The following is a 56,302-nucleotide window of genomic DNA, read 5'->3' as shown; positions in this document are numbered from 1 at the left end:
CCAGCGGGCACATGTCCACGCAGAGCGTGCAGCCGTCGATGCACTTCGACTCGTCGATGGTCACGGGCACGTCGGCCCGCTGGGGCGCCAAGGGCATGGCTGTCTCCAGAGAAGTCCCGAGATTTTCTGAGAAATCCGGCGCGGCAGTGAACCGGTGAGGGCGTGCCGAACGATGAAGGGATGAGCGGGTGGGAGAAGGCGATTCGGGCGGGGTGATCAGGTGGAGCGGTGCAGCAGGCCGCTCATCGCGATGCGGTCGCCGCGGAAGCGGATGAACTCCAGGTCGACCGGGCGGCCGTCGGCGAGGTGCGTGAGGCGTTCCAGCATCAGGACGGCGGCGCCGCGCGGGGCCTCCAGCACTGCGGCGGAGTTGGCGTCGGCGTTCACCGCCTCCAGGGTGATCTCGGCGTGGCCGAGGCGCCGGCCGGTGAGGGCCTCCAGGAGACGGAAGACGTCGGTGTTCTCCAGGTCGGCGCCGAGCAGATCGGTGCCGATGTCGAGCGGGATGTAGGTGAGGTCGAGGGAGAGGGGGAGGCCGTTGAGGCGGCGCAGGCGTTCGATGTACAGCACATCCGCCCCCGGGGACACCCGGAGGCGGTCGGCGACCGGGGCGGGTGCGGGGACGGGGCCCATGGTGCGGACCTCGTTGGTGACGCGACCGTGTTCGTGCAGGGTTTCCGCGAGACCCATCAGCCGGTCGAGGCCGTGCGGGTACTTCTCGGCGACGACGACCGTGCCGACGCCGGGGAGGCGTTCGACCAGGCCCTCGGCGCGCAGCAGATCCAGGGCTTGGCGCACGGTGTTGCGCGAGGCCCGGTACTCGGTGGCGAGGGTCGACTCATGAGGGAGCGTGCCCGCCGGGAAGCCACCGGTCAGGAGCTGGCGGCGGAGCAGATCGGCGAGCTGCCGCGCCTGGTCGGCACGCAGCCGGCGCCGCGCGCGGTGGGCGGCGACGGTGGTCGCGCCTTGTCCGGCGTGGTCGCGGAGGCGGTCGTTGGGCGGCATGGTCGGACCATACCTATCCGATAGGGATAGTGGTGTTGCGGAAGTGTTGCGCCAGTCCTCGAACCGTCAGGTACTGCGCTGACCTGGCGTTTCGCCGGAGGCGCGGCAAGATCTGCCACCACGGAGGCACTACGGCGTTACTGCGGCGCCGCTACGGCACCGGTGTCACGCCAGGGCGTTGAGGCCCGGCGCGAAGGCGATCAGCAGGGGGAGCAGGGGCACCAGTGCGGCCACCACCGTCGTCAGCGCCCGGTGTCTGCGACCCAGCCGGGGCGGCGGCTCCAGGAGGCGGTCGACCCGCTCGCCGAGGAGCCGGTGGCTGGAGGCGCAGGACAGCACGCCCCGGTGCTGGTTCAGCTCGATCAGCGCCAGGGCGGTGGTCAGGTGGCCGCAGCGACGGGACGCGGTGTCGTCGGCGGCGAGTTCGACCAGGCGGTGCGTCTGGTCGCAGAAATGGGAGAAGAGCGGAATGCGGGGGAATCCGGTGGCCAGGGCGGTCGAGAGGTGCAGCAGCCAGTCGTGGTGGGCGCGGGCGTGGCCGCGCTCATGGGTCAGGACGGCGTCCAGTTGGTGGGAGGTGAGGCGGTGCAGGGCCCCGGTGGTGACGATCAGCTGGGGCGGATTGCCGGGCATCCACCAGGCGTCGGGGTACTCGTCCTCCAGCACGAGCAGCGGGCCCCGGGCGGAGGGCAGGCCCGCGGGCAGCTCGGGGGCGCGTTCGCGCAGATGGGCGCGGGTCTGGCCGCGGCGCCGACGCGCCTCGACGAGCTCCCGGGCCAGCATCGCGGTGGTCCAGGCGGCCCCGCAGGCCAGCAGCAGGGTGAGCGCGGCGGCCCAGGGCGGGGCGGCGGAGAGGTCGTACGCCTCGGTGACCGCGGGCGGCGCGGTGGCGAAGACCTGGGCGCGGACGGTGTGGAAGACGGCGGCGGCACCGAGCACCAGCGCCGTCAGACAGCACAACAGGACCGTGGCGACCAGGCACTGCCACACCCACAGCGCCACCACCGGCTCCCGCTCGGGCCACTCGGCCCGGGTCAGCGCACGCGGCACCGGCACGGCGGCCGTCACCGCGACGGCGCTCAGCAGGAGCAGGCAGACGGTCATGCCATCGGTCATGCCAGGGGCTCCGGATCCTGGTCGGAGAGCATGGGCGAAGGACGCACAAGGTGCGGTGGGGCCGTGCTCCGGGAGCGGAGGTCGGGCCGGTGGTGCGACGGACGTGCGGCGGGAACGGCACGAGGACCGCGCCCGCCGCCAGTATGACGCCGGGGACCGCCCGCGTCAGCCTGCTGGAAGCAGGCCGTCAATCCGCCACGATCCGCCCGCTCACCTCCCCGAGCCCCACCCGCAGGCCGCCGGGACCCGGCGCCCACGCCGACAGGGTCACCTCGTCGCCGTCCTCCAGGAAGGTGCGCTTTCCGGCGGGGAGTTCCAGGGCGTCGCGGCCGTTCCAGGTCAGCTCCAGGAGGGAGCCGCGCTGGTCCGGGGCCGGGCCGCTGACCGTGCCCGAGCCGTAGAGGTCGCCGGTGCGCAGGGAGGCGCCGTTCACGGTCATGTGGGCGAGCTGCTGGGCGGCGGTCCAGTACATCGAGGCGAAGGGGGGTTCCGACACGACGTGGCCGTTGATCGCGATCGAGATGCGCAGGTCGTAGCCGGCTGGTTCGGCGTCGGAGTCGTCCAGGTAGGGCAGCAGCGGATGGGTGCGCGCGGGCGGTGCCACCCGGGCCTCCTCCAGCGCCTCCAACGGGGTGATCCAGGCCGACACCGAGGTGGCGAAGGACTTGCCGAGGAACGGCCCCAGGGGGACGTACTCCCAGGCCTGGACGTCCCGGGCGGACCAGTCGTTGAGCAGGCACAGGCCGAACACATGGTCCCGGAAGGCGGCCGTGTCCACCGGCTTCCCCATCGCCGACGGCACGCCCACCACGAAGCCGACCTCCGCCTCGATGTCGAGGCGGACGGACGGGCCGAAGACCGGGGCGGGATCGGCCGGGCCCTTGCGCTGGCCCGAGGGACGGACGACGTCCGTGCCGGAGACGATCACCGTGCCCGAGCGGCCGTGGTAACCGATCGGCAGGTGCTTCCAGTTCGGGGTGAGGGAGTCGGCGGCGTCGGGGCGGAAGATCTGGCCGACGTTGCGGGCGTGGTTCTCGGAGGCGTAGAAGTCGACGTAGTCCGCGACCTCGAACGGCAGATGCAGGGTCACCGAGGACAGGGGGTGCAGGAGCGGTTCGAGGGTGGTGCGGTGCGCGGGGTCGGTGGTGGCCGCCGTGAGAGTGCGCCGGACCTCCGACCAGAGGGCGCGGCCCGCCGCCAGCAGGGGGTTGAGGGTCGGCCGTGCGAGCAGGGCGGCGTGCGGCGAGCCGAGCGCACGGGCCGCGGCGCCCGCGTCCAGGACGTGGTCGCCGAGCCGTACGCCGACGGTCCGCTCCGTCGAGCGGGGGAGCGAGAAGACGCCGTACGGAAGGTTGTGCGGGCCGAAGGGGTCGCCCTCGGCGATGTCGAAGGGGGGCATCGGGTACTGCCTCTCTTTCGTGCTCACCATGTCGTGCTCACGTCCGCTCCACGGGTGCGGGCGGCCGGGCCACACGTTACGTCCGACCTCGGGCGAGCGGCATGGGACCGGACCCGCGCCGTGCACGGGAGCGAGACCCGTGGGGCGCCCGGGAGCGGGACCCGTGGGGCGCCCGGGAGCGGGACCCGCGGGGCGCCGGGATGCAGCTCTCCGCTTCCGTGCGATCACCGGGAGTCGCCTCCGAGAGGGTCCGCAATCTTGACGGAGCGGCGCGAATGGGGACACTCTGAGCGGGTGCCGGAAGGCCTCGGGGAGGGGGCGTTCCCATGGCACACCTGGGGGGCGGATGGCCATTGGGGAGGCCGGCCTCGGGTCGGCGCGGCAGGGTGCACGGCCGAAGCGGCTGGAAGCGACCATGCGCGGCAGACTCGGCCGGGACTGCGTGTACGTGCCGTCGTGCAGATTCGGGCTGTACGTGGCCCTGCGCCACTGGTGCCCGCCCGGCGGCCGGGTGCTGATGTCGCCGGTCAACGACGACGTGATCTTCTTCGTGGTGCTCGCGGCCGGGCTGAGACCCGTGCAGGCGCCGTTGAACCCGTGGGACGCGTCGATCGATGTCGACGCCGTGCCCGACGGGATGTGGGGCTCGCTGTCCGCCGTGCTCACGACGAATCTGTACGGCAACCCGGACGACGCTCCGAGGCTGCGGGAGAAGTGCGACGCGCTGGGCATCCCCCTGTTCGAGGACGGGGCCCACGCGATCGGCAGCGAGGTGGGCGGCAGACCGGTGGGCGCCTGGGGGGACGCCTCCGTCTTCAGCCTGTCCAAGCATGTCGGTGCCAAGGCCGGGGGCTTCCTGTCCGTCGCCGACCCGGGGCTGCGCGACGCGCTGGAGAAGACCTGTGCGGACCTGCTGCTGCCGGGCGGGCCCGCGGCGGAACTCGCCTACACGGTCCGGCCGTACGCGGAGGCCGCCGTGCGCGGGCTGGGGCTGCGACGCGCGGCCTGGGCCACGCTGCGGCTGCTCGGGCGGATGGAGCGCGAGGGGATCAGGATGCCGCTGCGCCCGCAGGAGCTGGCCCGGGCGGTGGCCGCGGCGCCGGACCTCACGGCGCACGACTGCTGGGTGCGGGTCGACATGCACGACTACCGGCTGCGTTCAGGCCCGCTGCGGCTCGGGCGCATCGGGCGCAGGCTGGACCGCCTGGACGGGGTGCTGGCCGCCTGCCGGGCCGGCACCGAGCTGCTGCTGTCCACGCCGTGGGCGAGACCGCACAGCAAGGCGGGGCCGGTTCCCGCCCAACCCCTCTTCCGGGTGCCGCTGTTCGTGGCCGACCGGGACGCGGCGAGGGCGGCGCTCGCGCGGCGGGGCATCGTCGTGGGGTATCTCTATGACCCGCCGCTCGACGACTACGCGGGGGAGCGGTTCACGGATCCGTCGCCCGATCCGGCCGGGGCCCGCTGGTTCGCGCGGCACGCGCTGCCCGTGGACCCCCTGCGGGCCCGGCGGATCGTCGAGGCGCTGGACGATGCCAAGGTGCGGCCGGCCGAGGTACCGGGAGGGCTGGGACCGACCCGTGGCTGACACGCAGGCGGAGACCCAGGCCGAGAGCCGGGCGGAGGCTCGGGCCGGGAGCCAGGTGTCCGGGCGCCCGGCGCCGCCCGCCGGGAAGGGGGCGCACGGGCCGGCACCGGCCGACGGCGGCCACGGCGGCGACTCGCTGTTCAGGAACGCCTACTTCCTCATGCTCAGCACCGGTGTCTCGGCGGTGCTGGGCCTGGGGTTCTGGCTGGTGGCCGCCCGCTACTACTCGGAGGAGGCCGTCGGCCAGGGGTCGGCCGCGATCGCCGCGATGCGGCTGCTCGCCAGCATCACGGCGACCACCATGATCGGCGCGGTCGTCCGGTTCGTCCCGCGTGCGGGACGGGCCACCGGATCGCTGGTGTGGGGGGCGTACGCGGCGAGTTCCGTGGTCGTGGCGATCGCCGCCGCCGTCTTCCTGCTCACACTCGACCTGTGGGGGGCGTCCTACGCGCCCCTGGGGACACCGGCCGCGGGGGCGGCGTTCGTCGTGGCGTGCGTGGCCTGGGCGCTGCTCACCCTGCAGGACGGGGTGCTCACCGGGCTGCGCAGATCGGGCTGGGTGCCGATAGGGAACGCGGTGTTCTCGATCGGCAAGCTGATCCTGCTGGTCGTCTTCGCGACGGCGCTGCCGGTGCTCGGCATCTTCGTGTCCTGGGCGGCGGCCATCGCGCTCTCGACGCTGCCGCTGGGCTGGCTGATCTTCCGCCGGCTCATCCCGCGCCAGGCCGACGCCGACCGCGACCTGGAGCCGCCGAAGCTGCGGGAGATGGGGCGCTTCCTGGCCGGGGACTCGCTGGGCGCACTGTTCAGCCTGGCGATGATCAACCTGCTGCCGGTGATGGTCGCGGTCCGCTTCAGCGCGGCGGAGAATGGCTACTTCTACGTGGCGTACACCGTCGGCGGCACGATGGAGTTCATGGCCATCAACATGGCCTCCTCCCTCACCGCCCACGCCTCGCACGACCCCCGCCGGCTCGCCGACGGGGTGCGCGGGGCGCTGCGCCGCATGACGTTGCTGCTGGTGCCGGTGGTGCTGGTGCTGGTGCTGTTCGCGCCGCAGATCCTCATGCCGTTCAACGAGGACTACGCCGAGCACGGCACCACCGTGCTGCGGCTGCTGGCCGCGGGGGCGCTGCCCCGGGTCGTGGTCGAGCTGTACATCGGGGTGCTGCGGGTCCAGGGCCGCACCGGGGTGCTGGCCGCGCTCCAGGGCGCCATGTGCACGCTGGTGCTGGGCAGCGCGGCCCTGCTGTTCGCGTCGGCCGGGATCGACGGCGCGGGCTGGGCGGTGCTGATCAGCATGACGTTGATCGCCGCGATCTCGGTGGTGGGCCTGCGCTCCGCGCTGCGCCGCACCGACCGGCTGCCCCCCGGCCCGTCGGGCACGGCCCCGGCCGCGAAGGACACCGGCCTGGCCCGGCTGAACGCCACCGCCGGGTACGGCACGAACTGGGCGCGCAGGGCGGCGTACGAGAGGGAAGGGCTCGACGAGGACACGGTCACCTTGTTCATCGGGCGCCCCGGGTACGAACGCGAGGCGCTGCAGGCGGACACGCTGGCGCTGATCGCGCGGCCCCGGGGGCCCGGCGGGGGACACGGGGACGCCCCGCGGGCCGGGCGGGAAGCGAACGGGCCGGCCGGCCCGAGGGAGCGGTGGACCGAGGGCGGGCTGTGGGGGCTGCTCGCCTTGGCCACGGCGGTCTTCTGGGCGTCTCTGCGCGGCCTGCCCTGGCTCGACGGCCGGTACGAGGACACAGGGACCAGAGGAACCGGGGCGCACATGCTGACGGCGCTGCCGCCCGCCGCGCTCGTGGCCGGCGCCGTACTGCTCGTGGTGTTCGTCGGCTCGGTGACGCTGCGTGCGGCGCGGGACGCGTGGCTGCCGGGGGCGGCGCTGGCGTCGGCGCTGCTCGCTCTGTACGCCGTACCCATGGCCTTCGGCTGGGAACCGCGGCCGGTCGGCGGGGAGTTGTACGCGCGGACGGCCGGGTTCGTGGCGGACGCGCTGGGGCCGGCCGGGCCTGAGCCGCTGCTGCGGTGGGCGCCGCCGGTCGCGCAACTGCTGTGCCTGATACCGGTGTGGCTGCTGCTCACGCGGGTGGGTGTGCGGTTGACGTGGCCCGGGCGGTGGGGGGTGCTGTATCTCCTCGCGGTGGGCGGCTGGGTGTGGCGGCAGGAACTCGCGCCTGTCGCCCTGCCTCTGCTCGCCGTCCTCGTCCTCGCGTCCCTGGTTCTGGCGCTGCACGGGAGAGCGACGCGGGTCCACGCGTAGGGCGTCGGCGGGACCCGTAGGACGTCAGCGGGACGGTACCGGCTGGTGGAAGTAGCTGTTCCGGCCGGCCTCGCGGTAACCCTCCAGGCCGGGGCCGTCGTTGACGGTCAGATCGCACTCGGGCTCCTCGGAGGTCGGCCGGTTCCAGTGGACCAGCGCCTTCACGTCGGGGAGCTGTTTCACCGAGGCGGGGATCCGGGTGTACCAGTCGCGCTGGCGCACCGGGTGGTCCGCGTCGGGTGCGGTGGCGTACTCGGCGAGCATCACCGGTTTGTCGTCGGTGACGTTCTCGCGGAGCCATGTGTAGCTGGGCCGTTGGCTGCGCAGGAAGTCCTTCCAGTCGCTGGTGCCGTGGCACTGGTAGTAGTTGTACTGGTCCATGGCGATCCAGTCGACGTAGTCGTCACCGGGGTAGAGCGCCTTCATGTCGGCGGCGCTGCCGAGATAGCCGGAGACGGTCCACACCCACACGACGTTGTCGGCGCCCAGTTTCCGGAAGCGGTCGCGCAGATGGCGGTAGGCGGCGACGAACTCCTCGGGCGTGCCGGCGCCTTCCTTGATACGGGCGTCGGTCTCCTGGTCGAAGGAGAGGAAGACGCGTTTGCCGTAGGCCTTGATACGGCGGATCTGCGGGTCGAGGATCTTCTCGTCGTACTTCCCCGAGGCGATGTTCTTCCAGCCGAGCTGGGTCTCCGTCCAGTTCTCGTGGTGCGGTTCGGTCCAGACGGTGGACTCCCAGGCGAGCATCAGCAGCCGGTCGCGGCCGAGGGCCTGTTCGTCGGGGGTGAGGAGTTCGCCGTCGAGCTCGGTGCCCGACATGTCGTGGTAGTTGTAGACGAGGTCGAGCCGACGGCCGATGCGCTGCTCGAAGCCGAGCACGGCGTCCTTGAGGGAGCCGTTCCCGGCGTACGGCACGGCGGCGCCCCACCAGGCGCCGCAGGGCGGGACCAGCGTGTCGCTGGGGGCGCAGTCACCGGTGGGCAACGCGCCCGAAGCCGCGTTGTCCGGCAGCGGGTCGCCGACGGACGCACGGTCGCCCGGGCGGCCGGCCCACAGGCCGAGCCCGGCGAGCAGCGCGGCCATCGTCACCAGCACGACGGACGTGCAGGTGCGCTTGACCCCATGGCGTGTCACCCCATCGCGTGTCACCCCATCGCGTGTCATCCCATCGCGTGTCACCCCGTCGCGCCTCACCTCGTGGACCTGCGCCGGGCGGGTTCCACCGCGCCGCGGCGGGCGGCGGGCAGCGGGAGCCCCGGAAGTGCGGCGGTCACCGTGGTGAAGACGGCGAGCGACACGAGGAAGGCGATCATCGAGAAGCCCTTCACCAGGTACAGCGAGGTGGCGGTGAGTACGCCCAGGGAGAGGCTGACCGGCGCGACCAGCGCGACCGCCTCCAGCCGGGCCCCGGAGGCCAGCCCGCCCGGCTGCGGATACAGCGCGGCGCAGCCCGGCCCGAACAGCACGAAGAGCAGCACCGGGATCCAGCGCAGTGGAGCGGGCCCGGGTACGGCGGTGGCGGCCAGCGCGAGCCAGCCGGAGATCCCGACGAGAACTCTGAGCTGCGTGCGGGCGACCCGGACCCGCTTGGCCGCCTCGGGGTCACCGATCCCGCCGTGGTCCGCGGATTCTGTGGTCGTCACGTCGATCACCTTGAGGTCATCCCTAGTGGGCGGTCGTCGGTCGGTCAGTCGGTCGGTTAGTCGGTCGGTTAGTCGGTCGGTTGGTCGGGTGGTCAGTCGGTCGGTCATCGGTCGGCCGGGTGGTACTCCAGGACGACGCCGTACGGCCGGCTCTCGACGGTCCGGAAGAGCGGTGAGGCGGACAGCTTCGACCGCAGGGTCTCGAAGCCGCCGGGCGGCAGCAGGCCCTCCCCGGCGGCGTAGATGTCCTGGGTGCGGGTGAGGACGACGTATGCCTTCGTGTCCGGCGGGATGCCCTTCACGAGGTAGGACACGGGGTCCTTGAGCATCTCCTCGTTGTCGGGCAGCGCCTGTTCGGCGAAGAACCAGTGGTCGAGACGGTCGTAGCGGTGCAGCGCCTGCGGGAAGGAACCGCTGGTGGCGAGGATCAGGGAGCCGTCCGGGGCGTCGTCGAGGGCCCTGGTGACCAGCGCGGTCTCCTCGGGCGGTGTGTAGAACATCTTCTCCTTGCCGTAGTACGACGGCAGGAAGCCGGCCAGCAGCACCAGCAGGACGGCCGGCAGCGCGAACGCCGAGGCCTTGCGCCACACCGCGCGCGCCCGCGTGCGATGGCTGCCCGCGAGGGCCGGCACGAGCGCGGCGGCGGCGAAGAAGGCCGCGCCGGGCAGGGCGAACAGATAGACGCGGAAAAGCATTTCGCCGCCGTAGTCGTTCACGGCGAACAGCGGCACCGGGGCGACGGACACCAGCAGCAGCGGTAGCGCGCTGCGGGTCAGCCGGCGCCGCAGCACGACGGCCGTCCCGGCGAGGACGGCGACCAGGAGCACCATCACGATGTTGGCGGTGCCCGCGAGTTCGGGGCCGGGGCCGGTGAGCCGGCCCGTGTAGCCCGCGCGGGAGTTCTGCGTCAGCTCGCCGAGCGACTTCCGGACGGTGGCGAGCACCTCGACGAACAGCGGGCGCCCCATGGTCAGGTCCCAGGTCAGCATCAGCAGCGCGGTGACGGCAAGCAGCCCGTAGTTGCGGTAGCGGCGGGTGAGGCCGAGCGCGAGCAGACAGATGGTGAGCATCACCGGGGTGAGCTGGTGGGTCGCGTTGATGGCGGCGATCAGCGGGGCGAGGATCACCACACAGACCGCGCGCTGCCGCTTCCCGGTCGGCGGCGGCACGGGGGCCGCCACCGGGTCCAGGAAGGTGCGGTCGCGCAGCCGTCCGGCGGAACCGGGCCGTACGAAGTGCCGTAGCACCACGGCCAGGACCGTCAGATGCAGCAGATACGCGAGGGCCTGTGGGGCGAAGTAGTCCTGGCCCACCCAGTTGGCGAGCTGGAAGATCCACACGCCGGTCCAGATCAGCCGCCAGTCCTCGCAGAAGGTGCGGTAGATCAGCACGAGCACCGGCAGCGTCAGCAGACCGAACACGATCGGCGCCCAGTTGGCGTACGCGGCGGCGCCCTCCACACCGAAGGCGCGCACCAGGCCGGCGTTGAGCGTGAAGAAGCCCGGCCACTGGTCGTACGCGGACATGTTGCCCGACAGCGCGGCGTTCGGCCGCAGCTCACCGTTGGCGAGCAGGGTGTCGACGATCGCGTCGTGCTTGGAGGCCCACGGGTAGCGGATCGCGTCGTACAGGATCGCGGGCGGCGCCTTGAGCGCGAACAGCAGCGCGGCGCAGTGCGCGGCAGGCCACCAGGGCGCGGTGCCGGCGCGGCGCAGACTGAGGACGAAACCCGCGGTGAGGACCAGCAGCGACAGGTAGTAGACGGCCGGCAGGCGGTCCAGCAGGCCGTAGTCGCCCATGTGCCGGAAGCCGATGCGGGGGAGCGAGTACCCCCACAGAACGGCGGCGAGCAGCAGCGTCAGCAGGGCGGCGTCCGGCGGGCGGCGCGGAAGCCGCCAGGGTCTGCGGTCGCCGCCGGTGGCGGAGTGTGGAGCGGGCCGCATGCTGCTCTCTGTGCTCGGTACGGACACATGGTGCTGCATGCCGAGGCTCCCTCCCCCAGGCCAACTATAGGAATTACGTCTGCTTTTCACGCCAAAACGACCGTATTGATCTTCTGTCGGACGCCCCCAGAGTGTCCTGAGGCTCCCGAAGCGCCCCGAGGGGCTCAGCCTGCGAAGACCGGCCCCCGTACCATCGCGCGGGCCCGCCGGTACCACCTCCAGCCGACCGTCCTCGGCCCTTCCCGGTACGGCGCGATCCGCGCCCCGCGCCCCGCCAGCCAGCCCTCGACGTCGGCGACGGTGTGGCTCCGCCGCACGATCAGCCGGGCGATGCGGTAGTGCTCGTCGCGGTCCGAACTGAGCGCGTGGCGTACGGCGGTGGCGGTCTCGTAGCCGACGGCGGCCGCCATCCGCCGCACCCGGCCGCTGTTGTAGCCGTGCGGGTAGGCGAGATGCCGGACGCGGTGGCCGAGGGTGTCCTCCAACGCCGAGCGGGACGCGCGCAGTTCGTGGGCGAGGGCCCGGGGCGCGAGGGTGTCCAGCTGGGCGTGGGTGACGGTGTGGCTGCCGACCTCCATGCCGTACTGCTCCAGCGATGCCGCCTGCGCCAGGGTCATCATCGGCGCGGGCGGCAGCAGACTGCGCCCGCCTGCTGTGAGTGCGCCCGTGGTCAGATAGGCGGTGGCGGGCAGTCCGCGCCCGGCCAGCGCCTCGGCGGTGGGACCGGGCAGGTCGGCGAACCCGTCGTCGAACGTGAGCAGCACCGGCCGGGGCGGCAGCGGCGCCCGCCCCGCGAGGTGTTCGGCGAGCGCGCCGATCGTGACCGGCGTACGGCCGCTGTCGACGACGGCGTCCAGATGCTCCCCGAACTGCCTGGGGCCGACCGTGAACTCGGCGATCCAGTCCGGCGGTTCCGCCATCACGGCGTGGTAGAGGAACACCGGGATGCTCGGCATGACGGGCCCGCCCCCGCTTCTGCGCGCGCCGCCTGTCATCGTGCGCCGCCCTTCATCGTGCGCCGCCCTTCATCGCGCGCTGCCTGTCATCGTGCGCTGCCTGTCATCGTGCGACCCCGTCATTACGCGGCCCCTCCCGGTCATTGCGCGGCCCCGTCTTTGGTCGGCTCCCGGCCATCGCGCGGCCCCCGTCTTTGCCCGGCCCCCCGGTCATCGCGCGGCCCCCCCGCAGCGCGAGCCGCGCCCGCAGATAGCCGAGCGGGCCGTACAGCATGCCGCGCCGCTGGAGCCGCGACAGGCGCCCGGGCCAGGCGTGCGTGCGCCGGTCGTGCGCGCCGGGCGCATTACCCACCGCGCGCACCGCGCCCGAGTCCGCCGTGCTCACCGCGCCCTGGTCCGCCGTGCCCGCCGCGCCCGGATCCCCCGAGCCCGCCGCACCCAGGTCCCCCACCCCCGCCGCATTCAGGTCCCCCGAACCCGCCGCACCCGGATCCCCCGCGCCCACCGCCCCCAAACCCCCCGCGCTCACCACCCCCCGGTCCGTCGCCCCCCTGCTGGCCGTGAGTCTTCGCGCGTATGCCACCCCCCGGGGCAGCCGCGCCAGGAACCCCGGCAGCAGTGTGGGCCGGTTGACCAGGACCGCCGTGAGGTACGCGGTGAGGCCGGCGCCGTAGCCGTACGCCTGGGTCTCCAGGTCGTGCCAGGTCTCGCGGTGGTGGTGCCAGACCAGGGCGTACGGCGTGTAGTGCAGCCGGTGCCCCTCGGCGAGGACGCGCACGAACCCGTACAGGTCGTCGCCGCCCCGGGCGGGCGTGCCCGCGCCGGTCGCCGGGTCGAAACCGCCCACCGCCCGCAGCACGTCCGTACGGAAGGCCATGTTGGCGCCGGAGCCGAAGCGGCCCGCGGTGAACGGGAACAGCGGCTCGTCGGCGGGCGGGTCGGCGGGGTCGTAGGTGCGCGGCGCGAACCCCTTCGCGAAGCCGCCGTGGCTCTCCAGGAGGACCTGGGCGGGGGTGCGCAGCCGGGCCGGCAGGATCAGGCCGGTGGCGCAGCCGAGGCCGGGGTCGGCCGCGAAGGGCGAGGTGAGCTCGGTGAGCCAGCGCGGGTCGGCCACCACGTCGTCGTCGGTGAACGCGATCACCTCGCCGTGCGCGGCGGCGACGCCCGTGTTGTGCGCGACGGCGAGCCCGGGCACCGGCTCGGTCACGTACCGCACGCGCTCGGCGTACTTGCGCTCGACCAGGTCCCGGGTCGCGTCCGTCAGGGGCGCGTTGTCGACGACGACGATCTCGAAGTCCGGGTGGTCCTGGGCGAGGAGGGAGTCGAGGGCGTGCGCGAGCTGCTCGGAGCGCTCGCGGGTGGCGACGACGACGGTCGACGGCACCACGGGCGCCACCTCGCCCGCGGGAGCGGCCCCCTGCGCCTGCTGGGCCGCCCGGCCGACGACGACCGCCTTCGGATCCGCCCCCTCCGGTACGGTCACCAGCAGCGTCCCCACCGGTCGGCCACCCCTCCTGACCAGCACGAACACCTCGCCGTACGTGATAGGTGGGCTGCCCGGGCCGGGTGTGAGGACACCACCCCCCGTCAGCTCCAGCTCGGCGATCTGCACCCGTCCGATGCCGAGGAACCCCTGGATCTCCTGCTCGGTACGTGCCGCGCGTGACATGAACCCCCCTCGTGCCAAGCGACGTGGGATGAACGAATGAACGAATGAACAAATGAACGAATGCATGAACGGACGGACCGACGGACCAACGGACTGACGGACCGACAGACCGACGGACCGACGGACAACCCTCATGGCCGCCGCAGCCGCCCCGCCCCCTTCAGGGCCCGTGCCGCCAGCGCGGCGAGCCTCGGGCGGCCGCGCACGAAGTGGTGCGCCCGGCGCGCGGGCTCACGGCTGAGCCAGTGGAGCGCGGCGCCCGCCCCCGGACGCGTCCACGCCCCCTCGTACACGGGAATCTCCCCGGTCTTCAGCGAGTCCTTGTACTCGGCCGCCCCCCGCCCCAGGTCGAGCAGCCCGATCCCCTCGGCCGCGGCCGCCTCCGCCATCCGCAGATGCAGCACCAGGCCCGGCGAGTACTTCGAGAACTCCGTGTCGTACGACGGGAACCAGCAGGCCAGCACGGTCGCCGACCGCAACCCGAAGTGCGCGGCGATCGGCTGGTCACCGGCGTACAGGACGGACAGCGTGCCGGAGCACTCCGGCGCGCGCGTCTCGTGCAGGGTGTGCACGAGCCGGGTGATCCAGTCCTGCGCGAACCGGTCCCGGCGGCCGGTCCTGCGGTACTGCGCGGACTTCCACGCCATGAGCGTGCGCAGCGCGGCCGGATCGCGTTCGTCGAACACGAACCGCGTCCGGCCGGCCTGGCGGCCGAGCCTGCGTTCCTTGGCGAGCGTCGTCTTCAGGAACTTCGGTGACTGGGCGCGCAGGACGGACTCGTACGTCTCGTAGCCCTTCTCCACGTCGATGACGTAGGAGGCGTACTCGGCCGCCGCGTGCGGGACGAACAGCCCTTGTTCCGCCTCCAGGTTGTCGAAGGCGAAGGTGGACAGGGAGGCGGCCCGCAGCAGGTCCTCGGCGTTCAGCCCGAGACCCGGGGCCAGTACGGCGCCCTGCGCGTCCGAGACGCCGTACGCCAGCGCCTGGCCGCGGCCCAGCCGGCCGCGCTCATGGGGCAGGAAGCCGACCGGCTCGCGCCCCTCGTACACCGCGGCCACACGCGCGCGTGGCCGCACCCGGCCCACGGCGTCGGTGAACTCCGGTTCCATGAACGGGTTGCGCGGTGTGGTCGACATGGCGCGCAGGGCGCGCCACCGCTCCCGTTCCCCCTCGCCGAGATCCTCCGGACTCAGCACACGGATACGCCCACTGCTCAACTTGACCCCCCGATCAAGTCCCCCCTGGACACCTGGACGGTACCCCTACAGACCGGGCGTGCGGTAGGGAGCGCGGCAAGTTGCGGCAAGTTGGAGCCAACCGGTGCAGAGGCCTTCAAGCGGTCACTAACCGACGGTGTGGCGGAAAGCCGTTTCTCGGACCTGTGTCCACCAGCGATCGGCGAGTGATCGGTCAACAAAAGAAGGGGAGTTGACAGAAGGGGGCCGGACTCCGTCCTGGTCCGGTTCACGTCGAGTCCGGGGGGTGCGGGATCCGTATTCTCTGATCATGGCCGCACCCACCGCATATGCCGAGCGCACCGCGTACTCCCTCGTCGCCACCGACCTGGACGGAACGCTGCTGCGCGGCGACGACACGTTCTCCGACCGGTCGCTGGACGCGCTCGCGCGGGTGGCGGCGGCCGGCGCTCGCCATCTGGTGGTGACCGGCCGGCCCGCGCCCCGCGTACGACCGCTCCTGGACCGCCTGCACAGCAGGGGGCTCGCGGTGTGCGGACAGGGCGCGCAGCTGTACGACGCCGGCGGGGACCGTCTGCTGTGGTCGGTCACCCTGGACCGGGAGCTCGCGGAGACCGCGCTCGGCAAGATCGAGGCCGAGGTCGGGCAGGTGTACGCGGCCGTCGACCAGGACGGCGTCGACGGGCTCACGCTGATCGAGCCCGGCTATCTGATGCCGCACCCGACCCTGCCCGCCCTGCGCGTCGAACGCCGTGACGACCTGTGGTGCGAGCCGATCAGCAAGGTGCTGCTGCGCCATCCGACGCTCTCCGACGACGAACTGGCCTCGACGGCCCGCGCGGTGGTCGGCTCGCTCGCCACCGTCACCATGTCCGGGCCGGGCACGGTGGAGCTCCAGCCGTGCGGGATCACCAAGGCGACGGGACTGGCCCTGGCCGCCGAGCACCTGGGCCTCAGGCCCGAGGACACCATCGCCTTCGGGGACATGCCCAACGACATCCCGATGTTCGACTGGGCCGCCCGCGGGGTGGCGATGGCCAACGCCCATCCGGAGCTCAAGGCGGTGGCCGACGAGGTGACGACGTCGAACGAGGACGACGGCGTGGCCGTCGTCCTCGAACGTCTCTATCCGTAGCCGCGGGCCGGCTCAGTACGCGCCGAACCCGGTGCGGGCCGGCTCAGTACGCGCCGAACACGTTGTCGATCGAGCCGTACCGCGCGGCCGCGTAGTTGCAGGACGCGGTGATGTTCGCGACCGGGTCGTACGAGTCCCAGGACGTGCCGGAGACGTGGTACGCGTTGAAGGTCGGGTCGATGATCTGCAGCAGCCCCTTGGACGGGGTGCCGGCGGCCGCGTTGGAGTCCCAGAGGTTGATCGCGTACGGGTTGCCCGACGACTCCCGGATCACGTTGCGGTAGATGCCGTTGTAGGTGCCGGGGATCCCGTGCTGCGCCATGACCTGGAGCGAGGCGCGGATCCAGCCGTCGAGGTTGTTGGCGTAGCCGAGGCTGGAGGCGGTGGCCACGGTCGGGGTGGCCGCGGAGGCGGTGGTCGCGCCGAGGATCGGCAGGGCGAGCACGGTGACGCCGGTGGCGGCGACGGCGAGCGTGCGGGCGAGGCGGCGGGAGCCGCGGGCACGGCGGGGCTGAGCAGGCATGGCGAAGTTCCTCTCCGTCGCCTGCGAGGTGAGCTGTCGGGTTCGGGCGGGAGCTGCCCGGCCGTGCCCTCACGGACACGGCTTCACCCCGAGCCGTACCGGTCTGTCCGGGGCATGCCCAAAGGCACGGCCCGGCTCGACCGGTACGGCGACTTACCTGGTTCCCCCGCTCCTGCCGTGGTGTTCTCGGTGGGTGTCCGGGCGGCGGCAGGATTAGGCGTCCGCCCGACAGGCCGGGAACGTATGCGAGAGCACATGTCCGGAACAAGTGGCAGATTCACGATCAACCCTTTTGACCATGGTCTGTGGCCTATGAGGCACTTGATCCTTTGTGGTTGCAAACCGTCAACTCGGTTGAGTGGGTGCGGGATCGGGGGTGCGGCCCGCGGGGGTCTGTCCGCCAGGGGAGTGAGACAACTCACCGGCGTCCACAAGAGGGGCGAATCGGGCAATAAACCCAGATGGCGGCTTAAGGGGTGCCCCTTCTCATAGGGCCTGTCCGGGCTGTAACCGTGGGGGCTCGCGGTGATCGAAACCTGACCGGATACGCTGACTTGAGTGAGCGCAGAGACCTATCGACAAACCGCGTAGCCGCCGATAGACACCAGCAGACAGGAGACTCCTCGTGACCGTCGTCGAGCCGTTTGGGCTGAGCGTGCGGGACCAGGCTCTGGAAGCCGATGTCCAGGCCGGATTGGCGGCTGTCGAGGAAGGCTTGCTCGAGGCCACCAAGAGTGAGGTCCCGTTCATCACGGAGGCGGCCCAGCATCTGCTGCGGGCCGGTGGGAAGCGGTTCCGGCCGCTGCTCGTGATGCTCGCCGCGCGCTTCGGCGACCCGTACGCGCCGGGGGTCGTCCCCTCCGCCGTCGTCGTCGAGCTCACCCATCTGGCGACCCTGTACCACGACGACGTGATGGACGAGGCCGCGGTGCGGCGCGGGGTGCCCAGCGCGAACGCCCGCTGGGGCAACTCGCTCGCCGTCCTCACCGGCGACTTCCTCTTCGCGCGCGCCTCGCACATCCTGGCCGACCTCGGCCCGGAGGCGGTGCGGGTGCAGGCGGAGGCGTTCGAGCGGCTGGTCACCGGCCAGATCCTGGAGACCGCGGGACCGGTCGACGGCCGGGACCCGGTCGACCACTACCTCGACGTCCTCGGCGGCAAGACCGGCTCCCTGGTGGCGGTGTCCTGCCGGTTCGGCGCGATGATGTCGGGCGCCGACGAGACGGTGGTGGACGTGCTCACCCAGTACGGGGAGCGGCTCGGGGTCGCGTTCCAGCTCGCCGACGACGTCCTGGACATCGCCTCCGACTCCCACGAGTCGGGCAAGACGCCCGGCACGGACCTGCGCGAGGGCATCCCCACCCTGCCCGTGCTGCGGCTGCGCGAGCGGGCGGCCCAGCAGGCGCTGCCCGAGGACATCGCCCTGTGCGAACTCCTCGACTCCGACCTGAGCGACGACGCCAAGCTCGCCGAGGCGGTCGCGGCCCTGCGCGCCCACCCGGCCCTGGAGCAGGCCCGCCGCGACACCGTGCGCTACGCCGAGGAGGCCCGCGCCGCGCTGGCCCCCCTCACCGAGTGCGACGCGAAGGCGGCCCTCATGGGGCTGTGCGACGCGGTGGTCCACCGCGCGGGCTGACGCCTCCGAGGCCATGCGCCGGTGGTGCCGCCCCCCGACCCCTACGGGTCGAAGGATCCCGACGTCCCCCGTGTCATACCCCAGGTGTACGCGGAGTTGAGTCCGTGGGGTGACGCCTCCTCATGTGGGATTTGGTCAGATGGGAATCACGGAAAACACCACTCCTCACCGATTCGGGTGAGAATGGCGGCACGGGGTGGGGACGCTCTCCGTGAGATGACCAGCCGCCGCCGACGACGGAGGTAAGGCAGACATGGCACCGAACGCAACCGACGACAGCACGACCGCCGGGGAGACGGACGACCTGCGCGTCGGGCGGCGCAAGGCCGTGCGGTACGTCGTCCCGGTCACCGTGATCGGCGTCGCCGCGGCGACGATCGGCCTGGTCCCGGCGCTCGCCGACTCGGGCGACCCCGACCTGCCGAAGATCACCGCCCAGCAGCTCCTCGACAAGATCGCCGCCTCGGACGTGCAGCAGCTGTCCGGCACCGTGAAGATCACCACCGACCTGGGCCTGCCCGACCTCGGTGGTCTGGAGAGCGGCCTGCTCGCCGGTGTCGCGGGCAACGGCGGTGACGGATCGTCCGCCGATCCCTCCACCAAGCTCACCGAGCTCGCCTCCGGCACCCACACCCTGCGCGTGGCCGCCGACGGCCCCGACCGGCAGAAGCTCTCCCTGGTCGAGAAGGCCGCCGAGTACAGCGTCATCCACAACGGCAAGGACGTGTGGGGTTACGACAGCGCCTCCAACGAGGTCTACCACGCGACCACCGACGAGAGCGCCGGCGAGAGCGGGGAGGACGCGCAGCCGCCGGCCACCCCCAAGGACCTCACCGAGGACGCGCTCAAGGCGGTCGACGACACCACCTCCGTGACCGTCGACGGGACGGTCCACGTCGCGGGCCGCGACGCCTACAAGCTGCTGATCAAGCCGAAGCAGTCCGGCTCCACGGTCGGCGCGATCAGCGTGGCGGTGGACGCGAAGACCGGGCTGCCGCTGAAGTTCACGCTGACCCCGTCGAGCGGCGGCGCCGCCGTCGTGGACGCCGGCTTCACCCAGGTCACCTTCGCCAAGCCCGCCGCCTCCACCTTCGACTTCACCCCGCCCAAGGGCGCGAAGGTCACCGAGGCCGACGAGGCGCCGCAGCACTCCGCCAAGCCGGGCGCGTCCGACGAGGACCTGCCCGAGGACCTGCCCAAGGACCTGCCCAAGGACCTGCCCAAGGACCTGCCCATGGACCTCGAAGGCCTCGAAGGCCTCGACGGGGCGGACGGCCTCGGCGTCGGCGAGGAGCCCGGGGGCTTCGACGTCCTCGGCAAGGGCTGGACCTCCGTCGCCGTCATCGAGACCGGCGGCAAGGGCGTCCCCTCCGACTCCGAGCTCAACTCCGAACTCGGCTCCGACGCCGGCGGCGCCCTCAGCGGCTTCCTCGGCTCCTTCGGCGACAAGGTCAGCGGCAAGTTCGGCTCCGGCACCGTCTTCTCCACCCGTCTGATCAACGCCCTGGTCACGGACGACGGCAAGCTCTACGTCGGCGCGGTCACCAAGGACGCCCTGGTGAAGGCGGCGGACTCCGCGAAGTAAGGGGGCCTGCGGAGCCCGCAGGCCCGGGGAAGCGAGCGAAGGGGCAGCCCATGGATGACGACGACTCATCCGTCATCCACACCCACGCCCTCACCAAGCGCTACCGCGGCGGCCAGCTCGCCGTGGACCGCCTCGACCTCACGGTCCCGGCGGGCAGCGTCTTCGGCTTCCTCGGTCCCAACGGCTCCGGCAAGACCACCACGATCCGCATGCTGATGGGTCTGATCGAGCCCACGTCCGGTGCGGCGCGCGTCCTCGGGCAGCCCGTGCCCCGGGCCGCGCGCACCGTGCTGCCCCAGGTCGGCGCACTGATCGAGGGCCCCGCGCTGTACGGCTTCCTCTCCGGCCGCGACAACCTGCTGCGCTACGACGCCGCCGACCCGACCGCCGACCCCCGCACCCGGCGGACCCGCGTCGCCACGGCGCTGGAGCGGGTCGGGCTGACGGCGGCGGCCGGAAAGAAGGCCAAGGCGTACTCGCTCGGCATGAAACAGCGGCTGGGCCTGGCGGCCGCCCTGCTCCAGCCGCGCCGGCTCCTCGTCCTCGACGAGCCGACCAACGGCCTCGACCCGCAGGGCATGCGGGAGATCCGATCCCTGGTGCGGGAGCTGGCCTCGGACGGCACGACCGTCTTCCTCTCCTCCCACCTCCTCGACGAGATCGAGCAGGTGTGCACACACGTGGCGGTGATGGCACAGGGCCGGCTGATCACCCAGGGCCCGGTGGCCGAGCTGGCGGCGGGCGCGCGCGGCCGACTGGTGGTGATCACCCCCGACACCGCCGAGGCGGCCCGGGTGCTGAAGGAACAGGGCGCGGCGGACGTGACCTCCGACGAGGACCGGGTCGCCGCCGAGCCCCCGGACCGCGATCTCGCCGAGGTCAACGCCGCGCTGGTGACGGCCGGCGTCCGCGTCCGGGGCTTCACCGTCGAACGCGCCTCCCTGGAGGACGCGTTCGTGGCACTCACGGGGGAGGGCTTCGATGTCGCGGGCTGAGGCGCCGACCGCCGGAGTCGTCCGCGGACCGAACCCCTTGTGGTCCCTCGGTCTGCTCCGCAGCGAACTGCTGATCACCTTTCGCCGCTGGCGCACCCTCGCGCTGCTCGGCGTCCTGGCGGCCGTACCGGTCCTGATCGGGATCGCCGTGCGGATCGAGACCGGCGACGGCTCCTCCGGCGGACCGGGGGGACCCGGCGGTGGCGGCGGAGACGGCGGCCCGGCCTTCATCGCCCAGGTCACCAACAACGGTCTGTTCCTGGTCTTCACCTCGCTGGCCGCGACGCTGCCGTTCTTCCTGCCCATGGCCATCGGCGTCATCGCGGGCGACGCGATCGCCGGCGAGTCGAACGCCGGCACCCTGCGCTACCTCCTCGTCGCCCCCGCCGGCCGCACCCGCCTCCTCCTCACCAAGTACGCGACCGTGCTGGCCTTCTGCCTGGTGGCCACCCTCGTGGTCGCGCTCTCGGCGCTGACGGTGGGCGCGCTGCTGTTCCCCTTGGGAGACGTCACCACCATCTCTGGTACGACGATCGGTTTCGCCGACGGACTGGGCCGGGCCCTGCTGATCGCCCTGGTCGTCGCCGCCTCACTGACCGGGGTGGCGGCACTCGGCCTGTTCGTCTCCACGCTGACCGGCAGTGGGATCGCCGCGATGGCGACCACCGTGGGCCTGCTGATCACGATCCAGATCCTCGACCAGATCCCCCAGCTCCACGCGATCCAGCCGTACCTCTTCTCCCACTACTGGCTGTCCTTCGCCGACCTGGTCCGCGACCCCGTCTACTGGGACGACCTGATGAAGAACCTCGGCCTCCAGGCCTTGTACGTGGCGGTGTTCGGCTCGGCGGCCTGGGCGCGGTTCACGACGAAGGACGTCACGGCGTAACCCTCAGCGCGTCTCGTGGGGGAAGCGCGCGAGCGGGGCCCCGCCCCCGAAGAACGACTTCGCACGGGCCAGCGCCTCGGTGTCGCCGAGCACGTCACCGGGCTTGCTGCCGTTGCCGAGCAGCACCCCGCCGAACCGCATCCCCAGATAGGCGGCGGAGTTGTTGAGCGTGCCGACCAGCGGATCGGCGACCGAGGCCGCCGGGTCGGCGAGCACGGTCACCCCCCAGAGCGTGCGCCCGGCCATGGTGGCCCGGAAGTCGAGGCCGGGGGTGCGCAGCCAGCCCGACCAGTGGTCCAGGTAGCGCTTGACCTGGGTGGACACCGAGTACCAGTAGAGCGGCGAGGCGATGACGACGTCCGTCGCGGCCAGGGTCGCGTCGAGCAGCGCCGCGAGATTCCCCTCGGTGGGCCGGACGTGGTCGCTGTCGTGCCGCAGGTCCGCGAAGTCGGGCAGCGGGCGCTCGGCGAGGCTGAACCAGGTCTGCTCGACGGAGGGGTCCAGCTGCTCGGCGGCCCTGCGGGCCAGCGCCTCCGTGTTGCCGTCCGTGCGACTGCTGCCCAGCACGAAGAGAAAACGGCGCTCCATGACTCCCCCAAATGATCGGCGTACGGTAATAAACCGCGCCTGCATCATATGCGCATGCAAGTATCCAGGGGAAGGGCCCCGGCGGTCTCGGCCGCCCGGGCCACCGCCAGCAGCGTCTCCTCCCGCCCCGGCGCGGCGACGAGCTGCACCCCCACCGGACAGCCGTCGGCCCCGATGCCCGCCGGGAGACTGGCCGCCGGATGCCCGCTCAGATTGAACGCCCAGGTCAGCGCGGTGGAGTACCGCTCGCCCGGCCCTTCGTGACCGTGCGCCGCGTTCGGGGTGGTCGGCGTCAGCAACAGGTCGGCCCCGGCGAACAGACCGGCCAGCCGCCGATCGTTGACCTCCCGGATCCGCCCGGCCTCGCCGAGGCCCCCGGCCCCCGACCCGCGCAACGCGAGCCAGGCCGGCGCGGGATCCTCCAGCCGTACGTCCGCCTCACCCGCCGACAGGCGTACGACACCGGCGGCGACGAGCCGCTCGACGGCAGCCCGGGCGAGGGCCAGCGGCTCGGGGTCGGGACAGGCGGAGGCGAACCCGAGATCGGGGGAGAAGACGGCGGTGACCGGCGAGGGCGCGGCGGCGAGGGGTGAGGGTGTTGGCCGCTCTTCCGTCGTCATCCCCTTCGGCGTCCCCGTCATCGCCCGCCAGTACGCCGCCGCGTCCGCCGCGTACCGCACCAGCACGCCCGGGGCCGCGAGGCCCGTACGGTCCGGGGACGGGAGTCGGCCGTTCGTCGTCTTCAGGCCGATCACCCCGCACCAGGCCGCCGGGATCCGCACCGAGCCCGCCCCGTCGCTGCCCGTCGCCAGCGGCACCAGCCCGGCCGCCACCGCCGCCGCCGACCCGGCCGAGGACCCGCCCGGCGTACGGTCCGCCCGCCACGGGTTGACGGTACGGCCGTACGCGCCGACGCCCCAGGTCTGCCAGGGCGTGCCGGGACCGGGCACCGCCGTCGCCCCTACCGGCACACAGCCCGCGGCGAGCAGCGGCCCCGCCGCCCGCAGCCCGTGCCGCCCCTTGACCCCGATCGGCACCCCGGCCAGCGGCAGCCGCTCACCCGCAGCGACCCGCGCGTCCACCGCACGCGCCCGCTCGACGGCCTCCCCCTCCCACACCTCGGCGAAGGAACTCAGCGAGGGGTCCACCCGGGCGATCCGCGCCAGCGCCTCCGCGACCGCGTCCACGGCCCGCAGCCGCCCCTGCCGTACGGCCGAGGCGATCCCGACCGCCGACGGCGCCCGGCGGGCCTCCCCTTTCAGCGCCTGATCCCCGTGAGCCGGGCCAGCGCCTCGGTCTCCCGGGGCGGCCCGCCCCCCAGGTCACCGAGGCGCCACTCGGTCACCCACGGCACACGGTGGACGTCGACGGCCGACTCGAGGACCCGGATCTGCTGGACCAGCGGCCGCGGCAGCCGCCCCGGCGCATCGGCGACCAGCACCACCGCGTCCAGGTCGAGCCCCTGGGGAGCCTCTCCGCGCCGGAAGACCTCCAGGGCGCGCAGGGCCGACTCCAGCCCGGTCGCATGCGTACGCGCCACGAGCAGCACGGACGGGGGATCACCGGGGGCGGGCCAGTCCCGTCCGCAGTCGTGGCCGCCGTAGACCGCCGCGAGCGTGGAGGCGCCGGCCCCGCCGTGCGTGGCCAGCCAGGAGAAGCGGCGGGGAGCGGACAGGTACGGTCCCGGTACCGGCTCCGGTACGGGAACCGGACCGCGCAGCCAGATCTCCGGCCCGAACCGCTCCGGCCCCGGCTGCCCCGTCGGCGCCTGAGTCGTCCCCGTCGTCCGCATGGCCGTACCCCCTCCTTCTGGTCGCCGTCCCCTCCGGGGCGCTCCCGGCAAGTCCGGCGCGGGTCCTTGGAACGAGGCTGTGACGTCGTGGTGACGCGCCGGCCGGGAGCGAACGGAGAGACTCAACAGTACGTGCACGCGCACGCGTACCTGGACGACCGGAGCGTGACGACGCATCCGAGTGAGGAACCGATGTCTCGACTCAGCCGTGAGAAGAAGCGGGAACAGAACCGCACCGGGCGGCCCAACGCCGTGGTCGCACCGCTCGACGTCCACGTCCGCACAGGCGGCCCGGCGACGATAGGCGGAGTACCGGTCGCGGCGGCCGACGGCGAGGAGATCCAGCACGCCGTCCTGGGCCACCTCCACCGCATCGCCCTCGCCACCGGACACCCCGTCCTCGCCACGGTCAACGACGAACGCATCGGTTACGTCGTCCCCCTCCGCATCGAGACGGACGGCTCCAGCCACTTCACGGCGGAGCCCCTGCGGGCACCGGCGGTGTCCTCGGCACAGCTCACGTCGGCGGCTCAGGTCGCCCCGGCGGCACCCACGGTGGCCCTTCCGGTCCTGGGCACCCCGAAGGCCCCGGCCGCGCCCGAGACCCCGGTGAACCCGTCCCCGAAGGCCCCGGCGACCGCCCCCGAGGAACCCCGGCACGACAAGCCCACGCACGTCCTGCGGCAGGTCCGCGCACCGGAAGAGCCGCAGGACGCCATCCCGCTCCCGCTCCCGCCCCTCCCGCAGGAGCCGATCGCGACCCCGGCCCCGACCCCCGGTACGGTCGTTGCCCCCACGGGAGTCTTCGGACCGCCCCCGGCCATGGACCCCCACCCGGAACCCGGAGCGCCCGCCGCTCCCGAACACGCCCCGGAGCACGCGCCGTCCCCTTTTCCGGAGCACGCCGTGCAGCCCGCGGCCCGGGACCGGGCCCCGGAGCCGGCTCCGCAGCCCTCCCCGCTGCCCTTCCCGGAACCCGCGCTCAACACCCCCGAACCGGGGCGCAAGCCCCTCCTCACCCCGGCCGCCGTCCTCGACCCCGACCCCAAGCCGACCCCCGCCCGTGGCTTCGACGCCGTGGCGGAGGCGGTCCTCGGTGACGACCCCCGCACCCTCCCCGGCGCAGACGGTGCCCCCGCGCTGCTCGGGGAGCCGATGGCGCAGATCAACGAGGCCGTGCGGGCCGGACGGATAGACGTCGCCGCCGGACTCGCCGAGCGGACCGTGCTGGAGGCCTCGGGAACGCTGGGGCCGGAGCACCCCGAGGTACTCCGGCTCCGTGAGCTGGGCGCGTACATCGCCTACCTGGCGGGCGACCCGTTGCGTGCCTTCCACGTCTCCCTCGACCTGGCCCGGATCCACCACCGCGCCCAGGACGGCGAGGCCGCGTACGGCAACGTCCAGAGCGCGGCTGCGGCCTGGCGCGCCGTGCGCGACCCCTTGCAGGGCCTGAACCTGGGGACCGAACTCCTCGGCCTGTGGACGGAGCTGACCACCGAGGAGGGCCCGGCCGCCGACGACGTCGATCAGTTGGAGTCGGCCCGCGCCCGGATGCTCCGGCTGGCGGAACGCGCCCGCAAGTCCGGAGCACAGGGTCTGTAGCCCACGACTCAGGACGACAGCGTCCACACCGCGTACGCGAGCGCGTCCGCGTTGCGGTCCAGGGCGGTGTCGTTGATGTTGGCGGTGGTGTCGCAGGAGGAGTGGTAGCAGCGGTCGAAGGCCTGCCCGGCCGTACCGCCCCACTTGGCCGCCTGCGCCGCCGTCTTGATGTAGTCGGCGCCGCTGAACAGACCGCCCACCGGGATGCCCGCGTTCTTGAAGGGCGCGTGGTCGGAGCGGCCGTCGCCCTCGGTCTCGATCTCCGTCGCGACGCCGAGGCCGGCGAAGTAGTCCTTGAAGGTCTTCTCGATGGTCGGGTCGTCGTCGTAGACGAAGTAGCCGGGGTTGGGCGAGCCGATCATGTCGAAGTTGAGGTAGCCGGTGATGCGGGCGCGGTTCGCGGAGGAGAGGTTGTTGACGTAGTACCGCGAGCCGACCATGCCCAGCTCCTCGGCGCCCCACCAGGCGAACCGCAGATGCTTGGTGGGCTGGTAGCCGGCCCGGGCCACGGCGAGGGCGGTCTCCAGGACGGCCGCCGAACCGGAGCCGTTGTCGTTGATGCCCGCCCCCGCGGTGACGCTGTCGAGGTGGGAACCGGCCATGACGACCTGGTTGGTGTTGCCGCCGGGCCAGTCGGCGATCAGGTTGTAGCCGGTGCGGCCCGAGGACGTGAACTGCTGGATGGTGGTGGTGTACCCGGCGGCGTCCAGCTTGGCCTTCGCGTAGTCGAGCGAGGCCTTGTAACCGGCCCGGCCGTGGGCGCGGTTGCCGCCGTTGGCGGTGGCGATGGACTGCAGCTGGGCGAGGTGGGCCTTGACGTTCGCCACGGGGATGTCGGGGGCGGCGGCCAGGGGTGCGGGCGCCGCGCCGGCTATCGACCCTCCAGTCAGGAGCATGACAATCGAGCAGGCGCAGGCGGCCGCCGTACGCCCGGGAACCGAGAGCTTCATGTGGGGGGCTCCGAATTCCGCGGGAATCACAGGGATTCCACAGTGAATGGGGTTCCAGGATGGTGAACGCTCCACCAACGGCGCGTCAAGAGCGCTATCAGGACAGGAGGTTCACATTCCGGACGCCTCCGCGGAATTCGTAGCCCCGGCGCGCCTAGTGCACGCAGAATTCGTTGCCCTCGGGATCCGCCATCACCACCCACGCCCCGGACGGCTCCTTCACCTCCCGCAGCACGCTCGCCCCCAGCGCCCGCAGCCGCTCCACCTCCTCGGCCCGCCGCCCCTCGCCGGGGTGCAGATCGAGATGCAGCCGGTTCTTCACCGTCTTCGCCTCCGGCACCCGCTGGAACAGCAGCCGCCGCCCCAGCCCGGTCCCGCTGTCCGCGTCGAACGGGTCCTGCGGATGGCGTACGGCGATCAGGTCCCGGAAGGCGGGCCGGCCGTGGAACTCCACCGTCGCCGCCCCCGGCAGCGCACCGGCCGCCAGCAACCGCTCGATCAGCGCGCTGTTGTCCTCCACCGCGTAGTGCAGCGCCCCGGCCCAGAAATCGGCTTGGGCGTGCGGATCACCGGCGTCGACGACGAGCTTCCAGTGGACGGGCGCGGGGGCGGGTGCGGGTGTCTGCGTCATGCCGACCACTCAACCAGGCCCCCGGCCGGGTCACACGTCCACTGCGGCGGACGGCACCTGGGAAACCGGCGGCACCTCGACGGACACCCTCGGCTTCCGTGCGGAGCGCCACGCGTCGGCCGTCAGCAGCACCAGCGCCAGCCACACCAGCCCGAACCCGGCCCAGCGCTCGGCCGGCATCTCCTCGCCGAAGTAGACGACCCCGAGCAGGAACTGGAACACCGGCGCCAGATACTGCAACAGCCCCAGCGTGGACAGCGGCACCCGGATGGCGGCCGCCCCGAAACACACCAGCGGCAGCGCGGTGACGATGCCGGTCGAGGCCAGCAGGGCCGCGTGACCGGCGCCCTCGGAGGCGAAGGTGGAGCCGCCGTGCGCCGACAGCCACAGCAGATAGGCCAGCGCCGGCAGGAACTGGATCGCGGTCTCGGCGGCCAGCGACTCCACCCCGCCGAGGTTGACCTTCTTCTTCACGAGACCGTACGTGGCGAAGGAGAACGCGAGACAGAGCGAGATCCACGGCGGACGGCCGTATCCGACGGTCAGCACGAGCACCGCGGCCAGACCGACGCCGACCGCCGCCCACTGCACGGGCCGCAGTCGCTCCTTCAGGATCAGCACGCCCATCGCGATGGTGACCAGCGGATTGATGAAGTACCCGAGGGAGGCCTCCACCACGTGCCCGGAGTTCACGGCCCAGATGTAGACGCCCCAGTTCACCGTGATGACGGCCGCCGCGATCACCACGAGACCGAGCCGGCGCGGCTGCCGCAGCAGCTCCCCGGCCCATGCCCAGCGCCGTACGACGAGCAGGGCCGCGGCGACGAAGGCGAGGGACCACACCATGCGGTGGGCGAGGATCTCCACCGCCCCGGCCGGCTTGAGCAGGGGCCAGAACAGGGGGACCAGCCCCCACATCCCGTACGCCGCGAAGCCGTTCAGCAGACCTATCCGGCCCTCACCCTTCGACGACCCGGCCACGGGCGCCCCTCCTTCTCGCGTCCTCGCGTGCCTTCACGCACGCGTGCACGAAGGTAACGCCGAAGACCCCCGTCCGTCATGCCCGTATCGCCATACGGTCATGACAGGCGGGGGTGAGGAGGCCCGGCGGCTCCGCGGCTCCGGTCAGCCCTTGAGCGCGGCCGCGATCGTCTCCGCGAACGGCGTGGTGGGACGGCCCGCCAGACGCGAGAGGTCGCCGGAGGAGACCACCAGCTCACCCTTGGCTATCGACGCGTCCACGCCGACCAGGATCGCGGCGAACGGCTCCGGCACCCCGGCACCGGTCAGGATGCCGGTCAGCACCTCGGCGGGCACGGCGTTGTAGACGATCTCCTTGCCGGTCTGCCGGCTCAGCTCGGCCGCGTACTCGGCGAAGCCCCACGCCTCGTCGCCGCCCAGCTCGTACGTCTGGTTCTCGTGGCCCTCGCCGGTCAGTACGGCGACGGCGGCGGCCGCGTAGTCCGCGCGGGAGGCCGAGGACACCCGGCCCTCGCCGGCGGCCGTGACGACGGCGTTGTGCTCCAGGACCGGGGCGAGCTGCTCGGTGTAGTTCTCGTGGTACCAGCCGTTGCGCAGCAGCGCGTACGGCACGCCCGAGGAGGTCAGCGCCTTCTCGGTGGCACGGTGGTCGTCGGCCAGCGCGGCGGTCAGCGAGCCCGGCGCGCTGGTGTACGCCAGCAGTGCGACCCCGGCGGCCTTCGCGCGGTCGATGACGACCTGGTGCTGCGCCGGGCGGCCCTTGTCGAACTCGTTGCCCGAGATCAGCAGTACCTTGTCGCCGGCCGCGAACAGGCCGTCGAAGGTCTCGGGGCTGTTGTAGTCGGCGACCGCGATCTTCACGCCGCGCGCGGCGAAGTCGGCGGCCCTGGCCTCGTCGCGCACGACGGCCGTGATCTGCTCCGCCGGAACCTTCTCCAGCAACTGCTCCACGACGTGGCGGCCGAGCTTTCCGGTGGCTCCGGTGACGACGATGCTCATGGCTCAGGAACTCCTAGGGGGGTAGCGGGTCTGCCACCCACCCTAGGAGAAGCGCTAACTGAGCGAAAGTACCCACTTCAAAGTAAGGTACTGGTGTTGAGGTAAGTGCCTCTGATCTGCGGTGCTCACGCTCGACGGCTGCTCAGCCGACGACCGTCCAGGTGTCCCCGCCCGCCAGCAGCGCGGCCAGGTCGCCCTTTCCGTGCTGTTCGACGGCCGTGTCGAGCTGGTCGGCCATCTGGGTGTCGTAGACCGGCCGCTCGACCGAGCGCAGCACACCGATCGGGGTGTTGTGCAGGGTGTCGGGGTCGGCGAGCCGCGAGAGCGCGAAGGCGGTGGTCGGGGACGCGGAGTGCGCGTCGTGGACCAGGACGTCCCCCTCGTTCTCCGGGGTCACGGCGACGACCCGCAGCTCGCCGGTCGCCGCGTCCCGTACGACGCCCTTGCCCCCCTCGGCCCCGAACCGGATCGGCTGCCCGTGCTCCAGCCGGATCACGGCCTCCTCGGCCTGCTGCTTGTCCTTGACCGCGTCGAAGGCGCCGTCGTTGAAGATGTTGCAGTTCTGGTAGATCTCGATCAGCGCGGTGCCCGGGTGGGCGGCGGCCTGCCGGAGCACCTCCGTCAGGTGCTTGCGGTCGGAGTCGATGGTGCGGGCGACGAAGGAGGCCTCGGCGCCGATCGCCAGGGAGACCGGGTTGAAGGGCGCGTCCAGGGACCCCATCGGCGTCGACTTGGTGATCTTGCCGACCTCGGAGGTGGGGGAGTACTGGCCCTTGGTGAGGCCGTAGATCCGGTTGTTGAAGAGGAGGATCTTGAGGTTGACGTTGCGGCGCAGGGCGTGGATGAGGTGGTTGCCGCCGATGGACAGCGCGTCGCCGTCACCCGTGACCACCCACACGGACAGGTCGCGGCGGCTGGCGGCGAGGCCGGTCGCGATCGCGGGGGCACGCCCGTGGATGGAGTGCATCCCGTACGTGTTCATGTAGTACGGGAAGCGCGAGGAGCAGCCGATGCCCGAGACGAAGACGATGTTCTCCCTGGCCAGGCCCAGCTCCGGCATGAAGCCCTGGACGGCGGCCAGGATCGCGTAGTCGCCGCAGCCCGGGCACCAGCGCACTTCCTGGTCCGACTTGAAGTCCTTCATGGACTGGCGGCCTTCGGCCTTGGGCACGAGGGAGAGTGGCTCAGTGGTCATGGATGGCCTCCTTGAGCGCCGCGGCGAGCTGCTCCGCCTTGAACGGCATGCCGTTCACCTGGTTGTAGGACTGGGCGTCGACCAGGTACCTCGCCCGGATGAGGGTGGCGAGCTGGCCGAGGTTCATCTCGGGCACGACGACCTTGTCGTAGGCCTTCAGTACCTCGCCCAGGTTGCGGGGGAAGGGGTTCAGATGCCGCAGATGGGCCTGCGCGACCGCTTCCCCGGCCGCCCGCAGGCGTCGTACGGCGGCGGTGATCGGCCCGTACGTCGACCCCCAGCCCAGCACCAGGGTTCTCGCCCCGTCCGGGTCGTCTACCTGGAGGTCGGGGACCTCGATGCCGTCGATCTTGGCCTGCCGGGTGCGGACCATGAAGTCGTGGTTGGCGGGGTCGTAGGAGATGTTCCCGGAGCCGTCCTGCTTCTCGATGCCGCCGATGCGGTGCTCGAGCCCGGGGGTGCCCGGGATCGCCCACGGCCGGGCCAGGGTCTGCGGATCCCGCTTGTACGGCCAGAAGACCTCGGTGCCGTCCTCCAGGGTGTGGTTCGGCCCCGACGCGAACTGCACCCGCAGATCGGGCAGCTCGTCCAGCTCGGGGATGCGCCAGGGCTCGGAGCCGTTGGCGAGATAGCCGTCGGAGAGGAGGAAGACGGGAGTCCGGTAGGCGAGGGCGATCCGCGCGGCCTCCAGGGCGGCGTCGAAGCAGTCGGCCGGGGTGCAGGGCGCGACGATCGGCACCGGCGCCTCGCCGTTGCGCCCGAACATCGCCTGGAGCAGGTCGGCCTGCTCGGTCTTGGTCGGCAGCCCGGTCGACGGACCCCCGCGCTGGATGTCGACGACCAGCAGCGGCAGCTCCAGCGAGACCGCGAGCCCGATGGTCTCCGACTTCAGCGCCACCCCCGGCCCCGACGTGGTGGTGACGGCGAGGGACCCGCCGAAGGCCGCCCCCAGCGCGGCGCCGATCCCGGCGATCTCGTCCTCGGCCTGGAAGGTGCGCACCCCGAAGTTCTTGTGCCGGCTCAGCTCGTGCAGGATGTCCGAGGCCGGGGTGATCGGGTACGACCCCAGGAACAGCGGCAGATCGGCCTGCCGGGAGGCCGTGACCAGCCCGTAGGAGAGGGCCAGGTTCCCGGAGATGTTCCGGTAGGTCCCGACGGGGAACGCCTTCGCCGCCGGTGCGACCTCGTAACTGACCGCGAAGTCCTCGGTCGTCTCGCCGAAGTTCCAGCCCGCCCGGAACGCGGCGATGTTGGCGGCCGCGATGTCGGGCTTCCTGGCGAACTTGGACTTCAGGAACTTCTCGGTGCCCTCGGTCGGGCGGTGGTACATCCACGACAGGAGGCCGAGCGCGAACATGTTCTTGCTGCGCTCGGCCTCCTTGCGGGTGAGGTCGAATTCCTTGAGAGCCTCGACGGTCAGAGTGGTCAGCGGGACCGGATGGAGCTGGTAACCGTCGAGGGAACCGTCCTCCAGCGGCGAGGCCGCGTACCCCACCTTCTGCATCGCCCGCTTGGTGAACTCGTCGGTGTTGACGATGATCTCGGCGCCGCGCGGCACGTCCGCGATATTGGCTTTCAGGGCCGCCGGATTCATCGCGACCAGCACATTGGGTGCGTCGCCCGGGGTGAGGATGTCGTGGTCGGCGAAGTGGAGCTGGAACGAGGAGACGCCGGGGAGAGTGCCGGCGGGCGCGCGGATCTCGGCGGGGAAGTTCGGCAGCGTGGACAGATCGTTGCCGAACGAGGCCGTCTCGGAGGTGAAGCGGTCACCGGTGAGCTGCATACCGTCACCCGAGTCACCCGCGAACCTGATGATCACCCGGTCGAGACGGCGTACGTCCTTCGCCGTCGCGCCCGGTTTGCGCTGTTCTCCCACGACGGTCCCGTCGGCCTGCTCGGCCTGCCCGGTCTGTCCCGTTGCGCTGCTGACCCGACTGGTCACTGAACTGGACCTCCCTCGAGGTGGCTGTCCCGGAGGGGTCTTCGCGAAGGCCCTCCCTGGATCAACCCTACGTCTGTAAGGGTCACCTTCCCTCGGCCGTTCGTATGACGGTCATTGCCCTGAGACGGCCCGGCACCCCGACTTGTCATGATTTCCCGCCCCGCGATGTCGCTCTGGTAGACGCACCGTCCGAGTTCCCCGGTTCACGCGGGGAACGACCTCCAGCGCGGCTCCGATCACCTTCGAGTCACCGTCGAGCCACAGTGCCATCCGGTCAGGAATTGAGATAGGTGAGTACCGCAAGAACCCGACGGTGATCCCCGTCACTGGGTGACAGCCCGAGCTTCAGGAAAATATTGCTGACGTGCTTCTCGACGGCCCCGTCGCTGACGACCAGCTGACGCGCGATGGCGGAGTTGGTCCGCCCCTCGGCCATCAGCCCCAGCACCTCCCGCTCACGCGGAGTGAGCCCCGCGAGCACATCCTGCTGACGACTGCGCCCCAGCAACTGCGCGACGACCTCCGGATCGAGCGCGGTCCCCCCGGAAGCCACCCGCACCACGGCGTCCACGAACTCCCGCACCTCGGCGACCCGGTCCTTCAGCAGATACCCCACCCCATGACTCGAACCGGCCAGCAGTTCGGTGGCGTACCTTTCCTCCACGTACTGTGACAGCACCAGCACACCGAGCCCCGGATGCTCCTTGCGCAGCCGTACGGCGGCCCGCACCCCCTCGTCGGTGTGGGTGGGCGGCATCCGCACATCGGCGACGACGACGTCGGGCAGCGCCCCCTCGTCATGCAGCTCGGTGATCGTCTTGAGCAGCGCCTCGGCGTCCCCGACCCCGGCCACGACCTCGTGCCCCCGATCGGTGAGCAACCGGGTCAGCCCCTCCCGCAACAGCACCGAATCCTCGGCGATGACCACCCGCACCCTGTCCTCCACGCTCCCGGCCCCCCAGCCGTCCACCCGTCAAGTCGAACACCTCCAGCATTCCAGCAATGAGGCGTCCCGCACCTGGCAATGGGTGCGATGGCGGGGAGGACGGCGCGAAGGGGACGGGGGCGGCGAGAAAACGTGGGTGTCCTCCCGAACGGGTCTGAACGGGTCTGAACGGGGCCAGCCGATTCGGCTCACGCTCGCCAGGGCAACTCCGCCGTGACCCTCGTAGGTCCCCCCACCGGCGAATCCACCACCAGAACCCCGTCCACCGCATCCAACCGCTCCGCCAGCCCCGCCAGCCCCGACCCGCCGGAGGCCTCCGCACCCCCCACCCCGTCGTCCACCACCTGCAACATCAACCGATCCTCCACCCGCCACACATCCACCGAAGCCGACCGGGCCCCGCTGTGCTTGCTCACGTTCTGCAGCAGCTCCGACACGGTGAAATAGGCGATCCCCTCGATCGCGGCCACCGGCCGCGCCCCCAGATCCACCTCCACCCGCACCGGCACCGTGCACCGCGAGGCCACCGCCGACAGCGCCGCGTCCAGCCCCCGGTCCGTCAGCACCGCCGGATGGATCCCCCGCGCCAGATCCCGCAGCTCCTGCAGCGCCGTCTTCACCTCACCGTGCGCCTCGTCCACCATCCGCGCCGCCGCCTGCGGATCCTCCCGCAGCTTCTCCTTCGCCAGCCCCAGATCCATCGCCAGCGCCACCAGCCGGGCCTGCGCCCCGTCGTGCAGATCCCGTTCGATCCGCCGCAGATCCGCCGCCGCCGTGTCCACCACGACCCCACGGTCCGACTCCAGCTCCACCACCCGCGACGCCAGCCGCGACGGCCCGAGCAGCCCGTGCACCAGCAACCGGTCCACCGTCGTCAGCGCCCGCACGATCCACGGCGTCGCCAGCGTGACGAGCAGCCCCACCGACGCCGTGACGGCGATCTCGAAGGGGTTGTCCAGATACACCCGGTGGTGGTCGTCGCCGTACAGCTGAAGCCCGTCCTGCCCGGCGTACATCGGGAACACCCAGAACCACAGCGGATACGTCAGCATCGTCCAGCCGAACACCCACACGGTGACCGTCACACAGAACGAGAACACCGCCCACGGGAACTGCACCAGCACGAACAGCACATGCCGCCACGAGCTCCCGCTCTTCAGCACGGCGCCCATCCACGCCATCACCCCGGCCCGCCCGTCCCGCCCCCGCACCCGCAACGGCTCCGGATCCCGCACCGGAAGCCCCAGCAGCCCCCGCGCCCGCGCCCGCTCCAGCGCCCCGAAGCCCCGGCAGGCCGCCAGCCCCGCCGCCAGCACCGGGATGCCGAGGAACGTCACCAGCAGCCCCGCCCCGACCGACAGCATGGTCACCGTGAAGACGAACAGCACGACGCTCACCGGGAAACCGAGCAGCACATAGGCGAGCTCACGCCAGTGCCGCCCGCTGACCGGCTCGAGCAGCACGGCCGGCAGCCGACGCCGCCGAACCCCGTGCGACCCCTTGTCCTCACCGTCGTACCGCTCGTACGGCTCGTACCCCTCGTAACGCCCGTACTGCCCTGACTGCCCGTGCTGCGTGGCCATCGGCGCCGTCCGTTCTGCTCGTCTCCTGCCCTATCTCCACCCTCCCCGGCGCCGCCCGCAGGGGCCATGGAGGCCGTCGGCCTATGGAACGGGGGGTTTTCCCCACCCCTCCGGCTGCCGCTCCCGCCACGGCAGCTCCGCCGTCACCGTCGTGGGACCCCCCACCGGCGACTCCACGACGAACACCCCGTCCACGGCGTCCAGCCGCTCCGCGAGCCCCCGCATCCCCGTCCCCGCGTCGAGCCGCGCACCGCCCCGGCCGTCGTCCCCGACCTGGATGAGCAGCCGCTCGTCCGTCCGCCACACATCCACCGACGCCGACCGGGCCCCGCTGTGCTTACTGATGTTCTGCAGCAGCTCCGAGACGGTGAAATAGGCGATCCCCTCGATGGCCTGCGCCGGTCTGGCCGCCAGATCCACGGTCACCTTCACCGGCACCGTGCACCGCGAGGCCACCGCCGACAGCGCCGCGTCCAGCCCCCGGTCCGTCAGCACCGCCGGATGGATCCCCCGCGCCAGATCCCGCAGCTCCTGCAGCGCGAGCTTCACCTCGCCGTGCGCCTCCTCGACCATCGCCGCCACCGCCTCGTCGGCCCGCCCCTCGTGCAACTTCTCCTTCGCCAGCCCCAGCCCCATCGCCAGATTGACCAGCCGCGCCTGCGCCCCGTCGTGCAGATCCCGTTCGATCCGCCGCAGATCCGCCGCCGCCGTGTCCACCACGACCCCACGGTCCGACTCCAGCTCCGCGATCCGCCGCTCCAGCTCGTCGGACGGCGACAGCAGCGCCCGCACCATCGCCCGGTCCACATTGGTCAGCCCCCGCGCCAGGTACGGCAGGACCGGCCACAGCACGAACAACGCGGGGACGACGACGCCGAAGGTGAGGATCCCCCACGGCAACCGGATGAAGTCGTACAGCACCGTGCGCCAGGCCACCGGATCCTTCAGCGCCAGCCACATCTGCGCGACCGGCCCGCCCGCCCTGCGCCACGGCAACGGGCTCGGCTCGTCGATCCGCAACCCCAGCAGCAGCCGCGCCCGCCCCCGCTCGAACCGGCCCACCAGCCGCGCCCCCGCCAGCCCGAGCGCCAGCAGCGGCAACCCGACCACGGTGATGGTCAGCGAGGCCCCCGTGAACAACACCGTCATCACATAGACGAACCCGAACAACGACATCGGCAGGTTCGCCAGAAGATGCGCGATCTCCTTCCACGTCTGCACATCGAGCGCGGGCTTCACCGGCGGCACCTCGTCGTCGGGCCGCCCACCCCCGGGTCGGGGGCCGTCGGGTCGGGGGCCGTCGGGTCGAGGGCCGGGGGATCGGGGGCCGCCGGGCTGGTGGGAAGTGGTCATACGGGTTAGCGTGCCGCGCCGCACGCCCCCGCGCCATGAGGTTCCCCGCCCCGGCCTCCTGGGGAAAACCCCCGCCCCACGGTCCAAGGTGTGACGGGCTGCTTACCGTCCCTTTATCAGGGCCTAGACTCCGTGCGTACAGATCGTCGAAGAGGCCCGAGTGGCCGAAGAAGCCGAAGAGGCTGAGGTCAGGGAGCGAGGGGACGGACGTGCGGGAACCGACCGTCGAGATCGCGGCGGACTACTTCCGGTCCTATTCGGTCGTCGGACTGCTCGCCGTCGTCGGCGTGCTGTTCGTGGCCGTCGCCTTCGGCGCCGGACGCCTGCTGCGCCCGGTCGTACCGACCCCCGAGAAGCTCCTCACGTACGAGTGCGGCGTCGACCCCGTCGGCGAGGGCTGGGCCCACACCCAGGTCCGCTACTACGTCTACGCCTTCCTCTATGTCATCTTCGCCGTCGACTCGATCTTCCTGTTCCCCTGGGCGACGGTCTTCGCCGCCCCCGGCTACGGCGCCACGACCCTCGTGGAGATGTTCATCTTCCTCGGCTTCCTCGCCGTAGGCCTGCTGTACGCATACAAGAAGGGCGTCCTGACATGGACGTGACCCCAGAGGCGACCGCTTCCGCCGAAGCGACGGCCTCCGCACCCGTTCTCCTCCCGGAGCCGAAGCGCCTGGGCGCGCTCGCCCGCCTCGCCCCCGAGCCGATGAAGGTCGTCCTCAACTGGGGCCGCCGCTACTCGCTCTGGGTCTTCAACTTCGGCCTCGCCTGCTGTGCCATCGAGTTCATCGCCGCGTCGATGGCCCGCCACGACTTCATCCGCCTCGGCGTCATCCCCTTCGCCCCGGGCCCCCGCCAGGCCGACCTGATGGTCGTCTCCGGCACGGTCACCGACAAGATGGCCCCCGCGGTGAAGCGCCTGTACGAGCAGATGCCCGAGCCGAAGTACGTCATCTCCTTCGGCGCCTGCAGCAACTGCGGCGGCCCCTACTGGGACTCGTACTCCGTGACGAAGGGCGTCGACCAGATCATCCCCGTCGACGTCTACGTCCCCGGCTGCCCGCCCCGCCCCGAGGCCCTCCTCCAGGGCATCCTCAAGCTCCAGGAGAAGATCGCCCGGGAGTCCCTGCACGAGCGCTACGGCACCCACCGCCCGTCCGCCGCCGCCCTGCAGAGCGACCTGGTCAAGCCGCCCATCGCAGAGGGGAACGCGGGATGACCACCATCGGCTGGCTGCCTGCCCCCGTGGAGGACCTCTTCGGCACGGACGCCACGGCCGAGGAGTCCTACGACGTCCTGACCGTCGACGTCCCGCCCGCCTCCTGGACCACCGCCCTGCGCACCGCCCGCGACGAACTCTCCTGCACCTACTTCGACTGGCTGAGCGCCGTCGACGAACCGGCCACCGGCTTCCGCGTCTCCGCCCACGTCGTCGCCCTCGCCCCGGTCCGCCGCCTGCTCCTGCGCACGACCGTCCCGCACGAGGCCCCGACCCTCGCCTCCGCCGTCGACGTCTACGCGGGCGCCGGCTGGCACGAGCGCGAGACCCACGAAATGTTCGGCGTCGCCTTCGAGGGCCACCCCTTCCTGCACCACCTCCTCCTCCCCGAGACCTTCGAAGGCCATCCCCTCCGCAAGGACTTCGTCCTCGCGGCCCGGGTCGCCAAGGCCTGGCCCGGCGCCAAGGAACCGGGAGAGCCCGCGGCAGGTGCGGCGCACGCCGGCCCCAAGCGCCGCCAGATGCTGCCCCCCGGCGTCCCCGACCCGAACGACTGGGGCCCCCTCAAGGGCCAACTCCCTCCCGCCCCGGCCCGCCCGGCCCGGGCAACGGCTGCCCGCGCCGCAGGCGACCGCCCGGCCCGAGCCGCCACCGGCGACCGCCCGGCCCGCCGCACCCGCACCGCAGCGGAGGGCTCCGCGAGCCAGACGGCCCCGGAAACACCGGCCACCCCGGAAACCGGCACGCCCCCGGAGCCGACCCCGCGCCCGTCCACGGCGCGCAGGACAAGAACCACGACCGAGGGCTCGGCCTCCCAACGCCCCGAGAACACGAGAGGCACAACGGACACCGAAGGAACCGAAGGGGCTACTGACGGCCCGGCCGCGGGCACGAGGGGTGCCGTGGGCAGGACGGATGCCGTGGGTACGACTGGTGCCGCGGGCACGGCGGGTGCCGTGGGTACGACTGGTGCCGCGGGCACGGCGGGTGCCGTGGGTACGACTGGTGCCGTGGGTACGACTGGCGCCGCAGGCAGGACGGACGCCGTGGGTACGACTGGCGCCGCGGGCACGACGGGTGCCGCGGGCACGACGGGTGCCGCGGGCACGACGGGTGCCGCGGGCACCGCCGCCGATACGGCCCCGACTACCGGACGCACCCCGGCCGGTCCCCGCCGCTCCCGCACCGCCTCCGAGGGCTCGGCGTCCCAGCGCACCCAGCCCCCGACCCCCGACACCCGCCCCGCCCGGACCCCCCGCAGCGCCGACGCCCCCTGGCACCACGCCCGCCCGGCCTTCGACGAGCCGCAGCCCACCCCGAACCAGCCGGAACCGGGGCAGCCCCCTGTTCAGCCGGAGCCGGAGCCGGAGTGGGAGCCGGGTCCGGAACCGGCTGCGGAGGCGAACGAGCCGAGTCCGGAGCAAGCCGCCGCGCAGCCGGGACCGGGGGAGCACCCCGTGCGGCCCGCACAGGGCCCGGAGGGCCCGGAGTCTGATCCGGGGCCGGGGCCGGGGCCGGAGTCTGCGCGGGAGTCTGATCCAGACCCGGAGCCGGCGACGGAGCAGCCGTCTGTGCCCAAGTCGTCCGGCACCGGTGGGGACGAAGACCCAAGCCCCGGCCCCCTTCCCGACCCCGACGCCGACCCTGAACCCCCCACCCCCGACCCCCCGTCAGGAGGCCCGCAGTGAACGACGCTCTCGACGTCACCCTGCGACTCCTGCTCGTCTTCGTCGTCTTCCTCACCTTCCCCCTGATCGTCGGTCAGACCGAGCACAAGGTCATGGCCCATATGCAGGGCCGCCTGGGCCCGATGTACGCGGGCGGTTTCCACGGCTGGGCCCAGCTCATCGCGGACGGTGTGAAGTTCGCGCAGAAGGAGGACGTGGTCCCCGCCGGCGCGGACCGCCGTATCTTCCAGCTCGCCCCCGCCGTCGCCCTTCTGCCCTACCTCCTCGTCCTCCTCGCCATCCCGATCGGCCCCGGCGAGGGTGCCGTCGGCCAGGTCCTGGACGCGGGCGTGTTCTTCGTGCTCGCCGTGATGGGCGTCGGCGTGCTCGGCTCCCTCATGGCCGGCTGGGCCAGCGCCAACAAGTTCTCCCTCCTCGGCGGCCTGCGTACCGCCGCCCAGCTCCTCGCCTACGAACTCCCGATGCTGCTCACCGCCGCCTCGGTGGCGATGGCCGCCGGCACGGTCTCCCTGCCCGGCATCGTCGACGCCTTCGAGTGGTGGTGGCTGCCCTGGCAGATCGTCGGCGCGATCGTCTTCTTCGTCGCCGGCCTCGCCGAACTCCAGCGCCCGCCCTTCGACATGCCCGTCGCCGACTCGGAGATCATCTTCGGCGCGTACACCGAGTACACCGGTCTGCGGTTCGCCCTGTTCCTCCTTGCCGAGTACGCCGGAATCGTCGTCCTGTGCGGCCTGACCACCGTCCTCTTCCTGGGCGGCTGGCACGGCCCCTGGGGTGCCGACGGTCTCGGCTGGGTGTGGACCCTGCTGAAGACGGCCGTCCTCGCATTCGTCGTCATCTGGCTGCGCGTGACCTACCCCCGACTGCGCGAGGACCAGCTGCAGAAACTCTCCTGGACCCTCCTCGTCCCCCTTTCTCTCGCCCAGATCGCCCTCACCGGCGTCGTCAAGGTGGTGATCTCCTAGTGGCCCCCATTCCTGGCTCCGGCCTCGCCAAGGGCCTGGCCGTCACCCTCCGCACGATGACGAGGAAGTCCGTCACCGAGCAGTACCCGGACGCCCAGCCGGAACTCCCGCCCCGCACCCGGGGCGTGATCGGTCTGTTCGAGGAGAACTGCACGGTCTGCATGCTCTGCGCCCGTGAGTGCCCCGACTGGTGCATCTACATCGACTCCCACAAGGAGACGGTCCCGCCCGCCGCTCCGGGGGGCCGCGAGCGCAGCCGCAACGTCCTCGACCGCTTCGCCATCGACTTCTCCCTGTGCATGTACTGCGGTATCTGCATCGAGGTCTGTCCTTTCGACGCCCTGTTCTGGTCCCCGGAGTTCGAGTACGCCGAGACCGACATCCGCGAACTCACACACGAGCGGGACAAGCTCCGCGAGTGGATGTGGACGGTGCCGGCCCCGCCCGCCCTCGACCCCGCCGCCGAGGAGCCGAAGGAGATCGCCGCCGCCCGCAAGACGGCGGAGAAGCTGGCCGCCGCCCAGGCCCAGGCCACCGAGTCCGAGCCCACCGACCCCGCCGAGCCCGCGGCGTCCGCCGATCCCGAGGGAGGAGAGTCGTGACCCCCGCCTCCTCCGCCGCCACGGCCGCCCTGGCCGCCGCGCCGCACGGCTTCCTGTCCCCGACCGGTGTCGAGATCGCGTTCGTCCTCGTCGGCCTGGCCACCCTCGGTGCCGCCCTGGTCACCGTCACCACCCGGCAGCTGGTCCACGCCGCCCTGTGGCTGGTGGTCGCCCTCGGCGGCCTCGCCGTCGAGTACCTCCTGCTCACCGCGGAGTTCATCGCCTGGGTGCAGGTCCTCATCTACGTCGGATCCGTTGTCGTCCTCCTTCTCTTCGGTCTGATGCTCACCAAGGCCCCCATCGGCCGCTCACCGGACGCCGACTCCGGCAACCGCTGGGCCGCCCTGACGGTCGCCGTCGCCGCGGCCGCCGCGCTCGTCTGGGTGGTCGTCGACGCCTTCCGCACCACCTGGATCGACCTGGACGGCCCCGCCGCCGGCTCCACCGAGGTCACCGGTGCGAGCCTCTTCCAGAACTGGGTCCTTCCCTTCGAGGCCCTCTCCGTCCTCCTCCTCGCGGCCCTGGTCGGCGCGATCGTCCTGTCCCGCAAGGCGAAGACGGAGCCCGATGCGAGCTCTCCCCCCGTGAACGCCCGGGGTGTCACCAAGAGTTCCCCATCGGTAACGGAAAGTGACGAAAGAATTTCCGGCTCCCCGGCCGAGCAGGAAGGTGCCCGCTGATGCACCTCGCCTATCCCGCCGTCCTCGCCGCCCTCCTCTTCTGCACCGGCCTCTACGGCGTCCTCGCCCGTCGCAACGCGATCCTGGTCCTGATGTCGGTCGAGCTGATGCTCAACGCCGTCAACCTCAACCTCGTCGCCTTCGACGTCTGGCTCAGCCGGGCCGCCGAGGAGACCCTGCACTCCGGACAGGCCCTGACCCTGTTCACCATCGCCATCGCCGCCGCCGAGATCGGCATCGGCCTGGCCATCGTCCTCGCCGTGTACCGGGCTCGCGGCACCTCGGACATCGACCGGCTCCGCGACACCGCCGAGGGCCACGAGACCGACACCCCCGAGACCGGGCCGGGCACCGAGAAGGCTGAGGCCACCGCGTGACCACGACCACCCTCGCCGTCCTCGTCCCTCTCCTTCCCTTCCTGGGCGCGGTGGCCGGACTGCTCCTCGGGCGCAACGCCCCCGGGTTCGTCCGCCCCCTCGCCGTCCTGCCGACCCTCACCTCCCTCGTCCTGGCCGCCGTCGTCGCCGTACGCCAGGGCGGAGACGCGGCCGTCCACGCGGCCACCGAACTCACCCCCACCGGCTCGATCCCGATCGAGCTCTCCCTGGACGTCGACGGCTTCGCCGCCCTGGTCGCCGTCCTGGTCGGCACCGTCGCCACCTGTGTGCAGATCTACTCGACCGGCTACCTCCGCGAGGACCCGCGCTACCCCTCGTACGCCGCGCTCGTCTCCCTGTTCACCTCCGCGATGTTCCTGGTCGTCTACACCGGCGACCTGATCGTGCTGCTGGTCGGCTGGGAGGTCATGGGCATCTGCTCCTACTTCCTCGTCGGCCACTACTGGGAGACCCCCGAGGCCCGCGCGGCCTCCCTCAAGGCCTTCCTGGTCACCAAGCTCGGCGACGTCCCCTTCCTGATCGGCCTGTTCGCCCTCGCCACCGACGCCGGCTCCTTCGAGATCACGAAGGTCCTCGACACCGTCGCCCACGGCGGCCTCGACCACCCGACCGTCATCGCCCTGCTGCTCCTCGCGGGCGTGGCCGGCAAGTCGGCGCAGTTCCCGCTGCACAGCTGGCTCCCCGACGCCATGGCCGGCCCCACCCCCGTCTCCGCGCTGATCCACGCCGCGACGATGGTCGCCGCCGGTGTCTACTTCATCGCCCGGCTCCTCCCGGTCTTCGAGGCCTCCCGGGCCGCGATGGTCGTCCTCGCCGTGATGGCCGCCGTCACCATGGTCGGCTCCGGCCTCGCGGCGCTCGCGCAGGACGACATCAAACGCGTCCTCGCCTATTCGACGATCGGCCAGCTCGGCTACATGACCGGCGCCCTCGCCGTCGGCGACCGCTCGGCCGCCGTCTTCCACCTCCTTTCGCACGGCGCCTTCAAGGCCCTGCTGTTCCTCGCGGCCGGCGTGATCATCCACGCCGCCGGCACCAACTCGCTCGCCGCCATGTCCCGGATGAGCCGGCTGCGCGAGCGCGTCCCGGACGCCTACTGGACGATGACCGTGGCGCTCCTCGCGCTCGCCGCGATCCCGCCGTTCAGCGGCTTCTTCTCCAAGGAGTCCGTCCTCGGCGCCGCCGAGCACATCACCACCGGCCACACCGAGCACGCCCCCGGCGCCGCCGGCTGGCTCGTCCTCGTCGCCGGACTGATCACCGCCCTCCTCACCGCCGCCTACGCCACCCGGCTCTGGCTGCTCGCCTTCCACGGCCGGGGCGCCGAGGCCCCCGACCACGGCCGCCAGCCCCTGACCATGACCCTCGTGCTGTGGGTCCTCGCCGTCCCGTCCCTCGGCCTCGGCGCGCTCGCCTACCGCACGCTCCCCGGCTGGTTCGACGGCAACGACCTCGCCCCGACCCTCACCACCTCCGTGCTCGGCACCGGCGTGGCCCTGACCGGCGCGATCGTCACGTACGCCGCCTGGCGGCACCTCAGGCCGCTCGCGGCCGTCGCCCCACTCGGCGCGGTCGCCGCACACCCCGAGGGCGACGCGGGCCGGGTCGAGGCCGAGGCCATCGCGACCCACGCGCCCGCCTACGGAGACATGGCCTCGGCGCCCGACCCGGCGGACCCCGGGAGGCTCCTGCTCGGCCCGCTGCACCGCCACGCAGCCGTCGGCTTCCATCTCGACGCCCTGTACTCGGCGCTGTTCGTCCGCCCCGTCCAGGGCGGCGCGAGCCTCGTCCGGTTCCTCGACCGCGAGGTCGTCGAGACCTATGTACGCGGCGCGGGCGCCCTGCCCCGCTGGCTCGGTGCGGCCGTACGCCGCGCCCAGACCGGCAACGTCCAGACCTATGTGAGCGCGCTGCTCGCCGGCACCGTCGTCCTGGCGGTCGCCGTCCTCCTCGTCGCCTCGGGAGCGTGAGCAGGCGTGATCGATATCAACGAGTCCGTGATGCAGTTCCTTCTGGCGTTCGTCGTCGTCGGCCCGCTCCTCGGCGCCGCCGCCGCTCTGCTGCCCGCCCCACCCGGACTGAAGGGGAAGTCACCCGAGCAGGCCGTGCTCCGGCACGGCGTCACGGTCACCGGCGTGATCCTCGTCGCCGCGATCGTCCTCGCCCTGGGCTTCGACCACGACCATCCGTCGAAGATGCAGGCCAGTACGGACATCAGCTGGATCCCGGCACTCGACGTGCGCATCCACCTCGGCATCGACGGCATCTCCCTCCCCCTCGTGGTCCTGACCGCGCTGCTGACCTTCCTCTGCGCGCTCTACTCGTACTTCAAGATGCCGTCGGGGCCGACCCCGAAGGCCTTCGTCGCCCTGCTGCTCGTCCTCGAGTCCGGCACGCTCGCGACCTTCGCCGTCCTCGACCTGCTGCTGTTCTTCCTCGCCTTCGAGATGGTCCTCATCCCGATGTACTTCCTCATCGCCCGCTGGGGCGGCGAGGGCCGGACCCGGGCGGCGATGAAGTTCATCCTGTTCACGCTGCTCGGATCCGTGGTCATGCTGCTCGGCCTGCTCCTGATCGGAATCAAGGCGGGCACCTTCGACATGGTCGCACTCGCCACTGACAACGGCCGGTCACTGAGCACATCCGTGCAGGTCATCGCCGTTCTGACGATCGGGATCGGGCTCGCGGTCAAGACCCCGATGTGGCCCCTGCACAGCTGGCTGCCCGACGCCCACACCGCCGCCCCGACCGTCGGCTCGGTCCTGCTCGCCGGTGTCCTGCTGAAGATGGGTACGTACGGGTTCGTCCGGATCCTCCTGCCGATCGCACCCGACGGCTTCCACACCTTCGCGCCCTACCTCGCGGCCTTCGCCGTCGTCGGGATCATCTACGGATCCCTGGCCTGCCTGGCCCTCGCCAAACAGGGCGCCAAGGGCGACCTCAAGCGCCTCATCGCCTACTCCTCCGTCGGCCACATGGGCTTCGTCCTGCTCGGCATCGCCTCGACCACCCCGACCGGCGTGAACGGCGCCCTCTTCGCCAACATCGCCCACGGCCTCATCACCGGTCTGCTCTTCTTCCTGGTCGGCGCCCTGAAGGACCGCACCGGCACCACCGACCTCGACGCCCTCGCCGAACAGACCGGCGCCGCGCTGTACGGCAAGGCGCCCCGCCTCGGCGGACTGCTCGCCTTCGCCGCCGTCGCCTCGCTGGGCCTGCCCGGCCTCGCCGGATTCTGGGGCGAGATGCTCGCCATGTTCGGCGCGTTCGACCCGGCCGACGACCTCAGCCGCCCCGCCTTCCTCACCTTCACGGCGATCGCCGCGTTCGGCACCCTGCTCACGGCCGCGTACCTGCTCGTCGTGGTCCGCCGCGTCTGCATGGGCGCCCTCCCGCAGGACGCGCCGAAGCTCGCCGACGTCCAGTCGTACGAGTTCGCGGCCTGGACCCCGCTCGTCGCCCTCACCGTCGTAGCCGGCCTGTGGCCCAAGGCCCTCCTCGGCCTGACCGACCCGGCCGTGCAGCAGCTCCTCGCAGGAGGCACCCGATGAGCTCCCCGGCCCAGCTCCTTGCCCAGCCCCTGGCCGAGTCGCTGGTCCAGTCCGTCGACTGGCTCGCGATCGCCCCACCCACCCTCGCGGCGGTCGTCGCCCTCGTCGTCCTGGTCGCCGACCTGTTCCTGCCCGACGCCCGCAAGCCGCTCCTCGGCTGGCTCTCCGTCGCCGGACTCGCCGCCTCCACGGCCTTCCTGCTGCCCCTCCGGGACGGCGACCGCTCCACGTTCTGCCTGACCGGCGACCCCAGCGCGTGCAGCTACACGGCCGACCGCTTCACCCTCGTCATCCAGTTCCTCGTCCTCGGCGGAGCGCTGCTGGCCGCCCTCCTGTCGGTCACCGTCCTGAAGGACGCGCGCGGAAGACTCCCCGAAGGGGAGTTCTGGTTCCTGCTGCTGTCCTCCGCCGCCGGCGCCGCCCTGCTGCCCGCCTCCCGCGACCTCGCCACCCTGGTCGTCGCCCTGGAGGTCGCCTCCCTGCCCGCGTTCGCCCTCGTCGGCATCCGGCACGGCGACAGCAGGTCCGCGGAGGCGGCCCTGAAGTTCTTCCTGTCGTCCGTCACCGCGACCGCCGTCAGCCTGATGGGCATCAGCTTCCTCTACGCCACGACCGGCACCCTCTACCTCACCCAGATCGCCGACCGCATCCAGCACGTCGACGGCCAGCTCCACACCCTCGCCCAGACCGGCGTCGTCCTCACCCTGGTCGGCTTCGCCTTCAAGACGGCCGCCGTCCCCTTCCACTTCTGGGTACCCGACACCTACATCGGCGCCCCCCTGCCGATCGCCGCCTATCTGTCGGTCGTCGGCAAGGCCGTCGGCTTCTCCGGCCTCATCCTCGTCACCGTCGTCGGCCTGCCCTCCTACGCCGACGTCTGGGGCCCCGCCCTGGCCGCGCTGGCCGCCCTCACCATGACCGTCGGCAACGTCGGCGCCCTCCGCCAACAGGCCACGCGCGCGTACAGCGCCGTACGCCTGCTCGCCTGGTCCTCCGTCGGGCAGGCCGGCTACCTCCTCGTACCGATCGCCGCCGCCGCGTACACCGACGACGCCGAGCACGCCATCGGCTCCACCGTCGCGTACGCCCTCATGTACGCCGCCGTGAACCTCGGCGCCTTCGCGGTGGCCGCCCTGGTGGGCCGTACGAGCCCGCAGAACCGCCTCACGGACTACCGGGGCCTCCACGCCCGTCACCCGCTCTCCGCGCTCCTCCTGGCCTTCTTCCTGCTGTGCCTCGCCGGACTGCCGCCCGGTGTCATCGGGCTCTTCGCGAAGGTCACCGTCTTCTCGGCGGCCGTCGACGCCGGCCTGGGCTGGCTCGCGGTCGTCATGGCCGTCAACGTCGTGATCGCCCTGTACTACTACCTCCGGTGGACGGCCCTGCTGTTCCGCGCCCCCGAAGGCGACAGCGAGGGCGAACCCGTCAAGCACCGCGTGCCCGCCCCCCTCACCGCCGCGATCACCCTCACCGCCGCCCTCGGCATCGTCCTGTCCGGAGCACCCCAGCTGATCCTGCGCTTCACCGACACCGGCCTCTTCTGAGCGCCCCACGCGCACGCGTACGCGCCCATCGACCCGCGCACGCCCCGGCCGTCACTCCGCCGTCACCCCGACGGCCCACACCCGTGCCCGTACGCACAAGGGAACTAGTGACTCCCACCTGGCGTTGACCAGTACGGGAGGGTCCACTGGACGTGACACCACGACTCCAGTGGGCACCGGAGAGACGGAACACCAGCAAGCAAAGGGTTCCCCTGCTGCACGATTTGGAGGGCGTACCGTGCACCGCCGGCACAACGGGCTCAGGACGGCAGTACTCCTCGGGGGACTGTCCGCCCTCATCATCGTCATCGGCAGCTTCTTCGGCCGCACGGGTCTCGTCATCGCGGTCGTGATCGCCCTCGGGACGAACGCGTACGCGTACTGGAACAGCGACAAGCTGGCGCTACGCGCGATGCGTGCCCGCCCGGTCAGCGAGTTCGAGGCCCCCGCCCTGTACCGGATGGTCCGCGACCTCTCCACCCAGGCCCGCCAGCCCATGCCCCGGCTGTACATCTCCCCGACCGAGGCACCCAACGCCTTCGCCACCGGCCGCAACCCGCGCAACGCCGCGGTGTGCTGCACCGAGGGCATCCTGCGCATCCTCGACGAGCGGGAACTGCGCGGAGTCATCGGCCATGAGCTCAGCCACGTCTACAACCGCGACATCCTCATCTCCTCGGTCGCCGGCGCCCTAGCCTCCGTGATCATGTTCCTGGTCAACTTCGCCTGGCTGATCCCGATCGGCCGCTCCGACGACGACGACGGCCCCGGTCTCCTGGGCATGCTTCTGATCATGATTCTCGGCCCGCTCGCCGCCAGTCTGATCCAACTCGCCATCAGCCGCTCCCGGGAGTACGAGGCGGACGCCTCCGGAGCCCAGCTCACCGGCGACCCGCTTGCCCTCGCCAGCGCCCTGCGCAAACTGGAGATGGGCACCAAACAGCTTCCGCTGCCCCCCGAGCCCCGGATCGAGACCGCGAGCCACATGATGATCGCGAACCCCTTCCGTCCCGGCCAGGGCCTAACCAAGATGTTCTCGACCCACCCGCCGATGGCGGAACGCATCGCCCGGCTCGAGAAAATGGCAGGTCGCTACCAGTGAAGACCATCCTGAACGTCATCTGGCTCGTCCTGAGCGGTTTCTGGCTGTTCCTCGCCTACCTCCTCGCGGGCCTGCTCCTCTGCATCACGATCATCGGCATTCCCTTTGGCGTTGCTGCATTCCGTATCGGCGTCTACGCCCTCTGGCCCTTCGGCTACACCACGGTCGAACGGCGGGACGCGGGCGCGCCCTCCTGTGTCGGGAACGTGCTCTGGCTGGTGCTCGCCGGCTGGTGGCTGGCCCTCGGGCACATCGTGACCGGGCTCGCCCTGTGCGTGACCATCATCGGCATCCCGTTCGGCATCGCGAACTTCAAGCTGATCCCGGTCTCGCTGTTCCCGCTGGGCCGCGAGATCGTGCCCACGGACCAGCCGTTCGCCGGACGCTGACGCGAATGGGTCGGCCCGCGAGGGTGAGCGGGTTGTGCACAATCGGCCGGTTGTCCACAGGCCGGCCCGATTGTCAGTGGCGTCCGGCACCATGAACGCATGACCGAGAACGAGCAGATACCGCGGACGCCGTAGTCCGCTCACCGCCGGCCGAGCCACCTCCGCACCCCGTACGCGATCACGCCCACCGCCAGCACGGCCGCCCCCGTCGCCACGGACGTCACCGGCAGGGCGAACGCCAGGGTCACGCAGCCCAGGAGGCCCACCGCGGGGAGCGCCCGCGCCGTCGGGGAGTCGTCCAGGGTCCAGGCCGAGGCGTTGGCCACCGCGTAGTAGGCGAGCACACCGAAGGAGGAGAAACCGATCGCGCCCCGTACGTCCACCGTGGCGGCCAGCACCGCCACCACCGCGCCGACCGCCAGTTCGGCCCGGTGGGGCACCTGGAAACGCGGGTGAACGGCCGCCAGCGCGCCGGGCAGATGGTGGTCGCGGGCCATCGCCAGGGTGGTGCGTGAGACGCCCAGGACGAGCGCGAGCAGGGAGCCCAGCGCGGCCACGGCCGCCCCGGCCCGTACCACCGGCACCATCCCCGGCGCGCCCGCCGCCCGCACCGCGTCGGCCAGGGGTGCCTCCGCCCGCCCGAGCGCTCCGGCGCCCAGCACGGACAGGACGGCGACCGCCACGCACGCGTAGACGGCCAGGGTGATGCCCAGCGCGAGGGGGATCGCTCGGGGGATGGTGCGCGCCGGATCCCGTACCTCTTCGCCGAGGGTCGCGATGCGCGCGTACCCGGCGAACGCGAAGAACAGCAGACCGGCGGCCTGCAGCACACCGCCCGGGCCGTCCGGGGCCCCGATGTCCAACCGCCCGGCGTCCGAGGCGCCGGAGCCCAGACACACCACGACCACGGAAGCGAGGACCGCGAGGACCACCGACACGATCGCCCGCGTCAGCCAGGCCGATTTCTGGATGCCGCCGTAGTTGACGGCGGTCAGGGCCACCACGGCCGCGACCGCCACCGCGTGCGCCTGTTCCGGCCAGACGTACGCCCCGACCGTCAGCGCCATCGCCGCACAGGAGGCCGTCTTCCCGACCACGAACGACCAGCCGGCCAGGTATCCCCAGAACTCCCCGAGGCGTTCGCGCCCGTACACATAGGTGCCGCCCGAGGCCGGGTACAGGGCGGCGAGGCGGGCCGACGACATGGCGTTGCAGTAGGCGACCAGCGCGGCGAGGGCGAGTCCGAGCAGCAGTCCGGAGCCCGCGGCGTGCGCGGCGGGGGCGAGGGCGGCGAAGACGCCGGCGCCGGTCATCGAACCGAGTCCGATGACCACGGCGTCGCCGACGCCCAGGGTCCGCCGCAGTTCGGCGGGGGATCCGGGCTGTGTCATGGGCCGCACCCTACTGATCGGCGGAACCATCGGATGCCGGGGGGACGTCGTCCCCGACAACAGGACACGAACCCGAGTGAACGCGACACGAACCCGCGTGCGACGGAGGGCGTGGGGCGGGAGGTGTCACGACCGGCACGGCCCGTCCGGAGCGAGCGAGATCACAGTGCCCGGACAGCACGGGCACAGCGCGGAAGGGCAGGTTCAGGACATGGGCATCATCAGCTGGATCATCCTGGGACTGTTGGCCGGAGTCATCGCCAAGGTCCTGCTGCCGGGGCGGGACCCGGGCGGGTTCATCGGAACGACCTTCATCGGGATCGCGGGCGCGTTCATCGGCGGCTGGATATCGGCCCGCTGGCTGGACCACCCGATCACCAAGGACTTCTACGACGGCGCCACCTGGGTGGCGGCGATCGGCGGATCGCTCGTGCTCCTGATCGTCTACCGGCTGCTGTTCGGCAACTCGCGCGACTGAGCGAGGTCCGGCCGACGGGTCCGGCGGACGAGAAGGGCGGGCACCGCGGGGTGCCCGCCCTTCGTCGTCACCGGGAGCGGCCGACCGGCGGCCGGCTACCGGTAGTTCACGAACTGCAGTGCGAAGTCGAAGTCCTGACCCTTCAGCAGGGCGATGACGGCCTGCAGGTCGTCACGGCTCTTGGAGCTGACGCGCAGTTCGTCGCCCTGTACCTGGGCCTTGATGCCCTTGGGGCCCTCGTCACGGATGAGCTTCGCGACCTTCTTCGCGTTCTCCTGGGAGATGCCCTCCTTGATCTCCGCGAAGAGCTTGTACTCCTTGCCGGAGAGCTGGGGCTCGCCCGCGTCCAGCGCCTTCAGCGAGATCCCGCGCTTGATCAGCTTCGACTGGAAGACGTCGAGGACAGCCATCACCCGGTCCTCGGAGTTCGCCTCCATCAGGATCTTTTCACCGGACCACGCGATCGAGGCGCCCACGCCCTTGAAGTCGTAGCGCTGCGAGATCTCCTTGGCGGCCTGGTTGAGGGCGTTGTCGACCTCCTGCCGCTCGACCTTCGAGACGATGTCGAAACTGGAGTCGGCCATGTCCTGTGGCTCCTTGTATCGGGGTGCGTGTGAGCTGCGTATCGGCGTACGTGGAGGCGGCCGCCGAGCCCGGTGTGATCCCGGGCCGCATCCGGACAAGCCTAGCCACCCGCGGTCGTCCGGGTGGAGATCAATCGGGTGGCGAAGCACCCCTCGGCATCGGGTATTGTTTACGTCGTTGCCACAGAGCGCCGCCGAAAAGCGGTTCGAACGGCAGCAACCCCGGCGGTGTGCCCGAGCGGCCAAAGGGAGCAGACTGTAAATCTGCCGGCTCAGCCTTCCCAGGTTCGAATCCTGGCGCCGCCACGCTGAGAACGAAGGGTCCGTTACCTGCTTATGCAGCAGGTGACGGGCCCTTTGTCGTGTGCTGCCCGTTCGAGGGACGGGGTGCGGCAAACGGATCATGTGCGGGCCGACGGCCGTGGCCTCGGGGCAGACCTCCTTCTGGCACCCCTCAGACCTGGAGGTCCTGCATGGCTCGGCTTCTCACGGCCGGCATTGTGTCGGCCGCGCTGTTCACGCTGGGAGCGCCGGCAGCCCCCGCGGTCGCCGCCCCGCCCACCTGTTTCGGTATTCCCGCCACCCTCAGCGGCGCGGGCACGCTCACCGGTACGCCGGGCAGTGACGTCATCGTCGGCTCCGCGGGAGCGGACGTCGTCGACGGGCGCGGTGGCAACGACGTCATCTGCGGCCTCGGCGGTGACGACCGGCTGATCGGCGGGCTCGGCAACGACCGGATCGACGGCGGTGACGGTGACGACGCGATCCGCGGGGACGTGTCCGTCGAGAGCGGAGACGCCCTGGGCGGCGGCAAGGACGTCCTGTACGGCGGTGACGGCGACGACGACATGATCGGTGACGCGCAGAGCGGCAGCGGGAACGTCCGGGGTGGGGGCAACGACACCCTCTACGGCGGTGACGGCTCCGACTTCATGGTCGGCGACTCGGAGAGCGACAGCGGTCACGCCTCCGGCGGGGGCGACGACCTGATGTACGGCGGTGACGGTGACGACGTGCACATGACCGGCGACAGCGTCGCCCTCGGTGGTGATGCCGAAGGGGGTGGAAAGGACCGGATTGAGGGCGGTGACGGTGACGACGGGCTGCTCGGGGACTCGGCCGCGCCCTTCCAGGGGTCCGCGACCGGGGCCGGCGACGATGTGCTGCGTTCCGGGCCGGGTACCGGCGAAAGCATCATCGGGGACAGCGAGGGCATCGACGCCGTGCGCGGGAACGGCGGCGACGACCTCATCGACCTCGGCGCCGACGGCGGCATCTTCGCCATCGGGGACCACAACATCGGCGACCCGGCGGGCGGGCAGGCGATCGGGGCGGGCAACGACCGGATCATCGGCGGCACGGCGGACGACCTGCTCTTCGGCGACAGCTCGGTCGGCGACGCCTCCCGTACCTTCGCGGGCAAGGACGTGCTCGAGGGCCGCGGCGGAGCCGACCAACTCTTCGGCGACAACGTGAACTTCGACGGGGACGCGACCGTCGGCACGGCCGGCGGCCGGGACCTGCTGCGCGGCGGCACCGGCGACGACGCGATCTTCGCGGGCCCCGCGAACGACTTCCTGGACGGCGGCGCGAACACCGACTCCTGCGACGGCGAGGCCGGAAACGCCGACTACGCCGTGCGCTGTGAGTCCGTCACCAACGTTCCCTGACGCTCCCCGGCCGATCGGCCGCCCCCGGAAAAGGGCCCGTGACCTGTGACGACAGCAGGTCAGGGGCCCTTTTGCAGGAGAGGCGGAGATGCGGCCCGTGGGGCTGGAGTGCACGGTGGTACGGGGGATGTCTCATTTGGAGGTGCTGGACATGCGACGCATGCTCACCAGTGGGACCCTGGTCGCCGCGCTCCTGCTCGCCGGGGCGCCGGCTCTCGCCGCGCCTCAGCAGAGTGCGTCTCAGCAGAGTGCGGCACAGCCCGTGCGGGCCGTCACCCACGGGTCCGTGGACGTCTGCAACTTCACCATGAGCCGGCCGACCCTGAAACTGGGTTCCTCGGGCAGTGCCGTCCGGCAGGCCCAGTGCTATCTGAACCACTCCCTCACCGGCCGGGACCTCGCCGTGGACGGGCAGTTCGGGCCCGTCACCCAGCAGGCGACGCTGCGCTTCCAGCGGTGCGCCGGCATCGTCGCCGACGGCGTCGTCGGAGCCCAGACCTGGTCGTTCCTCGTCTTCTGGGGCAACTCGACGGGCTTCGTCTGCTGAAAAGGGCGCGTCAGATGTCGGGTGACTTCGCCTCCCGTTTCACCTCCGCCTCCACATCGCTGCGCTGTCTCTCCTCGCCCTTGGCGAACTCCGTCACCGCGGCCTGGACGTCACGGGCGAGGTCGCGCCAGGCCCTCCAGGCGGTCTCGTACGTCTCGGTCTGCGTCTCCGACCAGGGCGTGGCCGTCGGAGGGCCGTAGGCGTCCCGCAGCTCCTCGACCCGGGTGTGGGTCTCGTCGGCCAGACGCTGCATCGCCACGAGTTCCTCGAAGGTATGTGCCATATGTCCGGATGCTAGGGAGGTGTCGGCCGATCCGCGCGGCGAGCGGGGCGTGTGCCGCGACCCGCTACCCGGGTGGCCCACTACGGCACACTGGCCCCATGTCCAGCGGAGCCAGCCGTCGCAGAGTCTGTCCCGAGTGCCGTCGCGAGATCGCCGTGGTCGCCGGACGGTTCGCCCGGCACGACCCGCCGGGCGCCCGTGAGAACGGGGAGCTCGTCTCCTGCCCCGGCTCCCGCAGCAGGGCGCAACTCGGTGCCGTACAGCCGTCGTTGGACGGCTACGCACTGCCCGAGTTCCCGGGGCAGCTTCCGCTCTTCTGACTTCCGGCCTTCCGGAGGAACCCCCCGCACCCGCGCACCGGCTGAGCCTTCCTCAGTTCCCGGCCACCGACTTCACCGCCACCGCCACCGGCGCCGAGCCGCTGATCAGCTCCAGGGTGAGGCCGGACGTGGCCGGGGTGTCCACGAGCTCCGCCAGGACGGCCGCCACATCGTCGCGCGGGACCGGACCGCGGCCCGTGTGGGCCTCCAGCCGGACCAGGCCGGTGCCGGGATCGTCCGTGAGCAGTCCGGGGCGCAGGATCGTCCAGTCGAGCGAGTCCAGACCCCGTACGTACGCGTCCGCCTCGCCCTTGGCGCGCTGGTACACGTCGAAGACCTCCTGGCCCCGGTGCTCGGGGTCCGCGCCCATCGACGACACGACCACGAAGCGCCGTACGCCCGCCCGGACCGCCGCGTCCGCGAACAGCACCGCCGCGCCCTTGTCCACGGTGTCCTTGCGGGCCACCCCGCTGCCCGGGCCGGCGCCCGCCGCGAACACCGCCGCGTCCGCTCCCCGCAGCCGCTCGGCGACCGCCTCCACCGACGCCGACTCCAGGTCCAGTACGACCGGTTCGGCGCCGGCGGCCCGCAGATCCCCGGCCTGCTCGGCCTTGCGGACGATCCCCGCGACCTCGTCACCGCGCCCGGCGAGCAACCGCTCCAGCCGCAGCGCGATCCGACCATGACCACCAGCGATGACAATGCGCATGCTTCCGACCGTACGCCCGGGCGTCCCCGTCCGCCGCGCCGCACCGGCGGGCACGCCCAGGAGGGCTACGACGACTCGCCGCGCCCCTGCCGGGGCAGCCCCCGGTCCACCGGAGCCGCCGAGGCCGCCGCTGCCGGAGCCGGTGAGGCCGCCGCTGCCGGAGCCGGTGAGTCGCAGTACTCGCGGACCGCGCTCGTACGGGCCACCACCCGGCCGCGGTGGATGACGATGCGGCTGTACCCGAGGGAGAGCGCGCCCGCCAGCCGGTCGCCGCGGACGGCCAGCAGCTCGGCGGGGAAGCCGGCCTCGACACGGACCTCGGGCAGCCCCAGGGCGGCGCGTGCGCAGGCGCTGACGGCGTCGTAGGCCTCCTCGGGGCGCAGGCCGTGGCGGGAGACGAGGAGGTAGGCCGCCTCCAGGGGGTCGCCGCGCCCGACCGGGTTGGACAGATCGCGCAGGGCCCCGCTGCCGGCCGCCACCCGTACCCCGGCCGCGCGCAACAGCCGTACGGGCGCCGTGCCGTGGTGCTCCGAGGCGCCGCAGCCGCCCTGCGGGAGGCACACCACCGTCACTCCGGCGGCGGCCAGTCGGTCGGCGGTACGGCGGGCCGCGGCGGGGGACAGCCGGCCGAGGCCGCCGCAGGGGCCGAGGGCGACCCCGGGACGCAGCCCGCCGGCCATCGCGGCGAGCCGGGCGAGACGGGCCGGGTCGCAGGCGTCGGTGTGCAGATCGACCGGGCAGCCGTGCTCGGCGGCGACCTCGAGGACGGCCTCCACGTACCCGGTCGGGTCGGGGTCGAGGTCGGGACAGCCGCCGACCACCGAGGCGCCCATCTTCAGCGCGTCCCGCAGCATTGCGAGGCCGTCCGCCCCGGCCACCCCGGTCAGCAGCCGGGGCATCGCCACCGTCGTCAGCTCGGCGAGCCCGGTCAGCGAGCGCCCGGCCCGCAGGACGGCGGTCAGCGCGCCGAGGCCCTGGACGTCGCCCACCCGCACCTGGGCGCGCAGCGCGGTCGCGCCGTGTCCGAGCTGGAGCAGGGCGGCCTCGATGGCGCGGCGCTGGACGTCCTCGGGGCCGTACGGGACGGGGCCGTCGAGGTCGGCCGTCAGGGCCGTGTCGACGTGGGCGTGCGGCTCGGCGGGGGCCGGGAGGAGGAGATGGCCGGAGAGGTCGACCCGCGAGGTGCCGGTGCCCGTGCCGGTGCCGGTGCCCGAGCGGGCCGGGCCGGGCGTGAGGCTGCCGGCCGTGCCGACCGCCTCGATCCGTCCGCGCACCAGCCGTACGTCCACGGTCCGGCCGTCCGTCAGCCGCGCCCCGCACAGCAGCAGCGCGCCCGGGTCCGACGAACCGCCCGGGGTACCGGACGGGAAGGACGACGGCGGGGGTGGCTCGGGCCGACTGTCGGGCATCACACTCCCAGGGGGCTCGGGGGCTCGGGGGCTCGGGGGCTGTGGTCTGGGGTTGGGGCTGGGGGGCCGGGGTGGGGGCCCGCGGGTCGTGCGTCGGGGCTCCGGGTTCGGTGGCTCGCGGGTCGGGGCTTCGAGTTGGGGTCTTGGGTCTTGGGGTGGGGCTTGGGGGCGGAGGGCTCGTGGGTTGCGGGTCGGGGCTGGGTGGCTGGGATCCGGGGTCGGCTGGGGGACGCAAGGTCACGGAGAGTGAGTCGAGCCTAGGGCGGTGGTCCGGTGCGGTCGGGGAGGAGCGCAATAGTCGTACCGGTGTGGTTGCCGTGGTCGCGGTGGTGCCGGGGCGGGTCGGGGGAGGCGCGCGGGGCCGCCGGGACCGGCGGTGGGACCGGCCGCGGGGGTGTCCGCAGGGCGCGTCGGCGGGTGCCTTCGGAGGGGCGCGAAACGGATTTGGGTGAACGGCTGCGGACCGTGTAATGTCTTCATCGCTCGCCCCAATAGCTCAGTCGGCAGAGCGTCTCCATGGTAAGGAGAAGGTCTACGGTTCGATTCCGTATTGGGGCTCTGGTGTGAGAGGTTCCCGTCGCAAGGCGGGGACGGATCGCATCAAAGCGGTGTAGCTCAGTCGGTAGAGCAAGCGGCTCATAATCGCTGTGTCACCGGTTCAAGT

At 72.1% G+C, this 56,302-nt stretch carries 52 protein-coding genes, 3 tRNA genes and 1 riboswitch (2 of these 56 only partly in view); of the genes, 27 read left to right on the top strand and 28 right to left on the bottom strand.

What is annotated here, in order from left to right; translation table 11 throughout:
* From ABZ464_RS06585 to fahA, 4 genes are all read right to left on the bottom strand, one after another.
* On the bottom strand, window positions 1-97 hold the 5' portion of the coding sequence (locus ABZ464_RS06585; protein ID WP_018568287.1) for a ferredoxin family protein. The gene continues 131 nt to the left of window position 1, outside the view; 97 of the gene's 228 nt are visible here — the first part of the coding sequence; its start codon is at window positions 95-97; the stop codon falls past the left edge of the window.
* 119 nt (window positions 98-216) lie between these two features.
* Window positions 217-1,005 carry a GntR family transcriptional regulator gene (locus ABZ464_RS06580; RefSeq protein WP_359271807.1) on the bottom strand — a complete coding sequence of 263 codons (789 nt, stop codon included), beginning with the start codon at window positions 1,003-1,005 and terminating at the stop codon, window positions 217-219.
* A gap of 165 nt (window positions 1,006-1,170) precedes the next feature.
* Entirely contained in the window at window positions 1,171-2,109 is a 939-nt protein-coding gene (locus tag ABZ464_RS06575) for a M56 family metallopeptidase (protein WP_359272242.1), read from the bottom strand.
* A gap of 199 nt (window positions 2,110-2,308) precedes the next feature.
* Entirely contained in the window at window positions 2,309-3,520 is a 1,212-nt protein-coding gene (gene fahA, locus ABZ464_RS06570) for a fumarylacetoacetase (protein WP_359271804.1), read from the bottom strand.
* 346 nt (window positions 3,521-3,866) lie between these two features.
* Here fahA and ABZ464_RS06565 point away from each other — a divergent pair, with 346 nt between their 5' ends.
* Window positions 3,867-5,105: a DegT/DnrJ/EryC1/StrS family aminotransferase gene (locus ABZ464_RS06565; protein WP_359271801.1), complete on the top strand. Its 1,239-nt coding sequence runs from the start codon at window positions 3,867-3,869 to the stop codon at window positions 5,103-5,105.
* 160 nt (window positions 5,106-5,265) lie between these two features.
* Window positions 5,266-7,377 carry a lipopolysaccharide biosynthesis protein gene (locus tag ABZ464_RS06560; RefSeq protein WP_359272239.1) on the top strand — a complete coding sequence of 704 codons (2,112 nt, stop codon included), beginning with the start codon at window positions 5,266-5,268 and terminating at the stop codon, window positions 7,375-7,377.
* Between the two features lie 24 nt (window positions 7,378-7,401).
* Here ABZ464_RS06560 and ABZ464_RS06555 read toward each other — a convergent pair whose 3' ends face one another.
* The 6 genes from ABZ464_RS06555 to ABZ464_RS06530 form a co-directional block, all read right to left on the bottom strand.
* Window positions 7,402-8,511 carry a glycosyl hydrolase gene (locus tag ABZ464_RS06555; protein WP_359271798.1) on the bottom strand — a complete coding sequence of 370 codons (1,110 nt, stop codon included), beginning with the start codon at window positions 8,509-8,511 and terminating at the stop codon, window positions 7,402-7,404.
* A gap of 56 nt (window positions 8,512-8,567) precedes the next feature.
* Window positions 8,568-9,020: a hypothetical protein gene (locus tag ABZ464_RS06550; RefSeq protein ID WP_359271795.1), complete on the bottom strand. Its 453-nt coding sequence runs from the start codon at window positions 9,018-9,020 to the stop codon at window positions 8,568-8,570.
* A gap of 104 nt (window positions 9,021-9,124) precedes the next feature.
* Window positions 9,125-11,002, bottom strand: coding sequence for a hypothetical protein (locus tag ABZ464_RS06545; protein WP_359271793.1), 1,878 nt, complete (start codon window positions 11,000-11,002; stop codon window positions 9,125-9,127).
* Window positions 11,003-11,127: 125 nt separating this feature from the next.
* Window positions 11,128-11,919 carry a polysaccharide deacetylase family protein gene (locus tag ABZ464_RS06540; RefSeq protein WP_359271790.1) on the bottom strand — a complete coding sequence of 264 codons (792 nt, stop codon included), beginning with the start codon at window positions 11,917-11,919 and terminating at the stop codon, window positions 11,128-11,130.
* Window positions 11,920-12,022: 103 nt separating this feature from the next.
* Window positions 12,023-13,588, bottom strand: coding sequence for a glycosyltransferase (locus ABZ464_RS06535; RefSeq protein ID WP_359271787.1), 1,566 nt, complete (start codon window positions 13,586-13,588; stop codon window positions 12,023-12,025).
* Window positions 13,589-13,719: 131 nt separating this feature from the next.
* The gene (locus ABZ464_RS06530) at window positions 13,720-14,784 is read right to left on the bottom strand and encodes a GNAT family N-acetyltransferase (protein ID WP_359271784.1); all 1,065 of its coding nucleotides are present in this window, start codon (window positions 14,782-14,784) and stop codon (window positions 13,720-13,722) included.
* A gap of 310 nt (window positions 14,785-15,094) precedes the next feature.
* Between ABZ464_RS06530 and ABZ464_RS06525 the strand changes: the two genes are divergently transcribed.
* The gene (locus ABZ464_RS06525; RefSeq protein ID WP_359271781.1) at window positions 15,095-15,919 is read left to right on the top strand and encodes an HAD family hydrolase; all 825 of its coding nucleotides are present in this window, start codon (window positions 15,095-15,097) and stop codon (window positions 15,917-15,919) included.
* A gap of 43 nt (window positions 15,920-15,962) precedes the next feature.
* Here ABZ464_RS06525 and ABZ464_RS06520 read toward each other — a convergent pair whose 3' ends face one another.
* Entirely contained in the window at window positions 15,963-16,442 is a 480-nt protein-coding gene (locus tag ABZ464_RS06520) for a transglycosylase SLT domain-containing protein (RefSeq protein WP_359271779.1), read from the bottom strand.
* Window positions 16,443-16,445: 3 nt separating this feature from the next.
* Window positions 16,446-16,635, bottom strand: a riboswitch (cyclic di-AMP (ydaO/yuaA leader).
* 432 nt (window positions 16,636-17,067) lie between these two features.
* On the opposite strand from ABZ464_RS06520, the gene ABZ464_RS06515 reads away from it, so the two are divergent.
* The 4 genes from ABZ464_RS06515 to ABZ464_RS06500 all read left to right on the top strand — a co-directional run bounded on the left by ABZ464_RS06515 (window position 17,068) and on the right by ABZ464_RS06500 (window position 21,547).
* A complete protein-coding gene (locus tag ABZ464_RS06515) occupies window positions 17,068-18,078 on the top strand; it encodes a polyprenyl synthetase family protein (protein WP_359271776.1) in 1,011 nt (336 codons plus the stop codon).
* A gap of 253 nt (window positions 18,079-18,331) precedes the next feature.
* Entirely contained in the window at window positions 18,332-19,663 is a 1,332-nt protein-coding gene (locus tag ABZ464_RS06510; RefSeq protein ID WP_359271775.1) for a DUF2092 domain-containing protein, read from the top strand.
* Between the two features lie 50 nt (window positions 19,664-19,713).
* Complete coding sequence (locus tag ABZ464_RS06505) at window positions 19,714-20,658, top strand: ABC transporter ATP-binding protein (protein ID WP_359271772.1); 945 nt, start codon at window positions 19,714-19,716, stop codon at window positions 20,656-20,658.
* Window positions 20,645-21,547 (top strand): ABC transporter permease, encoded by a 903-nt coding sequence (locus tag ABZ464_RS06500; RefSeq protein ID WP_359271770.1) that lies wholly within the window; start codon window positions 20,645-20,647, stop codon window positions 21,545-21,547. Before ABZ464_RS06505 ends, ABZ464_RS06500 begins: the two co-directional genes overlap by 14 nt.
* A gap of 3 nt (window positions 21,548-21,550) precedes the next feature.
* Here the strand turns inward: ABZ464_RS06500 and ABZ464_RS06495 are convergent, their stop codons facing one another.
* The 3 genes from ABZ464_RS06495 to ABZ464_RS06485 all read right to left on the bottom strand — a co-directional run bounded on the left by ABZ464_RS06495 (window position 21,551) and on the right by ABZ464_RS06485 (window position 23,927).
* Window positions 21,551-22,135 (bottom strand): NAD(P)H-dependent oxidoreductase, encoded by a 585-nt coding sequence (locus tag ABZ464_RS06495; protein WP_359271767.1) that lies wholly within the window; start codon window positions 22,133-22,135, stop codon window positions 21,551-21,553.
* A 44-nt stretch (window positions 22,136-22,179) separates the two neighbouring features.
* Window positions 22,180-23,322 carry an amidase gene (locus tag ABZ464_RS06490; protein ID WP_359271764.1) on the bottom strand — a complete coding sequence of 381 codons (1,143 nt, stop codon included), beginning with the start codon at window positions 23,320-23,322 and terminating at the stop codon, window positions 22,180-22,182.
* A gap of 71 nt (window positions 23,323-23,393) precedes the next feature.
* Window positions 23,394-23,927, bottom strand: coding sequence for a hypothetical protein (locus ABZ464_RS06485; protein ID WP_359271761.1), 534 nt, complete (start codon window positions 23,925-23,927; stop codon window positions 23,394-23,396).
* 192 nt (window positions 23,928-24,119) lie between these two features.
* Between ABZ464_RS06485 and ABZ464_RS06480 the strand changes: the two genes are divergently transcribed.
* Window positions 24,120-25,529 (top strand): tetratricopeptide repeat protein, encoded by a 1,410-nt coding sequence (locus ABZ464_RS06480; protein WP_359271759.1) that lies wholly within the window; start codon window positions 24,120-24,122, stop codon window positions 25,527-25,529.
* A gap of 8 nt (window positions 25,530-25,537) precedes the next feature.
* On the opposite strand, the gene ABZ464_RS06475 is transcribed toward ABZ464_RS06480, so the two are convergent.
* From ABZ464_RS06475 to ABZ464_RS06435, 9 genes are all read right to left on the bottom strand, one after another.
* Entirely contained in the window at window positions 25,538-26,479 is a 942-nt protein-coding gene (locus ABZ464_RS06475) for a M28 family metallopeptidase (protein ID WP_359271756.1), read from the bottom strand.
* Between the two features lie 154 nt (window positions 26,480-26,633).
* Entirely contained in the window at window positions 26,634-27,110 is a 477-nt protein-coding gene (locus ABZ464_RS06470) for a VOC family protein (protein ID WP_359271754.1), read from the bottom strand.
* A gap of 30 nt (window positions 27,111-27,140) precedes the next feature.
* Window positions 27,141-28,091: an EamA family transporter RarD gene (gene rarD / locus ABZ464_RS06465; protein WP_359271752.1), complete on the bottom strand. Its 951-nt coding sequence runs from the start codon at window positions 28,089-28,091 to the stop codon at window positions 27,141-27,143.
* Window positions 28,092-28,235: 144 nt separating this feature from the next.
* Window positions 28,236-29,090 (bottom strand): SDR family oxidoreductase, encoded by an 855-nt coding sequence (locus ABZ464_RS06460; RefSeq protein WP_359271749.1) that lies wholly within the window; start codon window positions 29,088-29,090, stop codon window positions 28,236-28,238.
* Window positions 29,091-29,232: 142 nt separating this feature from the next.
* Entirely contained in the window at window positions 29,233-30,285 is a 1,053-nt protein-coding gene (locus tag ABZ464_RS06455; RefSeq protein ID WP_359271747.1) for a 2-oxoacid:ferredoxin oxidoreductase subunit beta, read from the bottom strand.
* Entirely contained in the window at window positions 30,275-32,227 is a 1,953-nt protein-coding gene (locus tag ABZ464_RS06450; RefSeq protein ID WP_359271744.1) for a 2-oxoacid:acceptor oxidoreductase subunit alpha, read from the bottom strand. The genes ABZ464_RS06455 and ABZ464_RS06450 overlap by 11 nt, the downstream gene beginning before the upstream one ends.
* Window positions 32,228-32,501: 274 nt before the next feature.
* Entirely contained in the window at window positions 32,502-33,173 is a 672-nt protein-coding gene (locus ABZ464_RS06445) for a response regulator transcription factor (RefSeq protein WP_359272236.1), read from the bottom strand.
* A 188-nt stretch (window positions 33,174-33,361) separates the two neighbouring features.
* Complete coding sequence (locus ABZ464_RS06440; protein ID WP_359271741.1) at window positions 33,362-34,756, bottom strand: sensor domain-containing protein; 1,395 nt, start codon at window positions 34,754-34,756, stop codon at window positions 33,362-33,364.
* A gap of 81 nt (window positions 34,757-34,837) precedes the next feature.
* On the bottom strand, window positions 34,838-36,004 hold the full coding sequence (locus ABZ464_RS06435) for a sensor domain-containing protein (RefSeq protein WP_359272233.1): 1,167 nt from the start codon (window positions 36,002-36,004) through the stop codon (window positions 34,838-34,840).
* 314 nt (window positions 36,005-36,318) lie between these two features.
* On the opposite strand from ABZ464_RS06435, the gene ABZ464_RS06430 reads away from it, so the two are divergent.
* The 12 genes from ABZ464_RS06430 (at window position 36,319) to ABZ464_RS06375 (ending at window position 48,247) form a co-directional block, all read left to right on the top strand.
* A complete protein-coding gene (locus ABZ464_RS06430) occupies window positions 36,319-36,714 on the top strand; it encodes an NADH-quinone oxidoreductase subunit A (RefSeq protein WP_055637671.1) in 396 nt (131 codons plus the stop codon).
* Window positions 36,705-37,328, top strand: coding sequence for an NADH-quinone oxidoreductase subunit B family protein (locus ABZ464_RS06425; protein WP_359271739.1), 624 nt, complete (start codon window positions 36,705-36,707; stop codon window positions 37,326-37,328). Before ABZ464_RS06430 ends, ABZ464_RS06425 begins: the two co-directional genes overlap by 10 nt.
* The gene (locus ABZ464_RS06420; protein WP_359271736.1) at window positions 37,325-39,016 is read left to right on the top strand and encodes an NADH-quinone oxidoreductase subunit C; all 1,692 of its coding nucleotides are present in this window, start codon (window positions 37,325-37,327) and stop codon (window positions 39,014-39,016) included. The genes ABZ464_RS06425 and ABZ464_RS06420 overlap by 4 nt, the downstream gene beginning before the upstream one ends.
* Window positions 39,013-39,981: a complex I subunit 1 family protein gene (locus tag ABZ464_RS06415; protein ID WP_359271733.1), complete on the top strand. Its 969-nt coding sequence runs from the start codon at window positions 39,013-39,015 to the stop codon at window positions 39,979-39,981. The genes ABZ464_RS06420 and ABZ464_RS06415 overlap by 4 nt, the downstream gene beginning before the upstream one ends.
* Complete coding sequence (locus ABZ464_RS06410; protein ID WP_359271730.1) at window positions 39,981-40,583, top strand: NADH-quinone oxidoreductase subunit I; 603 nt, start codon at window positions 39,981-39,983, stop codon at window positions 40,581-40,583. The genes ABZ464_RS06415 and ABZ464_RS06410 overlap by 1 nt, the downstream gene beginning before the upstream one ends.
* Window positions 40,580-41,263: an NADH-quinone oxidoreductase subunit J gene (locus ABZ464_RS06405; RefSeq protein WP_359271727.1), complete on the top strand. Its 684-nt coding sequence runs from the start codon at window positions 40,580-40,582 to the stop codon at window positions 41,261-41,263. Before ABZ464_RS06410 ends, ABZ464_RS06405 begins: the two co-directional genes overlap by 4 nt.
* The gene (gene nuoK, locus ABZ464_RS06400; protein WP_359271724.1) at window positions 41,263-41,640 is read left to right on the top strand and encodes an NADH-quinone oxidoreductase subunit NuoK; all 378 of its coding nucleotides are present in this window, start codon (window positions 41,263-41,265) and stop codon (window positions 41,638-41,640) included. Before ABZ464_RS06405 ends, nuoK begins: the two co-directional genes overlap by 1 nt.
* A complete protein-coding gene (locus ABZ464_RS06395) occupies window positions 41,637-43,631 on the top strand; it encodes an NADH-quinone oxidoreductase subunit L (protein ID WP_359271722.1) in 1,995 nt (664 codons plus the stop codon). The genes nuoK and ABZ464_RS06395 overlap by 4 nt, the downstream gene beginning before the upstream one ends.
* A 6-nt stretch (window positions 43,632-43,637) precedes the next feature.
* Window positions 43,638-45,212: an NADH-quinone oxidoreductase subunit M gene (locus tag ABZ464_RS06390; RefSeq protein WP_359271719.1), complete on the top strand. Its 1,575-nt coding sequence runs from the start codon at window positions 43,638-43,640 to the stop codon at window positions 45,210-45,212.
* Window positions 45,209-46,756 (top strand): NADH-quinone oxidoreductase subunit N, encoded by a 1,548-nt coding sequence (locus ABZ464_RS06385; RefSeq protein ID WP_359271716.1) that lies wholly within the window; start codon window positions 45,209-45,211, stop codon window positions 46,754-46,756. The genes ABZ464_RS06390 and ABZ464_RS06385 overlap by 4 nt, the downstream gene beginning before the upstream one ends.
* A 238-nt stretch (window positions 46,757-46,994) precedes the next feature.
* A complete protein-coding gene (htpX, locus tag ABZ464_RS06380) occupies window positions 46,995-47,858 on the top strand; it encodes a zinc metalloprotease HtpX (protein WP_359271713.1) in 864 nt (287 codons plus the stop codon).
* Window positions 47,855-48,247 (top strand): YccF domain-containing protein, encoded by a 393-nt coding sequence (locus tag ABZ464_RS06375; protein ID WP_359271711.1) that lies wholly within the window; start codon window positions 47,855-47,857, stop codon window positions 48,245-48,247. The genes htpX and ABZ464_RS06375 overlap by 4 nt, the downstream gene beginning before the upstream one ends.
* Before the next feature lie 140 nt (window positions 48,248-48,387).
* Here ABZ464_RS06375 and ABZ464_RS06370 read toward each other — a convergent pair whose 3' ends face one another.
* Entirely contained in the window at window positions 48,388-49,638 is a 1,251-nt protein-coding gene (locus ABZ464_RS06370; RefSeq protein WP_359271708.1) for an APC family permease, read from the bottom strand.
* A 211-nt stretch (window positions 49,639-49,849) separates the two neighbouring features.
* Here ABZ464_RS06370 and ABZ464_RS06365 point away from each other — a divergent pair, with 211 nt between their 5' ends.
* Window positions 49,850-50,116 (top strand): GlsB/YeaQ/YmgE family stress response membrane protein, encoded by a 267-nt coding sequence (locus ABZ464_RS06365; RefSeq protein WP_133914823.1) that lies wholly within the window; start codon window positions 49,850-49,852, stop codon window positions 50,114-50,116.
* Window positions 50,117-50,211: 95 nt separating this feature from the next.
* Here the strand turns inward: ABZ464_RS06365 and ABZ464_RS06360 are convergent, their stop codons facing one another.
* Window positions 50,212-50,700 carry a YajQ family cyclic di-GMP-binding protein gene (locus ABZ464_RS06360; RefSeq protein ID WP_359271705.1) on the bottom strand — a complete coding sequence of 163 codons (489 nt, stop codon included), beginning with the start codon at window positions 50,698-50,700 and terminating at the stop codon, window positions 50,212-50,214.
* 224 nt (window positions 50,701-50,924) lie between these two features.
* On the opposite strand from ABZ464_RS06360, the gene ABZ464_RS06355 reads away from it, so the two are divergent.
* The 3 genes from ABZ464_RS06355 (at window position 50,925) to ABZ464_RS06345 (ending at window position 52,917) form a co-directional block, all read left to right on the top strand.
* Window positions 50,925-51,006: transfer RNA gene (locus ABZ464_RS06355), tRNA-Tyr, on the top strand.
* 167 nt (window positions 51,007-51,173) lie between these two features.
* A complete protein-coding gene (locus ABZ464_RS06350; protein WP_359271702.1) occupies window positions 51,174-52,370 on the top strand; it encodes a calcium-binding protein in 1,197 nt (398 codons plus the stop codon).
* A 151-nt stretch (window positions 52,371-52,521) separates the two neighbouring features.
* A complete protein-coding gene (locus tag ABZ464_RS06345; RefSeq protein ID WP_359271699.1) occupies window positions 52,522-52,917 on the top strand; it encodes a peptidoglycan-binding domain-containing protein in 396 nt (131 codons plus the stop codon).
* Window positions 52,918-52,927: 10 nt separating this feature from the next.
* Here the strand turns inward: ABZ464_RS06345 and ABZ464_RS06340 are convergent, their stop codons facing one another.
* A complete protein-coding gene (locus ABZ464_RS06340) occupies window positions 52,928-53,200 on the bottom strand; it encodes a hypothetical protein (RefSeq protein WP_359271697.1) in 273 nt (90 codons plus the stop codon).
* Window positions 53,201-53,298: 98 nt separating this feature from the next.
* On the opposite strand from ABZ464_RS06340, the gene ABZ464_RS06335 reads away from it, so the two are divergent.
* Window positions 53,299-53,520, top strand: a complete 222-nt coding sequence (locus tag ABZ464_RS06335) for a hypothetical protein (protein WP_359271694.1) — start codon at window positions 53,299-53,301, stop codon at window positions 53,518-53,520.
* 52 nt (window positions 53,521-53,572) lie between these two features.
* Here ABZ464_RS06335 and ABZ464_RS06330 read toward each other — a convergent pair whose 3' ends face one another.
* Together ABZ464_RS06330 and ABZ464_RS06325 are read right to left on the bottom strand one after the other, a co-directional pair.
* A complete protein-coding gene (locus tag ABZ464_RS06330) occupies window positions 53,573-54,229 on the bottom strand; it encodes an SDR family oxidoreductase (RefSeq protein ID WP_359271691.1) in 657 nt (218 codons plus the stop codon).
* Between the two features lie 65 nt (window positions 54,230-54,294).
* Window positions 54,295-55,638 (bottom strand): amidohydrolase family protein, encoded by a 1,344-nt coding sequence (locus tag ABZ464_RS06325; RefSeq protein WP_359271688.1) that lies wholly within the window; start codon window positions 55,636-55,638, stop codon window positions 54,295-54,297.
* A 485-nt stretch (window positions 55,639-56,123) separates the two neighbouring features.
* Here ABZ464_RS06325 and ABZ464_RS06320 point away from each other — a divergent pair.
* Both ABZ464_RS06320 and ABZ464_RS06315 read left to right on the top strand, forming a co-directional pair.
* Window positions 56,124-56,196, top strand: a tRNA-Thr gene (locus tag ABZ464_RS06320).
* A gap of 46 nt (window positions 56,197-56,242) precedes the next feature.
* A tRNA-Met gene (locus ABZ464_RS06315) sits at window positions 56,243-56,302 on the top strand (it continues 13 nt past the right edge of the window).

It is taken from the genome of Streptomyces sp. NPDC005820 (genome assembly GCF_040630255.1).
Taxonomy (GTDB): Bacteria; Actinomycetota; Actinomycetes; order Streptomycetales; family Streptomycetaceae; genus Streptomyces.
The sequence above is the reverse complement of the archived record's forward strand: the minus strand, read 5'-3'. Positions and strand labels throughout refer to the sequence as shown.

Bases quoted from the DNA above. Each gene is read 5' to 3' on its own strand.
- ABZ464_RS06580 (WP_359271807.1), bottom strand. From the start codon at position 1,005: ATGCCGCCCAACGACCGCCTCCGCGACCACGCCGGACAAGGCGCGACC.
- ABZ464_RS06575 (WP_359272242.1), bottom strand. From the start codon at position 2,109: ATGACCGTCTGCCTGCTCCTGCTGAGCGCCGTCGCGGTGACGGCCGCC.
- fahA (WP_359271804.1), bottom strand. From the start codon at position 3,520: ATGCCCCCCTTCGACATCGCCGAGGGCGACCCCTTCGGCCCGCACAAC.
- ABZ464_RS06565 (WP_359271801.1), top strand. From the start codon at position 3,867: ATGGCCATTGGGGAGGCCGGCCTCGGGTCGGCGCGGCAGGGTGCACGG.
- ABZ464_RS06560 (WP_359272239.1), top strand. From the start codon at position 5,266: ATGCTCAGCACCGGTGTCTCGGCGGTGCTGGGCCTGGGGTTCTGGCTG.
- ABZ464_RS06545 (WP_359271793.1), bottom strand. From the start codon at position 11,002: ATGCAGCACCATGTGTCCGTACCGAGCACAGAGAGCAGCATGCGGCCC.
- ABZ464_RS06540 (WP_359271790.1), bottom strand. From the start codon at position 11,919: ATGCCGAGCATCCCGGTGTTCCTCTACCACGCCGTGATGGCGGAACCG.
- ABZ464_RS06535 (WP_359271787.1), bottom strand. From the start codon at position 13,588: ATGTCACGCGCGGCACGTACCGAGCAGGAGATCCAGGGGTTCCTCGGC.
- ABZ464_RS06525 (WP_359271781.1), top strand. From the start codon at position 15,095: ATGGCCGCACCCACCGCATATGCCGAGCGCACCGCGTACTCCCTCGTC.
- ABZ464_RS06520 (WP_359271779.1), bottom strand. From the start codon at position 16,442: ATGCCTGCTCAGCCCCGCCGTGCCCGCGGCTCCCGCCGCCTCGCCCGC.
- ABZ464_RS06510 (WP_359271775.1), top strand. From the start codon at position 18,332: ATGGCACCGAACGCAACCGACGACAGCACGACCGCCGGGGAGACGGAC.
- ABZ464_RS06505 (WP_359271772.1), top strand. From the start codon at position 19,714: ATGGATGACGACGACTCATCCGTCATCCACACCCACGCCCTCACCAAG.
- ABZ464_RS06500 (WP_359271770.1), top strand. From the start codon at position 20,645: ATGTCGCGGGCTGAGGCGCCGACCGCCGGAGTCGTCCGCGGACCGAAC.
- ABZ464_RS06495 (WP_359271767.1), bottom strand. From the start codon at position 22,135: ATGGAGCGCCGTTTTCTCTTCGTGCTGGGCAGCAGTCGCACGGACGGC.
- ABZ464_RS06485 (WP_359271761.1), bottom strand. From the start codon at position 23,927: ATGCGGACGACGGGGACGACTCAGGCGCCGACGGGGCAGCCGGGGCCG.
- ABZ464_RS06480 (WP_359271759.1), top strand. From the start codon at position 24,120: ATGTCTCGACTCAGCCGTGAGAAGAAGCGGGAACAGAACCGCACCGGG.
- ABZ464_RS06475 (WP_359271756.1), bottom strand. From the start codon at position 26,479: ATGAAGCTCTCGGTTCCCGGGCGTACGGCGGCCGCCTGCGCCTGCTCG.
- ABZ464_RS06470 (WP_359271754.1), bottom strand. From the start codon at position 27,110: ATGACGCAGACACCCGCACCCGCCCCCGCGCCCGTCCACTGGAAGCTC.
- ABZ464_RS06460 (WP_359271749.1), bottom strand. From the start codon at position 29,090: ATGAGCATCGTCGTCACCGGAGCCACCGGAAAGCTCGGCCGCCACGTC.
- ABZ464_RS06455 (WP_359271747.1), bottom strand. From the start codon at position 30,285: ATGACCACTGAGCCACTCTCCCTCGTGCCCAAGGCCGAAGGCCGCCAG.
- ABZ464_RS06440 (WP_359271741.1), bottom strand. From the start codon at position 34,756: ATGGCCACGCAGCACGGGCAGTCAGGGCAGTACGGGCGTTACGAGGGG.
- ABZ464_RS06425 (WP_359271739.1), top strand. From the start codon at position 36,705: ATGGACGTGACCCCAGAGGCGACCGCTTCCGCCGAAGCGACGGCCTCC.
- ABZ464_RS06420 (WP_359271736.1), top strand. From the start codon at position 37,325: ATGACCACCATCGGCTGGCTGCCTGCCCCCGTGGAGGACCTCTTCGGC.
- nuoK (WP_359271724.1), top strand. From the start codon at position 41,263: ATGCACCTCGCCTATCCCGCCGTCCTCGCCGCCCTCCTCTTCTGCACC.
- ABZ464_RS06385 (WP_359271716.1), top strand. From the start codon at position 45,209: ATGAGCTCCCCGGCCCAGCTCCTTGCCCAGCCCCTGGCCGAGTCGCTG.
- ABZ464_RS06370 (WP_359271708.1), bottom strand. From the start codon at position 49,638: ATGACACAGCCCGGATCCCCCGCCGAACTGCGGCGGACCCTGGGCGTC.
- ABZ464_RS06365 (WP_133914823.1), top strand. From the start codon at position 49,850: ATGGGCATCATCAGCTGGATCATCCTGGGACTGTTGGCCGGAGTCATC.
- ABZ464_RS06360 (WP_359271705.1), bottom strand. From the start codon at position 50,700: ATGGCCGACTCCAGTTTCGACATCGTCTCGAAGGTCGAGCGGCAGGAG.
- ABZ464_RS06350 (WP_359271702.1), top strand. From the start codon at position 51,174: ATGGCTCGGCTTCTCACGGCCGGCATTGTGTCGGCCGCGCTGTTCACG.
- ABZ464_RS06345 (WP_359271699.1), top strand. From the start codon at position 52,522: ATGCGACGCATGCTCACCAGTGGGACCCTGGTCGCCGCGCTCCTGCTC.
- ABZ464_RS06340 (WP_359271697.1), bottom strand. From the start codon at position 53,200: ATGGCACATACCTTCGAGGAACTCGTGGCGATGCAGCGTCTGGCCGAC.
- ABZ464_RS06335 (WP_359271694.1), top strand. From the start codon at position 53,299: ATGTCCAGCGGAGCCAGCCGTCGCAGAGTCTGTCCCGAGTGCCGTCGC.
- ABZ464_RS06330 (WP_359271691.1), bottom strand. From the start codon at position 54,229: ATGCGCATTGTCATCGCTGGTGGTCATGGTCGGATCGCGCTGCGGCTG.
- ABZ464_RS06325 (WP_359271688.1), bottom strand. From the start codon at position 55,638: ATGCCCGACAGTCGGCCCGAGCCACCCCCGCCGTCGTCCTTCCCGTCC.